This window comes from Vibrio sp. QJM3NY_21, assembly GCF_057785975.1.
The window spans coordinates 1556444-1614114 of record NZ_CM173513.1; the positions used below are offsets into that span (position 1 = coordinate 1556444).

The 57671-nt window shown below is 42.8% G+C and carries 51 protein-coding genes and 1 tRNA gene (2 of these 52 running past the window's edge); 40 read left to right on the forward strand and 12 right to left on the reverse strand.

What is annotated here, in order from left to right; all coding sequences use genetic code 11:
- On the reverse strand, window positions 1–786 hold the 5' portion of the coding sequence (locus AC3CID_RS07080; protein WP_017077997.1) for an L-cystine transporter. Its footprint begins 588 nt before the window's first position; the window shows 786 of its 1374 coding nt (coding positions 1–786); it begins with the start codon at window positions 784–786; its stop codon lies beyond the left edge, outside the window.
- A 184-nt stretch (window positions 787–970) separates the two neighbouring features.
- Complete coding sequence (locus AC3CID_RS07085; protein ID WP_054546449.1) at window positions 971–1666, reverse strand: NAD-dependent epimerase/dehydratase family protein; 696 nt, start codon at window positions 1664–1666, stop codon at window positions 971–973.
- 645 nt (window positions 1667–2311) lie between these two features.
- Between AC3CID_RS07085 and AC3CID_RS07090 the strand changes: the two genes are divergently transcribed.
- The 9 genes from AC3CID_RS07090 to btuD all read left to right on the forward strand — a co-directional run bounded on the left by AC3CID_RS07090 (window position 2312) and on the right by btuD (window position 11173).
- Complete coding sequence (locus AC3CID_RS07090) at window positions 2312–2923, forward strand: flavin reductase family protein (RefSeq protein ID WP_488527177.1); 612 nt, start codon at window positions 2312–2314, stop codon at window positions 2921–2923.
- 44 nt (window positions 2924–2967) lie between these two features.
- On the forward strand, window positions 2968–4014 hold the full coding sequence (gene cobT / locus AC3CID_RS07095) for a nicotinate-nucleotide--dimethylbenzimidazole phosphoribosyltransferase (protein ID WP_488527178.1): 1047 nt from the start codon (window positions 2968–2970) through the stop codon (window positions 4012–4014).
- Window positions 4014–4820, forward strand: a complete 807-nt coding sequence (locus AC3CID_RS07100) for an adenosylcobinamide-GDP ribazoletransferase (protein ID WP_488527179.1) — start codon at window positions 4014–4016, stop codon at window positions 4818–4820. The genes cobT and AC3CID_RS07100 overlap by 1 nt, the downstream gene beginning before the upstream one ends.
- A gap of 9 nt (window positions 4821–4829) precedes the next feature.
- Window positions 4830–5432, forward strand: a complete 603-nt coding sequence (cobU, locus tag AC3CID_RS07105; protein WP_171327312.1) for a bifunctional adenosylcobinamide kinase/adenosylcobinamide-phosphate guanylyltransferase — start codon at window positions 4830–4832, stop codon at window positions 5430–5432.
- Between the two features lie 9 nt (window positions 5433–5441).
- Entirely contained in the window at window positions 5442–6059 is a 618-nt protein-coding gene (cobC, locus tag AC3CID_RS07110; protein WP_171314555.1) for an alpha-ribazole phosphatase family protein, read from the forward strand.
- A gap of 136 nt (window positions 6060–6195) precedes the next feature.
- Entirely contained in the window at window positions 6196–7992 is a 1797-nt protein-coding gene (locus AC3CID_RS07115) for a M3 family oligoendopeptidase (protein ID WP_488527180.1), read from the forward strand.
- 278 nt (window positions 7993–8270) lie between these two features.
- Window positions 8271–9299: a succinylglutamate desuccinylase gene (locus tag AC3CID_RS07120; RefSeq protein ID WP_065205363.1), complete on the forward strand. Its 1029-nt coding sequence runs from the start codon at window positions 8271–8273 to the stop codon at window positions 9297–9299.
- A gap of 133 nt (window positions 9300–9432) precedes the next feature.
- The gene (btuC, locus tag AC3CID_RS07125) at window positions 9433–10428 is read left to right on the forward strand and encodes a vitamin B12 ABC transporter permease BtuC (protein WP_004734896.1); all 996 of its coding nucleotides are present in this window, start codon (window positions 9433–9435) and stop codon (window positions 10426–10428) included.
- Window positions 10415–11173, forward strand: coding sequence for a vitamin B12 ABC transporter ATP-binding protein BtuD (btuD, locus tag AC3CID_RS07130; protein WP_488527181.1), 759 nt, complete (start codon window positions 10415–10417; stop codon window positions 11171–11173). Before btuC ends, btuD begins: the two co-directional genes overlap by 14 nt.
- Window positions 11174–11226: 53 nt before the next feature.
- Here btuD and AC3CID_RS07135 read toward each other — a convergent pair whose 3' ends face one another.
- Together AC3CID_RS07135 and AC3CID_RS07140 are read right to left on the reverse strand one after the other, a co-directional pair.
- Complete coding sequence (locus AC3CID_RS07135; protein ID WP_017090921.1) at window positions 11227–11640, reverse strand: RidA family protein; 414 nt, start codon at window positions 11638–11640, stop codon at window positions 11227–11229.
- 26 nt (window positions 11641–11666) lie between these two features.
- On the reverse strand, window positions 11667–12602 hold the full coding sequence (locus AC3CID_RS07140; RefSeq protein WP_488527182.1) for an NADP-dependent oxidoreductase: 936 nt from the start codon (window positions 12600–12602) through the stop codon (window positions 11667–11669).
- Between the two features lie 184 nt (window positions 12603–12786).
- Here AC3CID_RS07140 and AC3CID_RS07145 point away from each other — a divergent pair, with 184 nt between their 5' ends.
- The 9 genes from AC3CID_RS07145 (at window position 12787) to AC3CID_RS07185 (ending at window position 21913) form a co-directional block, all read left to right on the forward strand.
- Window positions 12787–13710, forward strand: a complete 924-nt coding sequence (locus AC3CID_RS07145; RefSeq protein WP_488527183.1) for a LysR family transcriptional regulator — start codon at window positions 12787–12789, stop codon at window positions 13708–13710.
- A gap of 168 nt (window positions 13711–13878) precedes the next feature.
- Window positions 13879–14238 (forward strand): DUF6559 family protein, encoded by a 360-nt coding sequence (locus tag AC3CID_RS07150; RefSeq protein ID WP_488527184.1) that lies wholly within the window; start codon window positions 13879–13881, stop codon window positions 14236–14238.
- Between the two features lie 369 nt (window positions 14239–14607).
- Window positions 14608–16068 carry a lytic polysaccharide monooxygenase gene (locus tag AC3CID_RS07155; RefSeq protein WP_488527281.1) on the forward strand — a complete coding sequence of 487 codons (1461 nt, stop codon included), beginning with the start codon at window positions 14608–14610 and terminating at the stop codon, window positions 16066–16068.
- 218 nt (window positions 16069–16286) lie between these two features.
- On the forward strand, window positions 16287–17717 hold the full coding sequence (locus AC3CID_RS07160) for an aminotransferase-like domain-containing protein (RefSeq protein ID WP_488527185.1): 1431 nt from the start codon (window positions 16287–16289) through the stop codon (window positions 17715–17717).
- Window positions 17718–17859: 142 nt separating this feature from the next.
- Window positions 17860–19446 (forward strand): cytochrome ubiquinol oxidase subunit I, encoded by a 1587-nt coding sequence (locus AC3CID_RS07165; protein WP_488527186.1) that lies wholly within the window; start codon window positions 17860–17862, stop codon window positions 19444–19446.
- Window positions 19447–19458: 12 nt separating this feature from the next.
- Window positions 19459–20595, forward strand: coding sequence for a cytochrome d ubiquinol oxidase subunit II (gene cydB / locus AC3CID_RS07170; RefSeq protein WP_488527187.1), 1137 nt, complete (start codon window positions 19459–19461; stop codon window positions 20593–20595).
- Between the two features lie 10 nt (window positions 20596–20605).
- Entirely contained in the window at window positions 20606–20707 is a 102-nt protein-coding gene (gene cydX, locus AC3CID_RS07175) for a cytochrome bd-I oxidase subunit CydX (RefSeq protein WP_017109819.1), read from the forward strand.
- A gap of 224 nt (window positions 20708–20931) precedes the next feature.
- Window positions 20932–21111, forward strand: a complete 180-nt coding sequence (locus AC3CID_RS07180; protein WP_488527188.1) for a hypothetical protein — start codon at window positions 20932–20934, stop codon at window positions 21109–21111.
- Between the two features lie 313 nt (window positions 21112–21424).
- Entirely contained in the window at window positions 21425–21913 is a 489-nt protein-coding gene (locus AC3CID_RS07185) for a GNAT family N-acetyltransferase (RefSeq protein ID WP_017109820.1), read from the forward strand.
- Window positions 21914–22049: 136 nt separating this feature from the next.
- Here the strand turns inward: AC3CID_RS07185 and AC3CID_RS07190 are convergent, their stop codons facing one another.
- Window positions 22050–22625 (reverse strand): nucleoside triphosphate pyrophosphohydrolase family protein, encoded by a 576-nt coding sequence (locus tag AC3CID_RS07190; protein ID WP_488527189.1) that lies wholly within the window; start codon window positions 22623–22625, stop codon window positions 22050–22052.
- A 213-nt stretch (window positions 22626–22838) separates the two neighbouring features.
- Between AC3CID_RS07190 and AC3CID_RS07195 the strand changes: the two genes are divergently transcribed.
- Window positions 22839–23909: a sensor domain-containing diguanylate cyclase gene (locus AC3CID_RS07195; RefSeq protein ID WP_488527190.1), complete on the forward strand. Its 1071-nt coding sequence runs from the start codon at window positions 22839–22841 to the stop codon at window positions 23907–23909.
- Between the two features lie 39 nt (window positions 23910–23948).
- Here AC3CID_RS07195 and AC3CID_RS07200 read toward each other — a convergent pair whose 3' ends face one another.
- Window positions 23949–24515 (reverse strand): DUF1415 domain-containing protein, encoded by a 567-nt coding sequence (locus AC3CID_RS07200; RefSeq protein WP_017075080.1) that lies wholly within the window; start codon window positions 24513–24515, stop codon window positions 23949–23951.
- 84 nt (window positions 24516–24599) lie between these two features.
- Window positions 24600–25799, reverse strand: a complete 1200-nt coding sequence (locus AC3CID_RS07205; protein WP_488527191.1) for an MFS transporter — start codon at window positions 25797–25799, stop codon at window positions 24600–24602.
- Window positions 25800–25909: 110 nt separating this feature from the next.
- Here AC3CID_RS07205 and AC3CID_RS07210 point away from each other — a divergent pair, with 110 nt between their 5' ends.
- Window positions 25910–26782: a LysR family transcriptional regulator gene (locus tag AC3CID_RS07210; RefSeq protein ID WP_488527192.1), complete on the forward strand. Its 873-nt coding sequence runs from the start codon at window positions 25910–25912 to the stop codon at window positions 26780–26782.
- Window positions 26783–27316: 534 nt separating this feature from the next.
- On the opposite strand, the gene AC3CID_RS07215 is transcribed toward AC3CID_RS07210, so the two are convergent.
- Window positions 27317–27553 carry a glutaredoxin family protein gene (locus tag AC3CID_RS07215; protein ID WP_017075077.1) on the reverse strand — a complete coding sequence of 79 codons (237 nt, stop codon included), beginning with the start codon at window positions 27551–27553 and terminating at the stop codon, window positions 27317–27319.
- Between the two features lie 153 nt (window positions 27554–27706).
- On the opposite strand from AC3CID_RS07215, the gene AC3CID_RS07220 reads away from it, so the two are divergent.
- Window positions 27707–28204 carry a YgjP-like metallopeptidase domain-containing protein gene (locus tag AC3CID_RS07220; RefSeq protein WP_488527193.1) on the forward strand — a complete coding sequence of 166 codons (498 nt, stop codon included), beginning with the start codon at window positions 27707–27709 and terminating at the stop codon, window positions 28202–28204.
- 4 nt (window positions 28205–28208) lie between these two features.
- Entirely contained in the window at window positions 28209–29567 is a 1359-nt protein-coding gene (gene rlmF, locus AC3CID_RS07225; protein WP_488527194.1) for a 23S rRNA (adenine(1618)-N(6))-methyltransferase RlmF, read from the forward strand.
- Between the two features lie 108 nt (window positions 29568–29675).
- Here rlmF and pilW read toward each other — a convergent pair whose 3' ends face one another.
- Window positions 29676–30443, reverse strand: coding sequence for a type IV pilus biogenesis/stability protein PilW (gene pilW, locus AC3CID_RS07230; protein ID WP_488527195.1), 768 nt, complete (start codon window positions 30441–30443; stop codon window positions 29676–29678).
- 169 nt (window positions 30444–30612) lie between these two features.
- Window positions 30613–31554 carry a homoserine O-succinyltransferase MetA gene (gene metA / locus AC3CID_RS07235; RefSeq protein WP_488527196.1) on the reverse strand — a complete coding sequence of 314 codons (942 nt, stop codon included), beginning with the start codon at window positions 31552–31554 and terminating at the stop codon, window positions 30613–30615.
- Window positions 31555–31827: 273 nt separating this feature from the next.
- On the opposite strand from metA, the gene AC3CID_RS07240 reads away from it, so the two are divergent.
- Together AC3CID_RS07240 and AC3CID_RS07245 are read left to right on the forward strand one after the other, a co-directional pair.
- On the forward strand, window positions 31828–32196 hold the full coding sequence (locus tag AC3CID_RS07240) for an ATP-binding protein (RefSeq protein ID WP_054546426.1): 369 nt from the start codon (window positions 31828–31830) through the stop codon (window positions 32194–32196).
- Window positions 32197–32270: 74 nt separating this feature from the next.
- The gene (locus tag AC3CID_RS07245) at window positions 32271–32693 is read left to right on the forward strand and encodes a DUF3859 domain-containing protein (protein ID WP_102444651.1); all 423 of its coding nucleotides are present in this window, start codon (window positions 32271–32273) and stop codon (window positions 32691–32693) included.
- A gap of 155 nt (window positions 32694–32848) precedes the next feature.
- On the opposite strand, the gene AC3CID_RS07250 is transcribed toward AC3CID_RS07245, so the two are convergent.
- Window positions 32849–33955, reverse strand: a complete 1107-nt coding sequence (locus tag AC3CID_RS07250; RefSeq protein ID WP_280556429.1) for a M20/M25/M40 family metallo-hydrolase — start codon at window positions 33953–33955, stop codon at window positions 32849–32851.
- Between the two features lie 260 nt (window positions 33956–34215).
- On the opposite strand from AC3CID_RS07250, the gene AC3CID_RS07255 reads away from it, so the two are divergent.
- The gene (locus AC3CID_RS07255; protein ID WP_488527197.1) at window positions 34216–36180 is read left to right on the forward strand and encodes a GGDEF domain-containing protein; all 1965 of its coding nucleotides are present in this window, start codon (window positions 34216–34218) and stop codon (window positions 36178–36180) included.
- A 153-nt stretch (window positions 36181–36333) separates the two neighbouring features.
- On the opposite strand, the gene AC3CID_RS07260 is transcribed toward AC3CID_RS07255, so the two are convergent.
- The gene (locus tag AC3CID_RS07260) at window positions 36334–36519 is read right to left on the reverse strand and encodes a hypothetical protein (protein WP_004734943.1); all 186 of its coding nucleotides are present in this window, start codon (window positions 36517–36519) and stop codon (window positions 36334–36336) included.
- A gap of 272 nt (window positions 36520–36791) precedes the next feature.
- Between AC3CID_RS07260 and AC3CID_RS07265 the strand changes: the two genes are divergently transcribed.
- From AC3CID_RS07265 to AC3CID_RS07335, 15 genes are all read left to right on the forward strand, one after another.
- Window positions 36792–37460: a DUF2726 domain-containing protein gene (locus AC3CID_RS07265; RefSeq protein WP_372231445.1), complete on the forward strand. Its 669-nt coding sequence runs from the start codon at window positions 36792–36794 to the stop codon at window positions 37458–37460.
- 264 nt (window positions 37461–37724) lie between these two features.
- Window positions 37725–37801 (forward strand) — tRNA-Val (locus AC3CID_RS07270).
- Between the two features lie 224 nt (window positions 37802–38025).
- The gene (locus AC3CID_RS07275) at window positions 38026–38997 is read left to right on the forward strand and encodes a hypothetical protein (protein ID WP_065205348.1); all 972 of its coding nucleotides are present in this window, start codon (window positions 38026–38028) and stop codon (window positions 38995–38997) included.
- 777 nt (window positions 38998–39774) lie between these two features.
- Window positions 39775–41808 carry an apolipoprotein A1/A4/E domain-containing protein gene (locus tag AC3CID_RS07280; protein ID WP_065205652.1) on the forward strand — a complete coding sequence of 678 codons (2034 nt, stop codon included), beginning with the start codon at window positions 39775–39777 and terminating at the stop codon, window positions 41806–41808.
- A 2-nt stretch (window positions 41809–41810) separates the two neighbouring features.
- Complete coding sequence (locus AC3CID_RS07285; RefSeq protein ID WP_065205347.1) at window positions 41811–42521, forward strand: OmpA family protein; 711 nt, start codon at window positions 41811–41813, stop codon at window positions 42519–42521.
- Window positions 42518–43603, forward strand: coding sequence for an HNH endonuclease (locus AC3CID_RS07290; protein ID WP_488527198.1), 1086 nt, complete (start codon window positions 42518–42520; stop codon window positions 43601–43603). Before AC3CID_RS07285 ends, AC3CID_RS07290 begins: the two co-directional genes overlap by 4 nt.
- Window positions 43604–43606: 3 nt before the next feature.
- Window positions 43607–43945: a hypothetical protein gene (locus tag AC3CID_RS07295; protein ID WP_065205345.1), complete on the forward strand. Its 339-nt coding sequence runs from the start codon at window positions 43607–43609 to the stop codon at window positions 43943–43945.
- Window positions 43946–43954: 9 nt separating this feature from the next.
- Window positions 43955–46369 carry a hypothetical protein gene (locus AC3CID_RS07300; RefSeq protein WP_065205344.1) on the forward strand — a complete coding sequence of 805 codons (2415 nt, stop codon included), beginning with the start codon at window positions 43955–43957 and terminating at the stop codon, window positions 46367–46369.
- On the forward strand, window positions 46369–47025 hold the full coding sequence (locus tag AC3CID_RS07305) for an OmpA/MotB family protein (RefSeq protein ID WP_065205343.1): 657 nt from the start codon (window positions 46369–46371) through the stop codon (window positions 47023–47025). Before AC3CID_RS07300 ends, AC3CID_RS07305 begins: the two co-directional genes overlap by 1 nt.
- The gene (locus AC3CID_RS07310; protein WP_081279955.1) at window positions 47018–48799 is read left to right on the forward strand and encodes an EH signature domain-containing protein; all 1782 of its coding nucleotides are present in this window, start codon (window positions 47018–47020) and stop codon (window positions 48797–48799) included. The genes AC3CID_RS07305 and AC3CID_RS07310 overlap by 8 nt, the downstream gene beginning before the upstream one ends.
- 74 nt (window positions 48800–48873) lie before the next feature.
- Window positions 48874–51672 (forward strand): ATP-dependent DNA helicase, encoded by a 2799-nt coding sequence (locus AC3CID_RS07315; RefSeq protein WP_065205342.1) that lies wholly within the window; start codon window positions 48874–48876, stop codon window positions 51670–51672.
- Entirely contained in the window at window positions 51669–53081 is a 1413-nt protein-coding gene (locus AC3CID_RS07320; RefSeq protein ID WP_253649264.1) for a tetratricopeptide repeat protein, read from the forward strand. Before AC3CID_RS07315 ends, AC3CID_RS07320 begins: the two co-directional genes overlap by 4 nt.
- A 70-nt stretch (window positions 53082–53151) precedes the next feature.
- Window positions 53152–55410 carry an AAA family ATPase gene (locus tag AC3CID_RS07325; RefSeq protein ID WP_488527199.1) on the forward strand — a complete coding sequence of 753 codons (2259 nt, stop codon included), beginning with the start codon at window positions 53152–53154 and terminating at the stop codon, window positions 55408–55410.
- Window positions 55410–56714 (forward strand): McrC family protein, encoded by a 1305-nt coding sequence (locus AC3CID_RS07330; RefSeq protein WP_065205340.1) that lies wholly within the window; start codon window positions 55410–55412, stop codon window positions 56712–56714. The genes AC3CID_RS07325 and AC3CID_RS07330 overlap by 1 nt, the downstream gene beginning before the upstream one ends.
- A gap of 269 nt (window positions 56715–56983) precedes the next feature.
- Window positions 56984–57671, forward strand: the 5' end (the start) of a protein-coding gene (locus tag AC3CID_RS07335) for an STY4851/ECs_5259 family protein (protein ID WP_253649269.1). 2612 nt of this gene lie beyond the right edge of the window; only the first 688 of its 3300 coding nucleotides appear in the window; the start codon lies at window positions 56984–56986; its stop codon lies beyond the right edge, outside the window.

A 57671-nucleotide genomic window follows, 5' to 3' on the forward strand; every position in this document is an offset into this window, starting at 1 on the left:
GAAACCCAGTAGGCTTAGGATGTCTGAAGCACTTGATGTTGCAACAACTTTCGCCATTAACGCCGCGATGCCGTATGGCGTGAGTGCCATGATCATCTTAACTAAGCGCATAACTATAGATTGCGCAGCGTCAACGAAAGTACGGATCGGTGATTCTAGCTCTTCTTTCTCAGCCATTACTTTACGAGCAGCAATACCTGTTAGCACGCCGAAGATAACAACCGCAATGATTGAAGTAGAGCGAGCGCCCGTTAGATCAGCAAACGGGTTAGTCGGAATGAAACTAACCAGCATTTGTGGAATGGTTAGATCTGAAACACTTCCCATGCGGCTTTCTAGTGTTGCAATACGAGCTGTTTCACGAGCGCCCTCTGTTAAGCCTTCAGCAGAAAGGCCGAATGCTTGAGCCACTGCAATACCAACAATCGCAGAGATCGCTGTTGTGGCGAGTAATACTGAAATAGTGATACCAGAAATCTTGCCCAGTGAACCGCCTTTTTCAAGCTTCACTACAGCCGCAATCATTGAAACCAAGACTAATGGCATGATTACCATTTTAAGCAATCCAACGTAACCACGACCAACGATGTTTACCCAGTCTAGCGTCTCTTTGATGATGGGATTGCCTTCACCAAATAGCAGCTGTAGACCAAGACCAAATGCACTACCAAAAACTAAACCAAGTAAAACGAGGCGAGAAAGTGTGTTTTCTTTTTTCTGCTGTCCGTAGAGAAAAAAGAGGATACCAGTGAATACCGCTAAGGCAGCGATAGCTGAAAATGACATTTGTTTTCCTTATGAATAACTCTAAATCAATTAAGCACCTAGATGTATAGGTGTCAGTACTGCTGCTAAAATAACGTTCTGTTACAAAACGTAAAATAAGGAAAAGTAATTTATTAGAACGATTAGTAATATCCACTCAATGGGATGGGTGGATATTCAACATTGTGATGAATAGGTGAGCTTTTTAGCGATATTTTGCCAATAAATTGAGCATGTCACTTGACGAGTAAATTTCGGTATTTTTAAAATTATTTTCGAATAATCGGAACAACATTGCCTTCGCGACGTCTTCCGCTTGAATAGGGCGTAGGTTTTTGAACTGACCAAACATAAAGGGAGAGACTAAAGGAAAGATGCTTTGCAGGAGTTTTTCATCGGCTCTTGGTTCATCACGTTCACCAACCAGCGGCCCCGGACGTGCGATGAAAAGCTGCTTGAAGCCAATACGTTTTAAGTTTTGCTCCATTTGCCCTTTGCAACGAAGGTAATGTGAATAAGAATCTGGTGAAGCGCCATAGCTCGAAACAACGGCAACGCGTTGTACTCCAAGAAACTTCATCGACTGTGCAACCTGGCTAACCAATTCAACATCGACTTTGCGAAGTGCTTCTTTTGACCCTGCCTTTTTCTTAGTCGTACCTAAGCAGATAACGCCAAGTTTAGGCGTCGCATTCGTATCATCCCAACTCGTGACTTGCAGGTCATTATGAATGAGTGTGTGGAGTTTATTGGAGTCAAATTGTGCATGGAGTGATCTTCGGGATAACGCATAGATATTGTCGACCGCGGGCTCATCAATGAGCTGCCTCATCACATGATGACCAATTAGCCCTGTTGCACCAGCCACAACAACCGATGTTTTGTCTCCAGCAATGCTCATTCTAATCCCTTATTCACTCCACAAGTGCTTGTTTAATATAAACAGTGTTTGAATTTTAAGCGAATAAAAGTTTGTTAAACGAGTGGTCAGTAGTGTGTGGGGAGTCACCTGTTTATGGAAAAGAGATGATTTAGTTTGGCTTGACGCATAAGTACGGCGTTAAACATAACAAAGCCCGCTGGGCGACGGGCTTTGTTACTTACTTTACTGCTTTCTAGGTGAAGGATAGTGGGATTTTCCTTACCTTTTTGCTGGTTTTCTTACTTGATTTATTTGGTTTTCTTTTACTAGAGTTTGGAATCATTACACCTCCTAAATCGTTGTTCTGTTTTGTCTTTCAATCGGTTGTCTTTCTTTGTGTAGCGTCAGTGTTGTGGGCATTCACTGTATGGGTACTTATCAATGGAGAGATTAATAAGTACTTTAGATAAAGCATAAACGATGCCAAAATGTAAGTTATTGATAAATCTATTATCAGTATTGTCGGTGTTTTAGAGTTCGTCAATTTGATTGTCAATTTGAGAAAAAATCAGCGTGATCTGTTTAAATTAAGAACACTCTCTACGGTTTCTGTTACTTAGGCATAGATACAGCATTGCTTAACACGTAAACTGAGTCGTAATTCACATAGACCAAGGACGTGCTATGAACCTCAAGCTTGATACTCTTGCTCCCACTCAGATTTATCACCTGATGACACAAACCGTTGTTCCTCGCCCGATCGCGTGGGCATTGACAGAATCTTCTGACCAAGAGTACAACCTAGCGCCTTTCTCTTATTTCACGCCTGTTTCCAGCAATCCGCCGCTACTGATGTTATCGGTTGGGAAAAAGCCTTCAGGTGAAATCAAAGACACCACTCGTAATGCCCTTGAAACGGGTAAGTTGGTCATTCATATTGCTTCTTCAAGTTCTGCCGAAACAATGACAGCAACAGCAGCCACTCTCGATCATGGTGATTCTGAAGTCACCGCGAATGATATTGAGCTGGTTGAATTTGAGGGCTTTTCTTTACCGAGAGTAAAAGAGTGCGCGGTCGCTTTTGGCTGCACTTTGTACGAAGTAAAAGAAGTTGGAGAGGTGCCACAAAGCCTTATCTTTGCTCAAGTCGAAACCGTGTACATTGCCGAAGACGTGATCGATAAAGAGAGTGAACGTCTTAAGATTGATGCGCTGGCATTGGATCCACTGTCGAGACTTGGTGGTGGTGAATACGCGACGCTTTCTAATGTGTTCTCTGTTGCTCGCCCAAAATAGCCAATCCTAAATTTACGTACCTAGAATAAGCGTTTTTAAAAACTATGTTAGATACCCAATACTCGCAGTACATCCAACACCGTATTGACCAAAAAACCAAGCCACTCGGTGCGCTTGGCTTACTAGAAAAAGTCGCACATCAATTAGCTCTGATTCAAAGCCAAGGCAAAGAAGCTGCGGTTGAACATATCGAATTGAACAAGCCAAGTATTATCATTTTTGCTGGCGACCATGGCATAGCAGATGAAGGTGTGAGTATTGCTCCAAGTGCCGTGACACAGCAGATGGTGTTGAACTTCTTAAGCGGTGGCGCGGCGATCAATTGCTTCTGTGCGGTGAATAATATCGATATCACGGTAGTCGACACGGGGATATTGTTGCCTGTGGAATCTGACAGTGACATGTTGATCTCTCAGCGCTTGGGTACGCGAACCAATAACTTTGCCAATGAAGCGGCAATGAGTTTAGAAACGGTTGAACGTGGCATTGAACTGGGTACAGAGCTTGTATCTAGAACCATTTCAAATGGCACCAATATCATCATGTTCGGTGAAATGGGCATCGGCAACACCAGCAGCGCTTCAGCGATTTTAAGTGCGCTAGCAAACCGTACTGCCGTTGAATGTGTTGGCCTAGGCACTGGCATCAACAATGAACAGCTTGCACGTAAAGTGGCTGTGGTTGAGCAAGGTGTATCTCGCTGCAAAGGCATAGATGCGAAAGAAGTTAAAGATATTAAAGAGGTACTAGCACAAGTCGGCGGCTATGAAATCGTTCAAATGGTCGGTGGTTTCCTTGGTGCATACCAAAACAGAACACCGGTATTGGTCGATGGCTTTATCGTGTCGGTTGCGGCGTATGTCGCGACTTTAATAGAGCCAAGTTGTCGTGACTACATGATCTTCGCTCATCGCTCTGAAGAGTCTGGTCACAAGATTTTGCTAGAGCTGCTCGACGCTGAGCCACTGCTCGATCTTGGATTGAGATTAGGCGAGGGCACAGGTGCAGCTCTAGCTATGCCAATTATTCGTGCGGCAGCCGAGTTCTACAATAACATGGCGAGCTTCGAAAGTGCTGGAGTCACGGTTTAATGAGTGATGCGCCAGAAAGATCGTTGAAAGGTCGAGTCACTTATCAGTGGGAGCTGTTTGCGCTGGCAATGGGCTTCTTTTCTCGTTTGCCAATGCCGAAGAACACGCCCTATTCATCAGAGCGAATGAATCGTTCTGGGCGCTACTTTTCAACGGTTGGTTTGTTACTTGGTGTTCTTTGTGGCGGTGTGTTCTTGCTACTTGATGCCATATTGCCGAGTGCGGTGGCGATCTTTTTGATGATGAGTTTTAGCTTGATGCTTACTGGTGCTTTTCATGAAGACGGCTTAACCGATATGGCGGATGGCATCGGTGGCGGCATGACATTGGAACGTCGCTTAACCATCATGAAAGACAGCCGAATCGGCACTTACGGCGCGTCTGCGTTGATTATGGCTTTGCTCGGCAAGTGGGTGTTATTGAATGAACTCATAAGCATGACCGGACTGTTTATGGTCATCGTCACGAGTTATACCTTTAGCCGTGCGATTGCGGCTTCCCTTATCTACGACATGCCTTATGTCAGCGATTTGGACACCAGTAAAAGCAAGCCATTGGCCAATAAGCAAACGAAAGGCGAGCTTGTCTTTTTATTGCTTGTTGGCGTTCTGCCAAGCCTGTGGTTTGGTCTTGAGTTCGCTTTGATTTTATTTGTCGTCGCCTATCTGTTCAGAACAGGTTTTAAAAAGTGGTTAATGGCGCGAATTGGCGGCTTTACTGGTGACTGTTTAGGTGCGGCTCAACAGTTGATGGAGTTACTGGTTTACCTTGTATTCATTACTACATTTTACAATGGCTTTCGATAACGGTTTCCTATGACAAACACAAATCAAACAATTCAATCAAGCCAGCGAAACAGCCATCTGGTATTGGGCGGGGCTCGTTCTGGCAAGTCGAGTTTTGCAGAGCAACAAGCATTATGTGCGTTTGAAGCATGTTCAAATGGACGCCTCAATTATATTGCGACAGCGACATATCTTGATGATGAAATGCGAGAACGAATCACTCACCATCAACAACGTCGTGGCGAGCAGTGGATTGAGCATGAAGTACCCGTCGAGTTAGCCGAAACACTTCAGTCTTTTGAGAAAGACGATGTGGTGCTGATTGACTGCCTAACATTGTGGTTGAACAACATCATCTTTGAACTGGGTGATGATGCAACCAATGACCAGGTTGAAGCCGTGGTTGAAGTCTTGGTCAAAAGCGTAGAGCAAAGCCCTGCGCAAATTATCATGGTCTCTAACGAAGTCGGTTTAGGTGTGGTACCTCTGGGTAAAGTGTCGCGCTTGTTTGTCGACAATGCGGGGCGAATGAACCAAGCATTGGCTCGCGTTGTCGAACGAGTTACGTTGATAGCCGCCGGATTGCCACTGCACTTAAAACCATCTAATCAATCGCTTGATACTCAGGGTTAGGTCGCGCACATGGTCAATGGAACAACCAAAAACATCTATTTGCTGAGACACGGCAAGGTTGAAGGGAAAGCAGCACTGAATGGTTTATCTGACGTGTTGGTTAATCCAAATATTCAACAGCGGATTTATGATGCGTTGGCTGAGCATGATGTCGCTTTCGATGGTGTTATTACCTCACCATTAAGACGATGCAGTGACTTGGCAAACCTATACGCACAACGCATGTCGGTGCCTCTGTCTGTTGCACCAGATTTCCAAGAAATGAACTTTGGTGAAGTTGACGGGGTCGCATTTGATGAACTTGAAGACAAGTGGGCGATGCTAGATACTTTCTGGCAAGATCCCGCAAATCATCAACTGACTGGTGCGGAAAGTTTACAGAGCTTCCATAACAGAGTAACTCAAGCTTGGTCGCAACTTTTGAATGATCCAAGTGACAATCTATTGCTGGTTACTCATGGTGGCGTAATTCGAATGTTATTAGCGCATTGCCTTGATATTGATTGGAAAAACCCGAGCTTGTACTCGAAGCTCTCGATTGAGAATGCGTCGATAACCCATATTCAAGTCACTCAGTTTGCGCAGAGCTTTATCAGCGTTAAAGCGATAGGGCTACCTGTTCTCTGAGTGTTCAAAAATACAGTTTAAGAATTAACAATCTACTAAAAATATTAGAAGTATTAAAAGTAATTAGAAGTATAAAGCGGCGTTTACAGCCGTTATACCAGATTGGTATTACTACCTACGTGAAAGGAATTTAGTCATGACAACTCCAAGTTGGGATTTAAGCATTGCTTATCGCGATCTTGATGATGCAAAAATCGAACAAGACATCGAACTGATTCAACAGTGTATTGAACTGTTGTACCTGCATGTTGAAAAGCGTCATATTATCCTAGCGATGCAAAACGCCATTCAAACTTCTGAAGCGGCAGGCACGTTACTGAGCACGATCAACACCTTCGCTAATTGCCACGCATCGGTAGACGCGACGCACACAGAAGCCAAAGCACTACTTGGTCGTGTAGCGAAGCTGAACTCTGAAATGTCTCAAGCATTCAGCCCTTATGAAGACACGTTAATTCACGCAGAACCTGAATTTGTGAATGCCGTATTAGAGCATGACAGTGCCGATGTAGCAGGGCAGCGCTTTGCTATTGAAAGCTCACGCAAATTGTCGAGCAGTCGCCTTAGTGTTGCTGAAGAGCAGTTATTAGCGGCGATGAAGGTTGATGGCCGCGATGGATGGGGACGTTTGTACGACAACTTGACGGGTTCATTGAAACTGTCGTTAAAGCTGGACGGTGAAGATGAAGCTCTAGGTTTTTCACAAGCCGCGAGCCTGTTGTACGGCAGCGAATTCGGCAAACAAGAACCTGCATGGCGCGCCGTTCAAGGCGCGATGAAAACGCATCAAGAGTCTTTTGCTTCGATCCTAAATGCATTGGCGGGTTGGCGACTGACTGAAAACAAGAAGCGCTCGAAGATAAGCGACGTACATTTCCTAGATCCAAGCCTACACGGCAGCCGCATTGTGCCAGAAACGCTAGACACCATGATGTCGGTAGCAAAGGCAAATCGAGCAGTAGGCCAGAAAGCAGGCCTGTTAATGGCAAGAGTTCACGGGCTCGATGAAATGAAGCCTTGGAACCATTTAGCAGCGATGCCACCACTGGGTGACAGCGAATCTAAGGTTTATCCATTTGATGAAGCGATCGACGTGATTAAAACCGCCTTCGCTGAAGTAAATCCAGAGATGGCTGATTTCGTCGCATTAATGGTTGAGAACGGTTGGATTGATGCCGCACCAGCAGCCAACAAACGTTTAGGCGCGTACTGCACCAAGTTTGCTGCTACACGAACCCCGCTTGTGTTCATGACATGGAATGGTAGCCGCTCAGACTTAATGACATTGGCGCACGAGCTAGGCCACGCGTTCCACAACTGGGTGATGAAAGACATGCCGTTGTGTCAAACTCGCTACCCAATGACGCTAGCAGAAACCGCTTCAATCTTCGCTGAAAACATCGTTCGTGACCACTTGTTACAACAAGCACAAACACGCAATGAGAAACTTGAAATGCTGTGGGAAGAGCTTTCTTCTTCTTTGGCATTAATGGTGAACATTCCCGTTCGTTTTGAGTTTGAGAAAGCCTTCTACGAGCAGCGTGAAAAAGGCGAGCTCACGGCTCAGCAGCTGTGTGACTTGATGGAAACAACTTGGAAAGAGTGGTACGGCGATGCAATGACAGAAGCCGACCCTTATTTCTGGGCGAGCAAGTTGCACTTCAGCATCTCTCAAGTGAGCTTTTATAACTATCCATACCTGTTCGGTTATCTGTTCAGTAAAGGTGTTTACGCTCAGCGCGATGCGAAAGGTGAGCAATTCTACGGCGATTACGTGTCATTGCTTCGTGATACCGGTAGCATGATGGCCGAAGAAGTGGTGCAAAAGCATCTCGGAATGGACCTGACTCAAGCAGATTTTTGGCAACAAAGTATCGACATGGTCAAAGTTCAAATCGATGAATTCGAAAGATTGCTGAATCAGGAAGATTAATTGATCTCAATCTGTTCATAGCAAGTCAGAGCTGTGTTAGCTTACGTGGCTCTTATCTTGCTGAGATAACTTGAGAAAAGCTGAGACGACCCAAAGTTACTTTAATTAGAGAAAGTTATTTGGAACAGATGTCGGTTAGTAAAGCCAGCAGGTAATATAAAAATATATGGGTAGTATTTGTGAGTGATAACGGAGTTTCTATTGATAAGTGCGATCCTAGCAACACAATTTCTATGTACAATTTATTAACATACGGCCGTGCAATTAAGGAGTAACGCATGACGAAGACCCTCTTTCGCCAATCATTTCTTTTTGACAGCCTAGATCTTGAGCAAGAAGTGGTTGCAGGACAGACCGTACTGAGTAACGGTGTTCAAATTAAGCTTCATCAACGCGGTGTATTGGAAGTGATTCCCGCTGAGTATAATTCTGAAACTAAGAACATCATCTTTTCAACAGGTGTTCATGGCGATGAAACTTCACCAATGGAGCTGATTGATAAGCTCATTGAGGATATTGAAACAGGCTTCCAAGTAGTGACAGCAAGATGTTTGTTCATCATTGCTCACCCAGAAGCAACCAATGCGCATACTCGTTTTCTTGATGTGAATATGAACCGTCTGTTTGATGAAAAACAGCACGAGAGTAATCGAGAAGTGGATATCGCGAAGAACTTGAAGTTCTTGGTTACTGAGTTTTACAAGGAAACGGTACCTGCCACTCGTTGGCACTTAGATCTGCACTGCGCAATCCGTTTGTCTAAGCATTACTCGTTCGCGGTGAGCCCTAAGGTTCGCCACGAAGTACGTAATAAAGAGCTTTTCGATTTCATCAACAGTGCCCACGTTGAAGCTGTGTTGCTTTCTAATGCACCAACGAGCACCTTCAGTTGGTACAGCGCTGAAAACTTTGAAGCGCAAGCACTGACAATGGAATTGGGTCAGGTCGCGAAAATTGGTGAGAACCAACTTGATAAGCTCACTGCTTTTGATTTGGCAATGCGTAACTTGATTGCTGAAGCTGAGCCTGAGCATCTGCCTAAGCGAACTATCATGTATCGTGTGAGCCGCACTATTGTTCGTTTGCACGATGACTTTGATTTCATGTTCTCTGATTCTGTAGAGAACTTTACCGCGTTCAAGCACGGTGAAGTATTTGGTCATGATGGTGATAAGCCATTGATGGCGAAGAATGAAAACGAAGCCGTGGTATTCCCGAATCGAAACGTGGCTATCGGTCAACGAGCGGCCTTAATGGTGTGCGAAGTTGAAACGCGATTCGACCACGGTCAGCTTGTGTACGATTAATACCGAGTCGGGTTTAATCGACTAAAACAACTACTCAACTGGTTGAAATATCAAGGTTCACATTACGGTGTGAGCCTTGAGTTTATTTAGGGATACAGGTAAGGTTACGCGAACAATTTCAAAGTAGCTTGATATGGATTTCCAACAACTTCTTCACCAAAAACAGCGCAAATGGACCCGAGCCATTTATCTGATGGCAGCACTGCTTGTCGCGCTGAGTGCGATTTACCTAATGGTTGGCGATCTTTTCATTTCCCCTCTGGGCACATTGTCCACGTTAGAACAAAAACTTCTGATTGATTTACGCTTACCTCGATTATTAGCAGCGATTGCGATCGGGGCAGGGTTAGCTGTATCTGGCGCAAGCTTACAAGTCTTATTGGGTAACGTATTAGCAGAGCCAGGTGTGCTCGGCATTTCTGGTGGCGCAAGTTTGGCGATGGTTATTGTACTGTTCTTCTTGCCGTTTGCTCCGACTCCAGAACTGTTCATGATTGCCGCCGTTTTAGGCTCACTCTGTTTTACCGTTATTCTGGTGAGCATGGTCAAAACGATGCGACTGACTACGGCCAAATTATTGCTGGTGGGCGTGGCGCTAGGTATTCTTTCTGGCGCGATGGTGACATGGGCTTTCTACTTTAGTGATGACCTTAGTCTTCGTTTACTGATGTATTGGCTGATGGGCAGCTTAGGTGGCGTTACTTGGTATCAACACTCGCTCACTTTAGTGATGATCCCCGTGATTATTTGGTTGTGCCTGCAAGGTAGTAAGCTAGATAAGTTAATGATTGGCGAGACTCATGCTGCACAGTTAGGCGTGAACGTTCCGAGATTACGCTGGCGCTTGATCTTCGCTGTGTCTATTTTAGTCGGCTGCGCGGTTGCCTTAGGCGGCGTGATCAGCTTTGTTGGCTTGGTTGTGCCACACTTGTTGCGCTTAGCGATTGGTACTGACAACCGATACCTTCTTCCTTTGTCTGCCGTTGCCGGTGCAGCATTGCTTGTATTTGCTGATATTTGTGCAAGAACTTTACTAGATTCAGCAGAACTACCCTTGGGTGTGATGACCACCAGTATCGGTGCGCCTATCTTCATTTGGATGTTAATTAAAAATCATGATTCAAATTAAGAGCCTGAGCGTCGGCGCTCGTCTATTACCACTATCATTTGATCTCAAGCAAGGGCAGGTGACTCACGTTATCGGCCCGAATGGGAGTGGCAAAAGTACCTTACTAGAAGCGATATCTGGCGTTGGTGATGGCTACAAAGGTGATATAAACCTCGACGGACAAGACTTGTCAGTATTATCACTGCAAGACTTGTCATTGCATCGTGCTTATCTTTGTCAAAGTGCAAGACCTGCCTTCAACTTGGAAGTGTTCCAGTACCTTGCGTTGTCACTGCCAAGTTCATCACACGGACTTGATATTGAAATCAACGCAGCTTTGGACGAAATCAGCCAGATGTTGGACATCACAGACAAACTCCATCGTTCAATTCAGACACTGTCTGGTGGTGAATGGCAACGCGTTCGTTTAGCGGGCATGTGCCTGCAAATTTGGCCGACGCTTAATCCTTACGCAAAGCTTCTGATCCTAGACGAACCTGCAGCTCCGTTGGATATTGCTCAAGAAGCGTTGCTGTATAAGCTTATCGAACGAGTGGCTGAGAAGGGCATTGCGGTTATTATGGCTAACCACGACCTGAACCGAACCTTAAGACATGCAGACCAAGTGTTGTTGCTCGACAAAGGCGTACTTCAAGCATCAGGTAGTGCAGAACAAGTTCTTACGCCTGAACAGCTAGAGTCCGTGTTCAACACTGAAGTCAAAAGTATTTCAGTCGATAATCAAACTTATCTGTTGTTTGGTTAAGCCTTTATCGTTTGGGTAAGACGGTTGAATCTTAGGATTGGAAAGCTCGGCAGTTATCGGGCTAACATCATCTCATATTCAACCATCATATCTGGCATCCCTAAACGCTGAACATAGCGCAACGTGCCTGTCGCTGGTTTTACTTCAACATCCCCTAAAAACTCTTCCCAGACATGAGCAATGCCTTCGAATTGATCAGAGTTTACTTCGTTGGTAAATGTCCAATCTGTCCTGACAATATCGTTAACACTAAAGCCAGCTTCTTCTAAGAATGCCTTCATTTGGTCTAAAATCAATCGTGTTTGAGCAACAGGATCATTAGGGTGTTGAGTAATAAAGTCCGGGTTACAGTCAGCATGTCCTGTTACAAAGAATACTTCGCTGAACTCACTTAGTTTCAGTCCCCAACTAAACGCATTGCTCATATCGGGTAGGTTCTTATTACGAAAAGCTTGTTTAATGGCCATTTTATATCCTCTCTACTTGATAGTGTTTACAGCGAAACTTCCAATACGATTTTGCCACGAGCACGTTTCGATTGACTTAACTCGTGTGCTTGAGCGGCTTTAGATAGTGGGAACACCTTATCGATGTTCACTTTAATTACGCCATCATCAATTAAAGCAGCAATACGTTGTAGATCTCTGGCATTGGGTGAAACCCACCAACGTTGAAAATTTACGCCTAGTTGCAGTGGTAATGCGCTTTCAATGTCATCTAATAGTGAAACTACGTTGCCACCTTTTCGTACGACTTCGAGTGAACGCTCCGCGATGCCATCACCCCCAACAGCGACGAGCACAGCATCTAACTCATCAACAAGGTCTTCAAAGCGTTGAGTTTGGTAATCGATGAATTGATCGACCCCTAAAGCCATTAAGTAGGCTTTGTTGCTAGATGATGCTGTTCCGATAACATAAGCACCGAGCGCTTTCGCTATTTGAACCGCAAAGCTACCTACACCTCCGGATGCATTGTGAATAAGGACACGTTGACCGGCTTTGAGTTGGCAGCCTTCAACAAGTGCTTGCCATGCTGTTGTTGCGGCCAATGGCACTGCTGCAGCGGTCACGATGTCGAGAGACTTGGGCGCTCTTGCTACTAAATCACTATCGACAGCAAGATATTCGGCGTAGGCGCCTTGTTCAGAAATGGGCGCATATACATAGACCTGCTCCCCAAGTTTGAGGTTGCTTACATTGTTGCCTTTTTCGACAACTTGTCCTGCTGCATCCCAGCCAACAATGAGTGGCATTTCATGTTGACCAGTAGACTCTAAGAATCCCTCTCTTACCATCCAGTCGACAGGGTTTACCCCCGCGCCTTGTACTTTGATCAGCACTTGATTTGGGGTGATGGTGGGTTTAGCTATATCGCCGAACGTTAAGTTCTGCGCACTTCCATACTCTTCTAAATACACGGCTTTCATCGTATTTCCTTATAAGTGAGTCATCTGATTTGTTTTTCTAACAGCGGGTTAATCTGCTTGTGGAACTCACTTTGCCCAACTTGTTACTTATCGTCTAATTGATGATTGGTATAATATGCATTGATTAATATGATGAGTTTGTCGATACTCATTCACTAACTCCCTGTGTAATTAGGCAAGTAAGATGGCGAATGTCGATCTGAATTTAATGGTTATTTTTGATGCAATCATGCAGGAAAGCTCGATTACCGTGGCCGCAGAACGATTGTCGATGACGCAACCGTCGGTATCGAACGCAGTCTCTCGAATGCGCCATGCTTGGAAAGATCCTTTATTCGTGAAACAAGGAAGAGGGATTCGCCCAACCCCTTACGCCGTCGAGTTGTGGGAAACGATTGGTGAGCCGTTAGAGGCAATACGGATTGCAACTGAGCGTGATGAGTTTAATCCTGCGACGTTAAAGCGCACGTTTAGAATCGCAACCACAGATTGGATGGCAGATCTGTTTTGGCTGCCGTTAAAGCAACGAATAGAGCGTGAAGCGCCTGACGTTAATATTCACGCCGTACCTTACAACGTCAATGGAGAAAAGTTATTGCTCAGTGCCGATGTCGATATGGTCTTGGATTACTTCGAAGGCAACTCAGCTCAAGTACAAACTCAGCATCTATTTGATAATCACTTTGTGTGCGCAATGCGTGCCGATCACCCGTTGGCTAGTGAAGAGCTATCGCTAAGTGCTTTTGCTAGTGCTGATCATTTGTTGCTCTCGTTATCAGGTGAGGCGACAGGCGGGGTAGACATGCTACTAGGACAGAAGGGAATGAAACGGCGCATCGCCATGACGGTGAACCACTGTTACTCCATACCTAGGTTGTTAATCAATACTGACATGATCACGACGATTCCATTACCGATAATATTGGAGAGCGTGAGCAAAGGAGATCTGGTGATTAAGAAAACGCCATTCACCATGCCGCCGGGGCCCATCTCGATGTCTTGGCATGTGCGCCATCAACGTGACCAAGGTACGTTATGGTTGCGTGAGAAAGTGCTTAGTGTTCTGAACCATGGTTTACCTAAGAATTTACTTTTTGGTCCGTTTTAATGAGAAGCGGTGCAAAGAGTATTCGTCTCGAAATTGCTTTTTCGCATTGTTAATCAGTATATTACTGACGTTATATATTGAGCATCGTCATAAAGAGTGACATTCTAAGTGTTGCTCAAATCTGAACAACACTTGATGTGATATTTGTAAATTGGAAGGGGAATTAGAGTGTTTAGATATATTCAGCGACGAAGGATCAAAAAGGTTATTAAGCTACTGTCTGCAAGGTTGGTAAAGAGCTATGGAAGCCGTGACTTTTTCTCGATTGGTCAGGTAGAAACGAGTTCTCGTGAATTGAGTAAGCGCCAACAACTAATCGCATTGGCTTTGTTTGCTGATCCACAAGATTTAGATGTTGAATTGGTTCCCACTATCCAGCTGTTACGTAATGATGTGTCTAATGATTTCTTCGGCGGCGAGAATTACACCGCGCGTGATGTGCTCAATCTTTTGGGTGGCGGCGGTTGGAAAGGCGGTCGTATGGACGATGACATGTCACATCGTATGGGTATGCATAGCCGTTATTAAATATCTTCTTATTACCTAACGCCTTTATATCCCCAAAGCGGCTTAATCATTAAGCCGCTTTTTTATTCATTCTGAATGATGTTCCCTCAATCAACACAGAATACTGAAATGTCATAATTCGAAGCAACATCATCTATCTACAACGCATTTGTTTGAGTTGTGTGATGCTGATTCCTATCAATATAAAACCCGCTGTTATTGATAAAATTGACGTATATATTTTTCGTTGTTCTTTAAGTCAGAAACTATAAACCTTCGAATGACAGTGCTGGTTGGTTAGTAACCAATTGGTTTTGTGTTTAGGGTAAAATAATAGAGAGTGGGAAAGTGACAACAATAAATAATAATATTCTAAAAGTAGCAGTAGGTATGGCTATGCTATCGAGTGTGCCGTCAGTGGCAAACGCTCATGGTTGGTCTGAATTTCCAAGCGCACGTCAGAACACGTGTTACGAGCAAGGCGGGGTTTGGTCAGGTACACCACCAAATGCTGCATGTGCTCAAGCAAAAGATATTTCTGGTTCATACCCGTTCGTTCAACGTAACGAGTACGCGAAAAATATCCAAGATTTCAACAACATCAATGCTGTAAAAGCGGCGATTCCTGACGGCACTTTATGTTACGCCAATGATTCGCAAAAACGCGGCATGGGTGCACCTCATACAGGCTGGACTCGAACCGAGCTAAGCACAGGTACATTTGAATATGTATTCAATGCGACAGCGCCACACAACCCTTCTTTCTGGGAGTTCTACCTAACGAAACCAAACGCAGACCTGAGCAAAGGCCTAGCGTGGGGGGACTTAGATCTTATCCAAGAAGTGGGGAATGTACCTGTAAGCGGTGGCAAATACCGTATCAACGTGACGATTCCTTCAGACCGCTCTGGCGACGCAATCTTATACGTACGTTGGCAACGTGACGATGCCGCGGGTGAAGGCTTCTACAACTGTTCTGACATCACTATCGCGGGTGGTACAACCCCTCCACCAGAGCCAGGTCCTGAGCCTGATCTAGTCCGTGGCGACCTGTTTGTTTCTGACCAGTTTGGTACGCCAGAAATTGGTGATACGGTTAAATACGACATCATCAACAAGTACGGTGAAGTAGCGCGTAGCTTCGATATCGTTATCGACGCTTCAAACGTTAACGATTGGGCTCGTTTGTTGGCTTCAGAAATTAACGGCTGGCATGAAGAGTTCAAAGATGGCGCGATCTTCATTGGTGACTGGCACGCTGAAATGCAGCACTACATGTACTTCCAAAACGATCCTTCACGTAACTTTTTTAACTCAAAAGATAGCCGTGCTTCTGGTCAGTTAACGCTGATTGATGGTGGCGACGGCGGTGTTGAACCATTGAAAGGCGACATCTACGAGCTAGTGAAGAGTGACAACGTAGTGAATGCTGGCGACAAAGTTGTGATTGCAACAAGCGAAGCGGCAAATCTAACTCAGACACAAGGCTCTTCAGTAAGCATTCAAAATAACGGCACGGCTTCTATCGTAGTTGATACCACTGGCATCACTGCAAACGAAACTCTATCGTTTATGGCTAGCTCGATTGAAAGCGACAGTGTTGAAACCTTCACTTTTGAAGTAATTGCTGATGACGGTGGCGTAACACCAGACCCAGATCCAACGCCGGATCCAGATCCGACTCCTGACCCAGACAATGGCACTTGGGACTCTTCAGCGACTTACCTAGGCGGTGAAGTAGTAACGTACTCGAACCAGTCTTGGAAAGCACAGTGGTGGATTCAAGGTGGTACAAACCCTAAAGCGACCTACGAAAATGATCAGTGGGGCGTGTGGCGTCCAGCTAACTAGTCAGCTAGTTAAACTAAACTAAAGTAGCTAAGTATCTATGTAACTAAGGCACCACACTCGATTGATGAGTGTGGTGCCTTTTCTTATGGGGGAAATAAACAAGTCGACGCTAAAGGTAATTGCGTTTAGGGTAGCGCTTTGTTATACCTGAATGTCCGAGCACTTCGAATATCCACGGTTTAGTAATCTTTTACACATTAGATAGAAAAGACTTTTTGATGAAAAAATCACAGATACTCGCCAATACAATCAAGAATCAGATAGAGCAAAACATCTGGTTGAGTGGTGAGAAGATCCCATCAATTAGAGATGCGTGTAAGCGCTATAAACTCAGTATCGAGACGGTACTGCAAGCCTATCAGCAGCTTGAAGATCAAGGCTATGTGCGCTCAAAACCCAAGTCTGGCTATTTCGTGTTACCACGTAGAAATCTGTTCACCTCAGAACTCTCACAACAAAAAGCCATCAAGCCGTATCCCGTTAAAATCAGTGATTTGCTTTACGATGTGCTCCAACGTGCCAAAGACCCTAGCATCATTCCACTTAGCTCGGCATTCCCAGATCCTGCTTTGTTTCCGCATCAAGCTTTGTCGCGCAGTTTAGCCAATGCAAGCCGCCAAATGCCCGACAACAGCATGCTCACCAACTTGCCTCCAGGCAGTGAAACACTTCGTAGACAAATTGCCCAACGCTATCAAGTTCAAGGCTTGAACGTCCTACCTGACGATATTGTAATTACTTCTGGGGCGATGGAGGCACTTAACTTATGCCTACAATCCTGTACCGAGCCGGGTGACTTAGTCGCGATAGAGTATCCTGCGTTCTATGGTGTGTTGCAGACCATTGAAAGGCTTAACCTCACTGCTGTTGAGATTCCAACAGACCCGACAACAGGGATTGATTTGGATGTGTTGGAGTCGGTGTTCGCTTCAATGGACATCAAAGCATGTTGGTTCATGACGGAGTCGCAAAACCCGGTTGGCTATTCGATGAGTGATAGCAACAAGCAGCGATTGGCCGAGTTGGTGAATCAACATAAGATCCCGATGATTGAAGACGATGTGTATCGAGAACTTCACGTCGGTAATCAAAGCTCATTGCCTGCTAAAGCCTATGACACTGGCGAGCAAATCATGTTGTGTGGTTCGTTTTCCAAATCATTGTCGCCCGGCTTTCGAATTGGTTGGGTAGTGGCACGTAAACAAGCGCTAAAGATTCAACGATTACAGCACCTATCGACACTCTCCAGCAGTATTCCTATTCAGCTCGGTTTGTCTCACTACCTAACGTTTTACAGCTATGATAATCATCTTAAAAAGCTTCGTAAATTGCTGAATGAAAGGAAGAAAGCGCATATAGCACTTCTAGAATCCAGTTTGCCGAATAGTGCTCTGATTCATAAAAGCCAAGGCGGTTACTTCCTTTGGATAGAATTGTCTCACTCTGTTTGTGTTGAGAAACTTTATGAGCGAGCTCTTGAACACAACATCTCTGTCGCGCCAGGGATCATATTCAGTAGTGACAAGAAGTTCTCTCATCACATTCGTCTCAACTGTTCGTACGCTTGTGACGACAAAATAGCAGAAGCCATTCAAACACTAGGCGGCTTGATTCAGACAATGGAATTGCAAGCCAATAGTTGCAGCTAAACTCTGACCAGTCGTTCGTCTAATAAGTAAATCTGTTCTGTTTTTTAACAATCAATCTGTTCTAGTTTGGTTTGTTCGAACTGTGCTGAAATACGCTCCAATTCTTAATATGAAAGCCATCAATATGATGTTTGGAGCTTTAATGTTTGATGTTGTTGAATTGTCGCGTTTGCAGTTTGCGTTAACTGCTATGTTTCATTTTCTCTTTGTCCCCTTAACCATTGGTATGTCCTGTCTTTTGGCGAGCATGGAATCGATCTATGTGCTGACTGGCAAGCAAATTTACCAGGACATGACTCGATTCTGGGGAAAGCTGTTTGGTATTAACTTTGCTTTGGGTGTCACGACCGGTTTAACAATGGAATTCCAGTTTGGCACTAACTGGTCTTACTATTCTCACTATGTCGGCGATATTTTCGGTGCACCTTTAGCCATCGAAGCGCTTGTCGCGTTCTTCTTAGAATCCACCTTTGTCGGCTTATTCTTTTTCGGTTGGGAAAGGCTATCGAAACGCCAACATCTTGTAGTGACTTGGCTGGTGGCGTTGGGCTCGAGCTTTTCTGCACTGTGGATTTTGGTTGCAAATGGTTGGATGCAAAATCCAATTGGATCAGAGTTCAATTACCAAACCATGCGTATGGAAATGACCAGCTTTGCCGAAGTGGTGCTCAACCCTGTCGCTCAAGTTAAATTCCTGCATACCGTGGCCTCAGCGTATACCTGTGGCTCGATGTTTATCCTTGGTGTGAGTTCATATTACTTACTGAAAGGTCGAGACATCGCATTTGCAAAACGTTCTTTCGCTGTGGCTGCATCTTTCGGAATAGCTTCTATCATTTCGGTAATCGTACTTGGCGATGAATCTGGTTATGAGCTGGGTGATGTCCAAAAAGTAAAACTCGCAGCGATTGAAGCGGAATGGCACACCGAGCCTGCACCGGCTGCATTTACATTATTTGGTTTACCAAACCAAGAAGAAGGTAAAACCGACTTCGCGGTAAAAATCCCTTATGTGATGGGCATTATTGCAACGAGATCTTTGGATGAACAAGTGACGGGTTTACACGATTTGCGCGATCAGCACCTGGTCCGTATTCGCAACGGCATTATTGCATATGACTTGCTAGAGCGTTTGCGAGCGGGCGATACGTCTGATGAAACAGAACAAGCCTTCGACCAAACTAAGCACGACCTCGGTTATGGACTGCTACTCAAGCGTTACACCGATACCGTAACCGATGCGACTGAACAGCAAATCCAACAAGCGGCAGATGATTCCATTCCAACTGTCTGGCCACTTTTCTGGTCATTCCGAATCATGGTGGGTTGTGGCTTCATTATGTTGTTTGTCTTTGGTGCAGCCTTCCTGCAAACCTACCGTAAAAACATTACGCAAAAGCCTTGGTTACTGAAAGCAGCGCTATGGTCAATTCCATTACCTTGGATTGCGATTGAAGCTGGCTGGTTTGTTGCGGAATACGGCCGTCAGCCTTGGGCTGTGGGTGAAATTCTTCCTGTGACGGTCGCGGCTTCTTCTCAAACCGTTGAAAACCTGCTTACGTCTCTTGCTCTCATTATCAGCCTATATACCGTATTTATCATTGTTGAAAGTTACTTGATGATTACCGTTGCTAAAAAAGGCCCAAGCAGTTTAAAAACGGGTCGTTATCACTATGAACAAAATACAACTTCACTTGAAGCCAAATTGGCACAACAAGTTCAACAATAAGGTGACTGACTCATGTTCGAATATGACACATTACGTTTAATTTGGTGGGTTCTGATTGGTGTACTGCTGATTGGTTTTATGATCACCGATGGTTTTGATATGGGAGTGGGGGCGTTGTTACCGTTTATTGGTAAAACGAACGCTGAAAGACGAGTCATGATTAACTCCATCGCGCCCCATTGGGACGGCAACCAAGTTTGGTTAATTACCGCAGGTGGTGCGTTGTTTGCGGCTTGGCCTCTGGTTTATGCGACATCGTTTTCAAGCCTTTATGTGGCGATGTATTTGGTGCTTATTTCGTTGTGGTTGCGTCCTTTAGCGCTTGAGTATCGAGCAAAGATCGACAGCGATCAGTGGCGACGGGTGTGTGACCTAGCTATCTCTTTCTCAGGCTTCTTGCCACCTATCTTGTTCGGGGTGGCGTTTGGCAATTTGATGCAAGGCTTACCTTTTACGCTCAATAGCTTTTTAATGGCTGAGTACCATGGTTCGTTTATCGATTTGATCAACCCATTCGCGCTTTTGTGTGGTCTAGTCGGGTTATTGATGGCGCTGTTACAAGGCAGTGCGTGGTTGATTATGAAAACCACAGACGCAGTGTACAAAAAGGCAAGAACGGTGACGCAGGCGAGTGCTGTACTTATCGCTTTCCTTATGGTGATTGGCTGTATGGCGATAAACCATATTGATGGGTATCTGATAGTCAGTGCGATGGATCATAGCTCGGCTTCGAATCCTTTGAACAAAGAAGTCGTCACACAAACAGGCGCTTGGTTAACCAACTTCGATACGTACCCTTGGATGTGGTTTGCACCGATCGGCAGCGTGACCATTCCATTACTGACTTTAATTGGCGCAAGGTTGAAATGGGATGCGATAGCTTTTATTAGTTCAAGCCTGACTAACGCTTGCATCATCTTAACGGCGGGTTTCTCGATGTTCCCGTTCATTATCCCGTCTAGCGTTAACCCGAGTAATAGCCTAACGCTGTGGGATTCAACCTCCAGTGAACTGACCTTGAACATCATGACAGGCGTGGCGTTTGTGATGGTGCCAATCATTCTGTGTTATACCGCGTTCAGTTATCGAACCATGTTTGGGCGACTTGATGGCGAGTATGTCGAACGTAATGGCCATTCACTGTATTAAGGAGTTTTTCATGTGGTATTTTGTTTGGATATTAGGCTTATTCCTAGCCTCTGCATTTGCAGTTTTGAATGTCATTAGCTTAGAGAAAAGTGACTCAGAAACTGAGTTATGATTGACGCTTTAATTCATAAAAAGACCAGAAGCATGATGCTCTGGTCTTTTTTATACCTTTAAACCATGGTTATGCTGCTTTATTAGTTAGTGGCATAAAATGGTAAGACTCGAATCGAGTGAATGACTAGAATTATCTCAAACGAAACAAGTGAATTAGGGCGGATTCTAGTCACTTTATCTTATTCGAATGGATGCTTTGAAAGCTCGAAAGAGGATTATTTTATGTACGAACTCACACTGATTCTAAGCCTAATGATGGGTGGCGCTGACAGTACAGCAGAAATGGAAGTTAATACCCAATTTACAACTCTTGAGCAATGTAATGAAGAAGGTGCAGCACTAGCTGAGAAACTAAACACCACCGATCTTAAAGTCATGCAAGTTCAATGTGAGCGTGATTAACTCGACCAAGATTAGCTAGTTCATAATTAATCAGGAAGTGATCAACCAAAGAATGATGAACTAGAGTAAACCAACGCCACAGGTTTCAAGATATGGGCACAATTAAGGTGCCCATACCGAATTTCTTCCAGCTCAACTCGTTTTTATTCCTCAAATCAACGTCCTCTTCAGATCATCTACGCCTATTCTCATATCAGCTCTATTAAAAACAATTCCGGCTAACCTATTGTTAAATATTTACTATTTGTTAGTGTGTCTAGGTGCACATGAAGGATGTGTTTCATATTTAGCGATGAAAATAGTAGGAGTTGCGATGAGTATTATAGTGAGACGGTCTGAACCGTCAGATGCAAAGGGAATAAAAGAAGTTTACGAATGCACTAATGCTTATACCGGTACGCTGCAACTCCCAAATCCATCTCTGGAAAGCTGGCAAAAACGAATCTCTAATATGCCTGACAACGTGTACTCGTATGTCGCGATGATCGACGATGAGATTGTTGGCAACTTGGGAATGGAAGTGTGTGTGAACCCAAGAAGACGACATGTGGCTTCATTTGGTATGGGTGTTAAAGATGATGTATTAGGCAAAGGTGTTGGTAGCCAGCTACTCGCGACCGCGATCGACTTGTGTGATAACTGGATTAACATCAAACGACTGGAGCTTACGGTGTACACCGATAACGAAAGAGCGATTAGCCTGTATAAGAAGTTTGGTTTCGTGATTGAAGGAGAGTCCGCAGGGTTCGCTTTCAGAAATGGCGAATATGTGGCGGCTTATCATATGGCGCGACTGGTATAGTGTTCTGCTTCTAATACACGGCTCCAATTAACACAGCTAGAGTTTTCTAATAGATAATAAAACGCCACGTTAAAATAACGTGGCGTTTTCGATTTCAGTCAACTGAGGCTTTAAAGTGCTTCAGTTGTAGCCTTACTTAAGCCGTTAGAGGCTCAAGGTTCGCAGGACGGTAGTGTACTGATTTTAGTACTTTACCTTGGCGAACGGTTTTGCCTTCAGATACGAAATCTTCCGCACACTTAGCGATGATGTATTCGCCTTTTTGAACCGCCATCAGCTTGATGTTTTGCTCAGCATAGAAAGCTTCTGTTTCAGCGTATTCAGTTTCGTTGCGACATACTTTGCTCATGTTGCTTGAGTGTACTTCGTCCCAACAAGGCAAGAAGTCGATTGAACGGTTTTTAGAAACATTCAATAGCAGGTCGATCAGATAGCTGATCGCTAGGTTATCTTCAACCTTAGCTTGGCCAAGGTGAACTAAACGTCCCATCAAAACATAAACGCTGTCTATAATAGCGTCCGCTTGTTCGATTTTTGAGTCAGCTTCTGCAAGTTCTGTTAGTTCTTCGATCGCTAGAGAGGTGTGTAGCGTATCGCCTTTTTCGTCCATTGTTTCAGGAGCAGCAACAGGCAGATCAAAAGTACTGCGGAACTCTTCAATGTCGCGGTAAAGGTGATCGTAGATTTCTTGGCTTAGTTGAGAAAGGTTCATTTTCCTATCCATTCTGTTTCGTTAATGGATCATTTTATCAAAGCTAGGAATAGGGTGCTAACGCAAAGTCGAAGAAGTCGACTTTTATTCATTGGACCAATGAGGTATTTTGCATACAAACCAATTGATTATTAGGTTTTTTTACACTTTACTCTTCTTCATATACCAAATAGTGATGTTGTCATTAAATTCGACAGTTGTGAGATCCCAGTTATGCACCAAGCCAGTGAAAGCGAAATTGTTATACGCCGCTTGTATCAAATTACCAATGACTATCGAAAAGGTTTCGATAGTCAGATCGCTCAACTGCTTATTATGGGACTCGAACGCTTTGATTTAGATATTGGTATCCTGTCGAAAGTAGAAGGCAACCGCTATCGAGTGGAACATTGCATTACCCCTGATGGCGTGGAACTGCACACCGGCGATATTTTCGATTATCGATCGACCTATTGTGAAATTACGTGTAAATCGATCGGCCCTATCTGCATTGAACATTGCGGTAAACACGATAAATATGCAACTCATCCTGCTTATCAGTCTTTCGGATTAGAGTCCTATATTGGCATTCCTATTTTCGTTAACGAAGAGCTTTATGGCACCTTAAACTTTTCAAGTCCTAGACCGTATTACAGAGAATTCAAAGAGTTCGATATCGATGTGATGAGGTTGATGGCTTCATGGATAGAAGTAGAACTGGTTAGAAGGCAGCAAGAACGTAAACTGCAAGAACTGAACGAAAAACTTGAATACCAAGCCCTGTATGATCCCCTTACCCACTTACCGAATCGACGTTGTTTGTTCAAAACGCTGAATGCAGAAGTTGAACAGTTAAAAGGATCTTTAGGTAAAGGGACACTAGCGGTCGTCGACATCGATTTCTTTAAGGTCGTCAATGATACTTACGGCCACCAAATGGGTGATGTTGTTTTAAAGAAAGTAGCGAATGTGTTGAGTCATACCACTCAAGAAGGCGAGTTTGTGGCGCGTTTCGGTGGCGAGGAGTTTATTCTTTGGTATCCAAATAGAACACCCAGTTATGTTGAAGATAAGTTCAGGATTCTTTTGCAAGAGATGAAGAAAATCACACTGGATAGAAAGCCAGTCACCATATCAATCGGCGCCTGTCATTTTGAATTGAGTACTGGGGATACCAAAGGGGAACGAATGTCGGCGTTAGACTCGTTAATAAAAGTCGCCGATGAATGCCTGTACATTGCTAAACAAAATGGACGAGACCAGTTTATTTCTCGTCCATATCATCAAGAACATTCCGGTTTGTAAGCCGAAATTTGTTAGTCCTTAATGCTTAACGGTTCGCGATTAGCTGAATAGATAAGGAAACAATTGACGACGTTCCGCTGGTGTTAAAGATTCAACTCTTGCAATGTTGGTATCAGGAATCGCTTCTGGATTCGGATAGTGCTTTAACACTTTCTCCATACTCGCTTCGCGAATCAAATGGTAAACCGGATAAGGAGAGCGATTTGTTAGGTTCTCATCGTCTTCTGGATCGGCACCACCAAAACAGTAATCTGGGTGGAAAGTGGCAACTTGATAGATACCTTCCCAATCTTCCTGCTTGATCAGTGCTTCAATCCAATCAATGAACATGTTGTAGTCGAAAAAATCTTGCAACATGTTAGGGACAACCACCAAAGTCGTCTCTAATTCAGCAACTGGCGTGTTATCTAACTCAACGAAATGCGTCATGATATCTTCAAGTAACATTTCTTCAGTTTTTGCTTCACTCACAAAGATCTTAATCTGCTTATTTCGTTGTGGCTTGGCTGCGAATGGACACAGGTTTAGGCCAATAACGACATCGTCTAACCACTGTTTTACTTGGTCGTGGATGGTTTGAAGATCTGTGCTTTGAGTGTTCGACATAACAGGTTCCGAATTGAATTTTTTCGTAGGATATCAGAACCGCCACCAATCAAAAGTAATAATTGATTCGTTCGTAGGCCTGACTCAAGCCTCGGCGAGTTTAGACGTAGTCATTTGAAGCTGTTTTAACTGATAAACCCAAGTAAATATGACGATATAGAAGATTGAACCACCTGCAATCACACCATTCCAACCGAATAGTTGCCAGCAATACAAGAGCAAGAACCCGCCCAAGCTTCCGCCAATATAATAGTGAACAAGGTATAACGCAGTCGCTGTGGCTTTAGCACTTGGTGCTTTTTGACTCACCCAAGAGTAGGCAAGGGTATGGGCGAAGAACGCGCCGCCACTAATCAATAACAAGCCTGCTAACATGAACGGGACTTTGTCGACGGCAGAAATTAGCATTCCGATTAAGCTAATACACACGCCCATCAATATTCCGCTTAACGGGTCAAAACGAAGTGTCCATTTGTTGGAGAGCTTAGAGCTTACCGTACCGGCTAAGTAACATAGGAATATCAGTGAAGCTAAGCCAACAGGCACTGAGTGAGGCGCAGATACTAGCCTAAAGCCCATTACCGAATACAGGTTAACAAACAGTGCGAAGTTAGCACCGCCGATCAGCATTGCTAACCACAGTGTGCGATTCTTTAGATGCAGAACCACAGAGCGGTTATGGTGAAAGAACAACCCTTTCTGTGGTTTGAAGTTTTGTTGGTCAGGCAAGCTATATGCAATATAGAGAGCGCCGATTAAGGAGCCGACCACAAAAAACAATACCGTAGCATGCCAGTCAAAGTAATCCGTGATTAAACCTCCGAGGACACGTCCGAAAATACCACCCAACGAATTGGCTGCAATATAACCACCAATCGCGACCGCGAATGCTTTCGGTGACAACTCTTCAACCATATAGGCAACAGCGACTCCAGCAAAAGCGGCGACAGCAATGCCCATTAATGCTCTGGCAATCACAAGTTGCAACAGAGTGGTTGTGAATACCATGCTTAGCCCAATCAGAGGTATCGCAAAAAGGCTGAACAAGATGATAGGTTTTCGACCAAAAGTTTCTGAGGCGATAGCCCATGGCACCAAGCTAATAGATAAACCAAGAGTCGTTGCGGCAAACAGCCAGTTGATTTGGGTTTCCGATACTTGGAAATGAACTGCCATATGCGGCAAGATAGGTTGAAAAAGGTACAAGTTGCAGAAAATAATAAACGAACCAATCGCCAAAGATTGGGTGATACGTTTGTATTGAGGACTGCCTTTATCAAACATTTACGCTATGCCTGTATGAGTTAATAAGCTATTTGTGAACAAGTTATCAGTACAGGTGTGATTAAAGAAATATATTAAAAATATCGCCTCTATATATTAAATATATCGCCATGCTTGAATCAAAACCTCTTCGTCATTTCTTAGCCGTCGCTCAGTTCGGTAACTTTACCCAAGCAGCCAAAGCGCTGCATATTGCCCAACCTGCTTTGAGCATCTCTATCAAAAAATTGGAGCAAACTTTAGAGTTGGTGTTATTCCGACGCGGAGATAAATCCGTCACTTTAACGGAAGAGGGCAAGGTGTTGCTTGAACATGCGAAGAGAATTGCTCAGCAGTTCGAGGATGCCCAACTTGCGATGAATGAACTGAAAGGCTTGGAGAAAGGCGAGGTGCGTTTAGGGGCTCCGAGTATGATGGGGAGCTACTTTTTCCCGCAAGTGTTGATGGCATTTAAAAGCCAATACCCAAACCTTAAATTGACGCTGATTGATGCTGGTACAGCTTCGATTCGGGAGATGCTATTAAACGGTGAACTCGATATCGGCGTTATTAATCATGAAAATGTGCCTGATGATCTTGAAACCGACCACCTACTAAGTTCGGAGATGTTAGCCGTTGTAGGCAAAGATCACCCATTGGCTTCGCAACCATCAATCACCTTTGAAGAGTTTTTTGCCCAAGAACTCATCATGTTCAAGTCGGGTTATTTCCACCGAGACTTTATCGATGCAACGTGTAAAAAATACAATCTAGACCTGACCATCGCATTCGAAACTAATTTACTGCCTATGATTCTTTCTATCGTGAAGCGAGAGTTCGCCATTACTGCGCTACTCAGCTTAGTGACAAAGTATGAGGAGGATGTGGTGGGTGTACCATTTAAAGACCCGGTGAAACTGAATCTATCTTTGGCATGGAGAAAGGAAGGATATCTGTCGAAGGCAGACAGAACCTTTATTGATTTCGTAAAACGTTATGTGTGAGGTATTCATGAGTAATCTCACCAGCATCAAACTGAATTCAAATTGGTAGTCGCTCTATGACTGAGATGATACTGAGATAGGTCATACTTAACGCTTTGTTTCCTGTTCCTTATTTTCTATTAACTAATCACTCAGCATTACACTTTGTTGAGTTGAAAGTTTGAAGTCAGTTATATTAATTTAAGGAAAACGTGTGACTGACAATATTGTTAATTTGCATTGAGTGGCTGATATTTACGGCACCGAAACATTAACAATACAGACCGCGTAACGCTATGAAATGTAAGTGCAAAAATCAAAGGCTGGTTAGAGTTCATCGCAATGTTTTTGAAAAAATCCTTGGCATTAAAGAGAAGTACCAATGCGCGAGTTGCAATGGAACCATGAAAGTCAAAGGGTGATTTGTGAGTATGACCAACATGCTGGTGCTTGCTTCTGGTATACATCTATCATGAGTATGAAATAACAAAGCCCGCATATTCTAGCTAGAGTATGCGTGCTTTGTTGTGTAGAAGTACTGATCTCTAGACCACGTTATGTGCTCTTTGAGTTATACATCTTATCGAAGTTCTTTTGGTTCCAGCCGACCATCACTTGATCGCCGATTTTAAGCACAGGGATAGAACGAGCACCCATCGCTTGTAATTCTTTACGACCACGCTGCATTTTTGCATTCGTTAGACGATATTCAATTTTTTTAGAGTCCAAATAGCGCTGGGCATCTTTACAGTGCGGGCATTTGTCTGCGACGTACAATACAACACGTTTCATTTTTACAATCTCTTTTTGAGTCTAGCTCTTGGTGAATCTCGCTAAAGTGTAACGAATCCTAGGTGATTAGAAAAGTGTGATCAGTTACACTATGCGGCTCAAATTTCAAGACCACAACGTATTGTCGTGGTGTTACCGGTACGGTTTTTTTACATGCATCCTTCTTTGCGATATATCCAAGGCTATCCAAAGCACATTATCGACCCTGTGACTCAGTTAGTTGAGTCGGGTAAGTTAGTGCCGTGGTTTGAAGCTCGCTATCCAGATAATCACGAGATAAAAAGCGAGAAAGCCTTGTTTGACTATGCGATTGAGATAAAAAATCGCTATATGAAGAAAACACCGCCGATTAGCAAAGTGATTTACGACGGAAAGATCCACCTGATCAATAATGCACTAGGTCTTCACACTTATGTGGCAAAGAATCATGGTGGAAAGATCAAATCGAAGAACGAGATTCGTATCGCCAGTGTTTTTAAAAATGCACCAGAACCTTTGCTGAGAATGCTGGTGGTGCATGAACTGGCGCACATCAAAGAGAAAGAACACGACAAAGCCTTTTACCAACTATGCTGTCACATGGAGCCGGAATATCATCAACTTGAGTTAGATGCCCGTTTATTCATGATGTATTTAGACTTAAAGAAGTAGCCCAATGAGCCAATCACAAAATAGAACTACGCTAAGCCTGTCGAAAAACAGTACCTCATCAACAAAAACAAAAGACAACCAAGCTGATCAAGGTAACCGTAAGCACGGTGATATTAAGCCAAATGCCGGCAAGCCAAGCAGCGACAAGCGTATTTCTACAAAGAACACATCAGACCGCAAAAACAGTGCTCCCAAAGGTGCTGACAACAACAAAGCAAAGCGACCTTTTGCAAAAGATAGCAAAGGTAAACCGGGTGCGAATAAAGGATCATCGAATAAGGGGTCTTTCAATAAAACTGCTTTTAACAAAAACGCAGCCCAGAAAAGACGCTCGACTGAAAAGCCCCAAGGTGGATTGCACCCAAGAAACCAACATACAGGTCGCTATAACTTCGAGTTATTGGTTGCAGCATTGCCTGAGCTGAAAGAACACCTGATCAAGAACCCGGTGGGCGAAGACACCATTAATTTCTCTGATCCATTAGCCGTTAAGCTACTTAACAAGGCTTTACTGGCGCATCACTATGGCGTTAAGCATTGGGATATTCCTGCTGGCTACTTGTGCCCGCCAATTCCTGGCCGTGCAGACTACATTCACAGAGTGGCAGATATCCTTAATAGCGATGGCCAAGGTGAACCTTATAATCATGCTTCTGTGAAAGCACTAGATATTGGTGTTGGTGCAAACTGTATTTACCCAATCATTGGTGCGACAGAGTATAAGTGGCGCTGGACAGGTACTGATGTCGATTCAGTCTCCATCAAAACAGCGAACTTCATTGCGGAAAGTAACCCTAATCTAAAAGGTAAGATTCGAGCTCGCCTGCAAGCCGACTCAGAATCTATCTTTAAGGGCGTGATTAAGGATAATGAACGTTACGATGTCACAATTTGTAACCCTCCATTCCATAGCTCTCTAGAAGAGGCGGAAAAGGGATCACAACGTAAACTGGATAACCTAGCGGCAAACCGTGCTAAGAAAGCCGGTCAGTCGTTCAAGCCAGAAACGAACAAGAAGCCAGTTAAGTTAGACAAATCAACTACGCAAAATAAACCAACTAAGCAAGAGAAACCAACCTTAAACTTTGGTGGCCAAAAGTCTGAACTTTGGTGTCCGGGTGGTGAAGCAGCTTTCATCATGAAGATGGCGAGAGAGAGCCAGCTTTTTTCTACTCAAGTATTGTGGTTTACGACATTGATCTCTAAGAAAGACAACGTTGATATGGTTCGTTCAGAGCTTGGCAAGCTGAGAGCTAAACAAGTAAAAGTGGTTGAAATGTCACAAGGCCAGAAGGTGAGTCGCTTTATCGCATGGACCTTTATGGACGACGAACAAAGACAAGAGTGGATTGCGCTTAAATAACAGACTGTACTTAGTTAAGATATTAAGTTGATATTACGAACGGGCTTGTTGTTAACGCAACAAACCCGTTTTTTATATCTATCGCATCGACTCTAAGCTTAGTTAGCCTTAAACGGAGAGCAGTTCGTCTAATTTACTTTGGTATTTCTGTTGAAGTACACGGTTACCCGCTTTCTTTTCGAGTTCGACCAAGATTTGAAGCGATGGAATTTGATAGCCATAACGTTGGTGGAATTTGAATAAGCGGAGCCTAGCGTCATTGTATTCGGCCTCACTGACTTCAATTTTAGAAAGCTGTAGTACGGATCTAGCTCGATTTGGGTCGTGGTCAATCGCACGAGAGAAGTAGTATTTTGCTTGCTCGACCTCTCCGGCCTTAAACGCGCAGAATGCCGCATTTTCATAACTTGCAGAGACGAGATAATAATAGGGTTGGTCGATGGCACGGTTAAAGTATTTATCGGCTTGCTCGTATTCGCCCTGTTTACACAAGAATGTACCGTAGTTGTTCAATACATTGCCGTTTCTTGCGTCTAACCTCAGCGCTTTCTTATAGGCGTCTCTTGCTTCGTCAACTTCCCCAACTTGTTCGTAATAGTGCGCAATGGAAAGGCGAGCTCGATAGTAGCTAGGTGCGTGTTTGATGGCGAGTTCTAGGTTCTCACGTGCTCTCACCATATTCCCTTGTCCCATATAACCCAAACCTAATTCAATACGAGATTCAGACATCGCAATAGGGTCGCTTTCGATCTTTGGCGGTCCTTCAGTGACAGAAACACAACCGACCAACGAAAGAGAGGCGAGTAGTATCAGGCTCGATAACGAAAGGGGGCGGGATAACGAAATAGGTTTAGATAATAACGGCTTGGCGGGCATGTGAAGCTCCTTATGAACACCAACCCATCATATGAAATCAAACCTATTGAAGTGGTAAATCTATTATGGAATGCGACTCAAACACCATAAAAAAACCGTGTCCAATTTGGTGTTTTATCAACAACCTACTGAACACGGCTTTATGTGATTGTGAATCGGAAGAAAGAACTTAATCGTCTTTGGTAAAGTTGTCTTCGCTGAAGTGATCCAAATCGTAAGGCGTTTGTTGGTAAACGCAGTAGTTTAACCAGTTTGAGAATAGCAAGTGCCCATGACTACGCCAACTTGCGACAGGCTTGTTATCTGGATTGTTGTTCGGGTAGTAGTTGATTGGAATCACGGGTTCCATACCTTCGCCTAAATCACGAACGTACTCACCGTGCAATGTATGCGCATCGTATTCAGGATGACCCGTTACAAACACGTTTCGCTTATCTTTGGTTGCCGCTAGGTATACGCCAGCCACATCAGAAGTCGCAAGAACATCAAGGTCGGTATGCTTGGCTAAGTATTCCTGAGAGAAATCTGCATAGCGAGAATGCGGTGCTAAGAAGGTATCGTCAAAGCCACGCAGAAGTGGGTGGTAAGGGTGATGAATCTCGTGATTATAAACACCAGAAAGCTTCTCTTTACGAGTGCGCTTTGGCAAATCATACAGTAATTTCAAACCCGCCTGAGCCGCCCAGCACACATACAAGGTTGAGGTCACGTGCTTGTTTGCCCATTCCATGATGGTTTTTAGGTGGTCCCAGTAAATCACATCTTCAAATTGAACCAAGCCAAGCGGTGCACCAGTGATGATCAATCCATCAAAGTTTCTCCCTTTGACCATTTCAAATTGGCGGTAGAAGTTATCAAGGTGTTCGGTCGGTGTGTTTTTGCTTGGTCGGTCATCAATGCGCAGCAGCTCTACATCCACTTGCAATGGACTGTTTGATAGTAGGCGTAAGAATTGAGTTTCAGTTTCAATCTTCTTCGGCATTAGGTTGAGGATCAAGACTCGAAGTGGACGAATTTCCTGCGTCGATGCTCTTGATAACGGCATCACGAAGATGTTTTCTTCACGAAGAACATCAGATGCTGGCAATTGGTCTGGAATGCGAATAGGCAAAGCTTTCTCCCTAAGCTAGATATGTAGACGTCTATACATCTAAATCTATAGTAGTTTGGTACGCTTGTCGATATCCAAAATGGATAGATGTAAATTATTTGTGTTTTCTATCAGAAGCCACCTTCCGACGTCGAGGGAGTCTTATAATGTTTAATGATTACCCGAGTAATGCATAAGTGCTTGGTTCTGTTATGTAGAACTAGGCAGTTATCAGAGCAAGCGGCTAGCATTTACGATAAACTCATGTTTTCGAATTAGCCTGTAAAGTGACAAATGAAGTTAATACTCATTCGAGGGTTGCCCGGTTCTGGCAAGTCAACAAAAGCAAAAACCTACGATGCATTGCATGTCGAAGCGGATATGTATTACGTGAATGAGCAAGGTGACTACTATTTTGATCCAAGGCAGCTACAGCAAGCTCATGAGTGGTGTCAGAACACGGCAGAGAATGGCTTGAAGCAAGGGTTGGATGTTGTTGTTTCGAATACCTTTATTAAGCATTGGGAAATGAAGGCTTACCGTCAACTTGCAAGAAAATACAAAGCTGACTTGATCATCGAAGTATGCCGAGAGCAATATGGTAGCATTCACGACATCGAACCGTCTGTGATTAAGCGCATGGCGAAAGATTGGCAAGAATAGCCTCGTGCTTATCCAGCTTGGCTGAATGGCAAATAGAATTAAATTAATAGAACAACTTCAAGGTAACGATTGAAATGGCAAAGCGCTCTGTTGTGGTCGACATGACTTCTTACGGTATCTATTCCACGTGGGATTCCAAATCTAAAGATCTACCAAAAATCCAAGAGTTCACCACCATTGTTGATGCTGAAATCGACGTAGAGTTTGGCTATATCCTGAATATCAAGAAAGCCAAAGGTGAAAAGATCCGCTACTGTATCTATCACCCGAATATCACTACAGATAAAGGCGAAGTGCTCGAACCGTTCGATGGTGAAGAGCATGTCGGTAACAACGACTGGGATTTCTACTTAGGCGACACCATCTGGGCGCCAGTCTCGAACAAGCTAGGCAAGTGGCGCATGACCGTGGAGTTAAAAGGCAACATCATTGCTGATAAGACATTCGACCTTGTTGCAAAAGATGAAGGCCAATTCTGGAAGCGTAGGGGGTTTTAAGCTTAATCTTCTAGCTAAACTCAGACTACAAAAAAGCCGAGTCACGGTTCATTCGTGAACTCGGCTTTTTGACATTAACTAGATGGCATTTTCTATTTCATTAACGAGTAAGGTTGTCTAGTTAACAAATAAGACTGGCTAGTTAACCAGTAAGATTATTGAGTCACGTAAGCCATTACAAACTCAGTGATAGCGACCATATCTTTCACTGCAATGTACTCTTCTGTGGTGTGAACTTTCGCCATACCAGTAGAAAGGTTAACCGTTGTTAGGCCTTTCGCGTTGAAGTTGTTTGCATCGCTACCGCCGCCAGTGCGTTTAGTGTTTGCGGTTACGCCAAGCTTCTCAAACGCTGATTTGATAGAAAGAATGTGCGGGTGATCGTCTGCAATAACGAATGCATCGTAAGCGCGCGTTGATTCGATTTCGACTTCAGCGCCGAACTGTTTTGCACTCTCTTGGAATGTTGAGATCATGTGCTCAACTTGAGCCGTTAGCTTTTCGCCGTTTAGAGAGCGAGCTTCAGCCACGACTTTAAGCTCTGGCATTACGATGTTTGTCGCTTGACCGCCTTCAACAATACCGACGTTTGCCGTCGTTTCTTCATCGATACGAAGTAGGTTCATCTTAGTGATAGCGTCTGCAGCAACTTGAATTGCGCTGATGCCTTCTTCTGGCGCTAAACCAGCGTGAGCAGGGCGGCCTTTGATCTTAGCAACAATTTTCTGCTGACCTGGAGCTGCGTTTACGATGGTGCCAATTGGGCCGCCTGTATCCAGTACGATAGCGTGCTCAGATTGAATGTAAGACATATCGAAGTTCAAAGAGCCGAACAAGCCGCCTTCTTCGAATACAGTGAACGCAATCTCGATAGTTTTGTGCGCTTGGCCTTCAGCTTTGATGCAACGAACCGCTTCCATGATAGCTGCGATACCAGACTTGTCGTCGCCACCTAGAATTGTGTTGCCTTTTGAACGGATGATACCGTCTTCAATGATTGGTTCAATGCCGATACCTGGCGTTACTGTGTCCATGTGGCAACTGAATACTGTGCTGCCTGGAAGAGTGCCATCTAGACGAGCGTAGATGTTGAAACCGTTAGACACTTCTGTAGGGACAGCCAGTTTGTGAACTTCAAAGCCTAGTTCACCAAGTTGTTCAGCCAACGCTTCAGCAATCGCTTTTTCATTACGAGATTCACTATCAATTTTCACTAGATTGCAGAAATGTTCTACAAGACGTTGTTCATTAATTTGGGTCATTGTTAATTCTCATTATGCTTCCGCTCGTTCTAAAGAAGCCGCGGAGGTAGGAACAGGAAAATTACTATAACGCCAATGAGGTAGATGATTATCTGAGTTAAATCAAGAAAGTTGCCTGATTATTCTAATTGATGAGAAAAAGCCAACTCAGATTCTCCAATGCGCAGGATTTTAATCTGTATATCTGTCGGGTATAATGTTTAACCGCTTTGAAAAAAACGTCGATGAAATTGGAATGTAAACAATAATGGCACTGATAAATGAATAGAAACAATGTGTTAGGTTCATTCCTTTTAGTGGTGCTAATGAGTGTTGTGCTGGGGCTGTATTTGCTCTATCCAACTTATGACGATGATTTAAAGCACATTCGCCCTGAAAATCCGAGTGTTTATAGTCCAGAGAAAGAGTTATTACTCTCTCAATACGGAGCTACATTGATTGATATTCTCGATGTGTCTCGTGGTGATCCTAATCTAGCTGCCCAACAATTAGAGGCTCTGCGAGCTAAGTTCCCCCATCAAGATAAAGCCATCTATCGTGCCTACGAATTGATGATTTTGTCGAACCTCGCCCAACACAAGCTGGATACCGAAGCGGTTTCAGAATACGTCAGACAGATTAAAACACTCGCACAACACGAACATATGGGTTGGCTAAAGGCCCAATCTCTTGTTGAACTGGCGATCGAATACATCAGTAAGGGCGAGCTAGCGGAATCTGAAATCCAAATCAGAGCAGCGATAGATATCGCGGAATCACTCCACTATGAAGAGTTGTTGATTAAGGCCTATAACACGGCTGGTGTCATCAATAATATCCGCAATGACTTTCCTGAAGCTCAATATTTTTTCCATAAAGGCTTAGAGCTTGGCAAGAAGTACCCTCAACACATCTATAATAGTAAGTTAGTGTCAAATATGGCACTGCTTTATATCTATTTAGAAGACTGGCCTAAAGCGCTCAAGTTGATTAAAAGAGCTAAAAGACTCTATTACAAGAGTGGACTACTCGAAGCTTCTACCATCGGTGTGCTGCATGTAAATGAGTCTTTTGCTTATCTGCGCAGTGGTGATTTGGTTAAAGGCCGAGAGGCGTATCAAAGTGCGGCTAAGCTCAATGGCGATAATGTGAGTGAGCGATACAAAATCATCTTGTTGAAAGCAGAGAGTGATGTGTTGTTGGCGGAAAAGAACTTTGAGTTAGCACGGCAGGTCGCAAATTTGTGTCTCAGATATCCGGGAGTGGACAAATACACACTTCAACTGGGTCAGTGCTACTTAAACAGAGCCTTAGCAAATATCGGTTTGAACCGAGATAATTTTGTCTTTGCTGATCTTAAGCGATCGTCTGCAATGTTCGACGTTGTGGGTACTCGCAGTTGGAAAGTCCTCGGTTTAAGAACACTTGCTGAATATTACGATTCGAGAGGCGACAGCGAAAACGCACTTCGTTACTTTAAGCTCTACTACAAAGGTAACAAAGCGCTGTTGTTTGATAAGCGTCAGAGCGATATCTTTTTACTAGAGCAAGATTTCACCACGGCATCATTAGCCCAAGAAAATGAACTGCTTAACGCAGAAAAAGAGCTTGGTGAGCTGACGTTAGATAAGCAGCAGTTACGAAATCGAATTGTTGTCGCGTTGGGAATAATGGTGATGATCAGTGTCGCATTGTTGTTGATAAGGCTTCGCAGCATTCAAAGTAAAAATAAAGCGTTGGTCACCCAATCTACAACGTGTGCGCTAACGGGTTTATACAACCGACGCTATCTAGAGCAGTTGTTAACTCAGCCAATGACATTTAATACTTCACGGTTTGGAATCAGTTTAGTTATTTTAGATCTTGACCACTTTAAGCGCGTTAATGACACCTTTGGACATGATGTTGGTGATGAGGTTTTAGTGGAAGTCGCAAGGCGAGTTAAACAACATTTGCTTCCGAATGACGTAGTGGCTCGCTGGGGTGGTGAAGAATTTGTCCTGTTGCTATCTGGATCCGTCGATCCTGAACAACAATTGAACGTTATCCGTTTAGGCATTGCTGAAACGCCAATTGATACGCACTCCGGTTCTTTAGATCTCACCACATCGATAGGGGCGTCGATTGGTATTGCTCATGAGCAACTCAATCAAGATACTTACAAGAAGTACCTCAAAGCCGCGGATGATGCATTATATCAAGCGAAAGAGTCGGGTAGGAATCAAGTCATCATCGCTGAAAGTTAATCGCTAATCAGGAAACAAAAAGCCATTCTGATCTTCGTGAGATAAGAATGGCTTCTGGAACACTCTGAGATCGCTAATATCAAAATTTGAGTGAGAAGTGGGGTTTACTTAGCGATATGTCGAGTTTATTTATATCAACATTTTCTAAATGAGTTATTTAGCGGCACCTTGTAGCATTTCAACCAGTTCGCCCTCTGTAGCCGGTTCTCTTGCCAGTTCAATCACCGCGGAAGCACCGCCTTTTAACATATAAGCTCGAGTTCCGCAGTGGTCATAGTGGAACCATTTACCGTCTACACATACGTCCGTATAACATCTTGGGTCTTGTTTGAGTTCCATATCAATTTCCTTATTAACATTTGCCTAACGTTTTTCAGACTAGTTGATCACAAATTTAGGTAAATTGATCTAAATCAATCTAGAGTGTAATTGATGATTTGATTATCAAATAGGAGAGGTGTGTCTAGCGTATGAGCGACCTCTTGTTGATTACAGCATTCAAAGGTCGTGATTCTGGTTGGCAACTCTCGCTCTTTTGCTTGCCACGTGAGGCTTTTCTACATACGCTAGCCACTCTCTTTATCCCTATACAGACGTGATTGTGTTGGAAAATGACTAATATCTTTATCGTTGTAATTGTTCTGGTTGTGTTCTTTTACTTTATCCAAAAGTATCTAGTGAAGCATGACGACACCAAAGATCATGCTTATCAGAAAAAAGGGTCGTTGATGTCGGCGCAACAGGCGACATTTTATAACGCACTTAAATCTGCAGTGGGTAACCATGGCGAAGTGTTTGCCAAGGTCAGCATGTCGAACGTTCTTGTTCCTGCTAAGGCGAACAAGAAGAAGAATTGGTTTATCGCCAACAACAAAATCTCACGTAGCTACTTTGATTTTGTCGTCTGCGACCCGCGAACGTTAGAGCCCCGCGTGATCATCGAACTTGATAACGGCAAAGAGCTCAACAAGGGAAAGGCCGATCGAGAAAAGCTACTGATCCACGTGTGTAAATCGGCAGGATTGCCACTGATTGGTGCATCTATTAAACACAGCTACCAAGTGAGCCGTTTGAAGAGGTTACTGGCAGCACACATCGATTTAATCGAGCCATCAAAAGAAGTTCGATTCTGTAAGAAGTGCGGCAGCCCGATGATCATCAAACTGGCAAGCCAAGGCGATTACAAAGGCCGACGCTTTTTCACTTGTAGCCGTCAGCCAAACTGTACGTATACAGAGAACTACAACGTTGTATTCGATGTGGATGAAGATTCTAACTAATATCTTGAGTTAAAATACTTTATCAGAGGGGTAAGACACGAAACAGGCAGATGTATATAGCTATTGAACTAGAGGTGAAATGTGATCTACTTCAAGCCATTGATCTGCTTTGTGTTTAAAATTTATTCTGATTGTTGTTTTTAAAAGCAAACGAACCGTTTTGTGCAAATTTATCCTTGCACGCTACCCATTCACTCGTTATTATCCATCTCGTTCTGAAGCGTTAGCCACTTAGTAAAGTGGTTAGTTAAGTTTCAAAGCATTGCCCGCTTAGCTCAGTTGGTTAGAGTACTTGCATGACATGCAAGGTGTCACTGGTTCGAGTCCAGTAGCGGGCACCAAATTCGTTCTTTATGAACAAGCAAAAAAGCCCACCTAGTGTGGGCTTTTTTGTGTCTGATAGTATCTAAATTTCGTAAGCTTATAACATTAATCAACATTTTTCTGTTCAAACCGCAATTTCCTGTATTTTTGGATAAGCGTTCACAAGCTTATAAACCTCAGTTCGACACCTCTTTCAAATATTATGCTTTTCAACAAAACGACATCCGTTGAGAGGCCTATCATGTGTAAACAATCTAGCTATAGCAAATACCAAAAGCGTGTAATCAAATTCTTAAATGACCAACTTGGTACCGATACACCTTTCTCTTACGAGAGAACCCAAACAAATCACTTAAAAGTACTTATTGATGGTGTTCCTAAGCCCATTTTTACCGGCTCGACACCATCTGATTGCAAATCAATTAATAATTTTATGGCTGAGGTAAAGCGTGAAGTTAGAGCGAGCAAAGTTGAAAAGGGTGATTGTAACCCCACTCTTCAATTGCCAACCCCTATTAAGGTCTCTAACGATAAGCTAATACAGGGTTGTATCAAATCGCTGCGTACACGCTTGCCTGTTTTGAAGTCTCAAGAAGAGTCTCGTGTTTTAGAGACTCATGAGTTCGATGGTATCAACTCTAATCGCTTACAAGCGGTAAAACATTCTATTTCATTCGCACTGCAAGCGCGCAAAGACGGGGTATATATAAAGCGAATTGAAATGAAAGAGCTTGAGCAAGCAATCCTAAAGCATTTAAATTTCATGCTACCAACGATGGCTTACTACTCTGAACTTCTAGTAAATAAAAACAAACATAGTCAGAAAAGTCTTGAACCTTTACCAGCAGAAACAGTGATGAACGAGTCTGATATTCAAGAGTTTCGAGCTACGACTGTAGTGAACATAGATTCATCCTCAAGAGAGATTGAGAAAGGTGAAAGCTTGACTACTTCTAAAGAGCGAAAAAAGCACGACATAGCTCATTCGGTTAAACAAACCAAAGATTCCGCTTCAGAGTTGATGACTATGTCTACGGATAATCGAGTTAGCTTGTTACGAAATCTGACCAAAGCGCAGGCGCTAACACTCATAGATGACTTAAATCATGCATTAGCTTTGAACCGTGAACAAGATATCGAAGCTGTCGTTGAGTTAATCCGTGATAAAGACTTGCCTTTAGAAGCCATCATTTCTCGTTTGGAAGCTGCATAGAACGCAGCAATTAAAAATAATAAATCAATGGAAAGTAGGAAAGTGGTTAAATCGCCCGGAATCTTTATTTGCAAAGCTGATTTTTACCTATGTATAGCTTTTTCTATTTGTCATTTGGCAATAGAGCAATTTCGGATTGAACCTTACGGCCAAATAGGGGTTGACGTCCTCTATTTTGATGTTTAACATCTTGCTTAACGGCAAAGGTAAGTTTGGATTATTGTTACATATGTTTGGGTTTTTGGTGGTTTTTGTAAATCACTAGGTTGTGTTGTTAGTGTTATTGGCAAAGAAATCAACACAATAAGTGAGTCTTTCAATCAAGAGGCCAGGGAGCTAAAGCGTTCTTTAGAGAGTGCGACTGCCTTAAGACAAAGGAAAATATGACTAAAGGTCAACTCGATTTTATAGAAGATAATGTTGATGTAACAACGATTAGACCTTTTAAATATGATGCAATGATTATTGAAGAGCTCTAAGCTGAAAAACGTTCAAATGAAGACAAAGTTCGTCAACTTGAATTGAGGATTATAAAAATCAGAGACAAAGCAATCGCACAAAACACTGAGTGAATTACAACAAATTTGGATCTGAATGTTGGGTTTGTTTTGTGTTAAATGTTTGTTTTATTAACAGTTGTTAAAGCCGTTTCCTGCGGAATAGAAGGTGCCTGATGTTCTTGATTTTTTCTAAATAATCTATAAAATCTCTTACAGAACGAGGTTCCATTAAATTGGGGCGTCGATGCTCTTTCCTACCAACGAAGAACTATTAAATATGACTGAATTGCTTGCTTCATTTATTGCTTCATTTTCTGCAGAAACCATTTCAAATGGTTTCATCAATCTAATTCTATTGTTACTTGTTAGTTCGATTGTATTGGCTGTGCTAGGGAAGGCACCTCGATTTACAGCAAGCACGACTAATATTTTAACATCGCTAGGTATCCTTGGTACGTTTGCAGGCATCGTAGTTGGCCTGATGGACTTCGATCCACAAAACATTGATGGCAGTATCGAATCACTGCTTGGTGGCCTAAAAACGGCATTCTTGACAAGTTTAGCAGGTATGGCGGGCTCTATTTTTTACAAAGCTGCATTAGGTTTGATTCCTCAAAAAGAACTAGAAGAATCAAAATCAGTGGGCCCAGAAGAAATATTCTCTGTTATGTCTCAACAGCTGCAGGCATCGACCGAACAGCTGAACGCTTCAAACGAGTTGCTGTCAGCGATTAAAGGTGATGAAGACTCATCATTGACCTCCCAAATTAAGAACCTCAGAACTGACATTAATGATGGTCAAAGAACATTAAATGAACAGTTCAAGCAAACGACAGAGCGCAATGCTGAATTCCAGAGCACACTATGGAAGAAAATGGATGAGTTCGGTGAACTTCTGTCTAAGTCAGCAACAGAACAAGTAATCAATGCGCTAAAAGAAGTAATTGTCGATTTCAACGAGAAGTTGACGGAGCAATTTGGTGAGAACTTTAAGCGTTTGGATGAATCAGTTAAGAAACTAGTCGATTGGCAAGAGAACTACCGTCATCAACTTGAAGATATGGCGACTAAGTACCAGCTGGGAGTTGATGCTATTTCATCTACTGAGAAATCTGTTGCTCACATAAATGAGCGAGCGGAAGCAATCCCAGTAACAATGGAAAAACTGCATCAGGTAATGGAGCTTGGCCATGGTCAAGTGACTGAGCTTGAACATCGTTTGGAAGCATTCAAAGATCTACGTGATAAAGCAGTTGAAGCTATGCCACAAATCCGTGAGCAAATGGATACTACAATGAATGTTATTGGTGATTCAGTTAAAGCGGCTTCAACACATTATGAATCAATGCTTAATGAATCACAGACAATCATCGACAACTTTAGCTCTACCGCAAACCAAAGTGTTGATGCTATGCGTACTAACTTGGAAGAGGGCGCAACCAAACTAGCTCAGGAACTTACAACAAGCGCAGAGAAAATTAGTACCCAGTTAGCAGATGCTAGCGAAGACTTTACACAGGTAACTGAAGAAGGTGTTGAAGACATTAAAGTAAGCTTTGAAGCTGGCGTGAAGAAAATTGCTGAAGACTTAGATACAACAACGAAAGAAATCTCAACAACATTGAGTGCTTCATCTCAGCAATTTACAACAACGACTGAAGAAAGCATGAACACAATGAGAACTAATCTAGAGACGGGTGCTCAGGATATCTCTACCCAGTTAAGAGAAAGCGCTCAAGACATTGGCGGTAAACTTGCAGAAGCTTCATCTGATATTCAGGAGCAAGTAGGTACGGCAACAGGTGGTTTAAGTAACGTAACGAACCACTTAACTGATACAACAGAACAGATCCGCCAACACCTTGAAGACTCAATTACAGAATTGAATGGTCAGTTGCGCGTGTTAGTTGCTGACATTAAAGATGACTCAAAAGAAACTGGACGCGTGCTTAAAGAAGCTAATCAAGACCTTATTTCAAGTACTAAAGAGCTTCAAATTGAGACAACCTCAGCTATCTCAAAACTGCATGACCGTTTGGAAACCACTTTAGAAGATGTTTTCCAAGTTCAAGCTCAAGCGGTAAGACGTACATTCGATAGTTTAGAAGACCAAATCACAGAATCAGTGGGTAAGACCGGCAGCGCGGTAGAGAAGCAAGTAGAAGTGCTTGATCACCAAATGCAGCAAGAAATTAACCGTACAATGAATGAAATGGGTGAAGCATTAGCAACAGTTACACAGCAGTTTACCCGTGATTACGAGAAACTCGTTCGTGAAATGAATAACGTAGTTAGCAGTCGAGTCGCGTAATTATGGAAAAGCTATTTGGTTCTTCAAAACGCCCTAGTGATAGCGGTGAACATTGGATGTCAGTGTCAGATTTGATGGCTGGCTTAATGATGGTATTTCTGTTTATTTCCGTAGCGCTCATGCGAGACGCAATGGTTGAAAGAGACAAGATTAAAGAAGTCGCAGAGACTTATCAGCAAACTCAAGAAGCTATTTATGTAGCATTATTTAAAGAGTTTGAAGTGGATTTAGAAAAGTGGGGTGCCGAAATTGATCGCGATACTCTAAGTGTTAATTTTACTGCTCCAGATGTGTTATTCGCAAATGGAAAGGCGAACTTAACCGATAAATTTCAGATTATTTTAGACGATTTTTTCCCTCGATATTTGAAAGTGTTAGACAGCTACAAACCTATTATTCAAGAAATTAAGATTGAAGGACATACGTCGAGTAAATGGAATCATGACTCAACGGACTATGAGGCATATTTTAACAATATGCGTTTATCACAATCTAGAACTCGGGCGGTATTGGGTTATGTGATGATGCTACCTAATGTCGTGGAACAACATTATAGCTGGGTGAAGGGTAATGTCGCGGCGGTTGGTTACTCATCGTCAAAATTGGAACTTAAAGATAACGGCCTTGAAGATGAAAATAGATCTCGACGAGTATCATTTCGCGTTATAACGAATGCAGAAGAACAGATCCGTAAAATTCTGGGTGCGTCATGAAGCTGAGTGTCTCTTTTAAAAACCTAAAAGCCGCTGTCAGTCTGATGGGGCCAGAGGAGAAAGGGCAGTTCAATCTTGCTTATCAAGAGACAAGCATTGAAAAACTCGATCTAGAACTAGCCATTGGTAAAGACGTTGAACTAAAGGACGTTGATGTAGATTCAGGCTTATTGAGCTACAAAGGTCGAAATGTTTCTCTCTATATAAAAGCAAACGGCAGCAGTGCTCGTTTCCACGTGGCTGATTGTAAAACGTTACAGAGTATGAGAGCGAACGGTCGCTTTGAACGCTATGTCGTTACTAATGATACATCAGGTGAGTTTATAGTAGCTTCTGGCTATGGGGAGACGAAGGCTAAGCTTAAAGTCTGTCAGAACTGTTTAAGACAGTTGAATTACAAAGGGTGCAATACAGGCACACCGATAAGTTCAATTGTTCAACAATTCGACATGGCTCAATTTTTTGCAACCTACAGTTCATTCTTCCCCCATCTACCTTCTAGGTTAGCTGAAACCGCAGAAACCGGTTATACAGAAGATTGGGCGAAAGTGTCTTCACACTATCGTGTTGAGCGAGATTTTACTTGTCAGCAGTGTCATTTGAAACTTAGAGCACACCGAAATTTGTTACATGTCCATCATATTAGCGGAGTTAAATCTGATAACCGTCCCCAAAATCTAAAAGCGCTCTGTATTGATTGTCATAGCAAACAACCTATGCATTCCCACATGGCTCTTAGCCACGCAGAAAGGCAGTTGATTAACAATTTACGTCAAGAACAAGGGTTGTTAGATGATCTAAGTGGTTGGCAAGAACTATTTGATTATTCGGATCCAGGGGTTCATGGTGTACTTCACGCGTGTAAACAAGCTTGCTTGAATCGCCCTGAGATAAATCACTTCATAATTGATAGGTTTGGTGATTTTGCTGCAAGACTTGAATTAGCTTGGCCTGAAAACAAATTTGGAATTGCGATTTCAGAGAATGATATTGAAGATGCACAAGAAGCCGGGTGGGAGGTCGTATCGGTCAATGACTTCTTGCAAAATTATCGTACGCAAGCACATCATTTAAGAGCATAATCGATGGAAATTACACTAGAGACTATCCTGGAAAGGATTATTGCCGTCAATCATGCGTGGAAACTATCACGAGACGAGTTTGGGCGCGATTTTGTTGCGACCAATTCATTTCGTGATACTAAGTCCTCTTTACAAGCCACACTTATTCGTGATTTTCCTGACAAGGTCTATCTGAAAATTGCGAGTGACTCAGATCAGCACGATGAGGTTATGTATAGTGTGCGGCTAAATTGTGAGGTGCAGATTAATGGTGTACCAAGAAACGATGCTGAACACTTACCCGCCAGAATTGCACAACAAATTTTTACTGAACAAGAAATTACAAAATACTTAAGAACTTAAAGGTTACCCATGTTTGATCATTTTGCTTATATTTCTGGAGATTGGATAACCGATCTAATCATTACTGCAACTGTTGCCCTGTTTGCTTTCTTCTTCATTCGAGCACTAGTGTCTACATATAGCACTAAAGCAAAGCTGAAAAGTATTTTGAAAATCAAGGGATTGAGTGATGACTTAGTACTTAAACCAGAACAGTTAACGCCGGTGCAATTGACTTGGGTGACCGAACATTTAATTTATTCATCACTAGAAGATGATTTTAAAATCGAAACCAATGGTAAGCAATGGTTAAGTAAGTCGCCAATTTCATTTATGGTTCCTAGTTGCGATACTAGCCGATATAAATTAGTGCCAGCACTATTAACGAGTATTGGTATTACCGGAACTTTCTTAGGTATTACTATCGGCTTGAGCCATTTTAGTATGGCTGGGGATTCGAAGGCACTGTTGTCGTCTGCGGCAGAGCTACTCGAAGGATTAAAAACGGCATTTTATACCTCTTTGGCTGGTTTAAGCACTTCAGCTATTTTTATGGCGTTACTTAAGTGGTCATCAAGTTCAATTTCTAATGCTCAGCAACGTTTCCTACTTAACATTTCAAAAGAGTATTTTGAAGCAAGCGCCGTCTATTACCTGAAAGATATGGGAAGCGAAAGTCAGCGAGATGCTATTAATGCACAGTTGCGCTCCGCGGATACCATTGAATTGATGGGCACAAATATCGCGGATGCCTTATCTAGTTTTGGAGGTGTTGGTGACTCATTCAATGGTGATGTAATCGCGAGTAAAGTATCAGAAGCCATGACTGGAGCAATTGAAACCCAAATGGTTCCAGCGCTAGATGCAATTAAATCCGAACTAAGTACCTTAAAAGATATCAAGGAACAGTCTCAGCAAGAGCTAGTAAGTTTACTTGTGAAAGAGATGAAATCTGAACTAATCGAACCTGTTACAGTTGAACTTCAAAAAACAAGTGAGGCGGTGCTAGAAAGTAATGAAGTGACTGCAGAATTGAACCGCAATGTAGAAAAAGTCGTAACAAGTACGGCTGCCACTGTCAGTACGATTAACGATTTCCAAAAAGAAACCATGGTGAAGCTTCAAGAATTTGCTGAGTCATTAAAAACAATCTTAACGAGCTTCAGTGAAGAAACCCAAGGAGCTATGGGAACAATCGCCTCGGAAGTAAAAGGAATGCTTGGTGATGCAACAGACGGTATGGAAAGGCAGAGAATTGCCTTTGAGCAAAGCTCTCAAACAGCAGCTTCAGCATTCCAGGGCATAAAAGAGTCAATGGACGGTGCGCTGAGTGAACGTCAATCGGCTGAAAAGGCCATGTTTGAGAGTGTCACTAGCCGAATCAATACATTGCTAAGTGAAGTTTCAGATTCTTTCGATAATCAAACGCAAGTCATAACTAAAACGGGTGAAGTAGCTAGTGGTTTAATGACACAAGCTCAATCCGATTTTGAGAAGTCAGTTGAAAGCCGCCGCGAAGGTGAAAAGCAGTTGTTTAGCGAAGTAGAGATGAGAATAGGCAATTTGCTTGAGAGTACCCAAACTGCATTTACACAACAGTCAGATACTATCAAAGAAGTCGGTGAGTCTGCTCAACAATTAATGAGCAAAGCCCAATCCGATTTTGAGAAGTCAGTTGAAAGCCGTCGTGAAGGTGAAAAACAACTATTCACTGAAATGGAGAATCGAATCTCACAGCTACTGACGGAGTCTCAAGGTATTTTCCAACAGCAAACAACTACCTTAAAAGAGACTGGCGCTGAAGCAAGTAAACTAATGATTTCAGCTCGTGAAGAGTTAGAACAAGGGTTAGGTGATATCGATGATAAAGTGTTGTCTATGTCTAGAACCGTCCAATCAGAACTAGAAGTGTTCCGTGAACAGTATCAACAAAACTTAACTAAATACTTCAAAGAGCAAAATGATCTGCTTGATAGTAACTTAGGCAAGCAGCGTGATGGTTTAAACGGCGTTGTAGATAATTTCCGTAAAGTATTTGAGGAAGAGTATCAAACTCGCCACACCTTACTTAAAGAACTAACGGCTCAGTACCAGAATTTAGAGAAGTCAGCAGGGACATTAGAGCGTGTCGCGAAAGCTATTGGTCTGAATGATGCGTCAAAAATGGCAGAACTTCAAAACGCAGCCACGACAATGAGCCAAGAAATAAGTTCGTTGAAGAAAGAATACACGACTGCATCGGCAGCATTCACTCAAGTGACAGAAGAACTACCAAAAGCAATGGACGATTACTACGCACGTGCGACTAAAAGCTTTGAAACATTCTTCAACGACTTTGATCATGCCTCGAGTAAGATCCATAACCGTTTAGCACAAGCTGCGAACTATTTGGTCAGTGCTCAAGAGGTACGTCAAGAAGTCGTTCAAGATAAGGCTGAAGCATAATGCGTGCGCTTAGAAATTCCTCTGACGCAGGTGACACTGATGAATCAGGGGTTTGGTTATCTATTGGTGACCTAATGTCTGTCCTACTGATGATATTTGCTTTGTTATTGATCAGTGCTTTAGTACAAATTTCGGAAGTATACGAAGAGAGCCAGAATACTCGAGTGGTTATAATCAAAGGCATTAATGATGCGTTAACGTCAGCAGGTATTGAAGTTAAAGCTGATGGAGAAACGGGTGATATATCAATCACGGATTCGATTCTTTTCGACCTAAATGACCACGAGCTGAAGCTATCAGGACAAGAGTTCCTCGAAAAGTTTATCCCTGTTTATTCAAATGTTATTTTTCAGTCGGATGCTACAGCCGATGAAGTAAGCCGCATTGTTATTGAAGGACATTCAAGTTCAGAAGGGGCTTTTGATAGAAATATGGAATTGAGTGTATTACGTGCAAACAGTGTGATTGCATTTGTAAATTCAATGAAATTTGACCATAAGCATCAATTTTTTGAAAAAGCTGTAATTTCGGGTCGTGGACCCATTGAAGCAAATCAAAATGAAGCAAAAGCAGCAGACCGAAAAGTTAAGTTTAGATTTCAATTCAAAGATGATGAGTTTTTGGGACATTTTTCAGAGGTGAAGAAAGTTGACTAGTAACGGCTATAGCTTTTCTCAACCAGAGCTACCTAAACGAGTCAGCTTACTTGAGCAACCACAAAGTTTAGTTGAACAGAGGCTTGTGGATATGCCTTTACCTAGTTTTCCTGCTAAGGGCCTGTTGGAAATAGTTGAGTTGGTCCAACAAGAAAGATATCAGGATATTCACATCTTTGAGTGGCTTGATGTTCTGCAGGATGAAGGTCCGTGGGCAGAATTAGACCAGGCTACACTCTCGAGCGTGCTACATAGTGTTTGGAAAGGGATTACAGCAAGCCAGAAGCTCAGTGAAATCACATTCTTCAAAATTGCGTTAGCCTTAGATGGAAGGAAGAGTGATATTGTCCCTGGCATAATCAACTCGCTGGAAATTGTCAAAAACCGTACTCAAATGTTAAGTCGGCATGATGCAATAAAAGCGCGTTGGCTACTTGCACTGCAAAGTTCTGACTTAGCCACGCTTGCTCGTTATTGCTATGAGTCGGGTTGTACCGCAGAAGATATGTTGACAAACTATCAACTGCCACTTTCAAATGGCTACAGCAATAACATATCCGAATTCCTCTTTGGGTGCCTCGATGTCGCAAACTTAGACAAACAGGACGATCAATGGCTGGCTAGCTACTTCTACAGTTATAAAGTATCTGCTCATCGTATGGATTTTTGTAGAAACTTAATTCTTGAAGTAGGCCATTATAATTATGGAGAAAGCTGTCACCAGATTGTCGAAGCATATTGCCTTCCATTTAGTAAAAATAGCTATTGGAATCAGTTACCTCATGACGCTAAGGTAATTCTAAAGCAAAAATATGACCTGACTTGTTACTACGACTTACAAACAATATCTTCAATACTCTATTCAAACGAAACCTCTGAAGCATTAGGTTTAACGGAATACGAAGTTGATCAAATAAAGGACCGTTCATTATTTTGGTCAAACTATAGTTCCCGATTTAGTCGCGTAAGAGTACTACTACCAGTTCAAACTCATGACTATCTTGCTCACAATGACGTCGAGTTACCAGATTTTATCCACCGCTTTGCGGAAGAAAAGCAAAGTAATGTGGAAACCTATGTGTTTGAGCTTGATGGGGTAATTGCTGTTGAATTCCTAAGGGGGGAGACAACAGATACAAGATTCTTCAAGAAGACGAGTATAAACGTACAGCAATTGTTCGATTCACCTTCGATCTCTGTTGATGCTATTCGATCTATGTCGCAGCTTGAGGTACATGATCATTTGGATTATTGGCAGCATTTCTGTGAAAAACTTTTGCGCGAAAAATTATCTGTATTACCAAATAGTGGTACTACTCAGTTTAGGGGGCTTTCTGTCGATTTAGGCCGATATTGGGATGATTTTGGCTTAGCAAAGCTAACCTCGGAAATGCTTTCAATTAGACAAAAAGCCATGCAAGCATGGATAGAAAAATTTTGGGAAGCAGAATACGCAACCGGAAAATTTGGTGAGATTCGTGGCTTGGCTAAACGTAGCCAAGTTTATCATATGCAAGCGTTGGAGGCCGAACAACTAGGGAATAAGGAAGACTATGAACATTTGATCCGCAAAGCCGCAAATCAAGGTAACCCAGATGCGATGTATAGAACAGGGATCTCAGTCCTTAAGTCGAGTCGTTCTGATCGTAAACTGAAGCAAAGCGGGGAAGAATGGATCGTCAAGGCAGCTAATTTAGGCCATATCGCTGCCCAAGAGTTTGTTAAGAAGTTTAGATTGTTAGGTTTTGACCCTAAACAAGCTAATCGTTGCTAGAAACAATAGTCGCTTTACCGCTTAGGTTGTTACCTCAAACATATTGATTAAGTTATCTTTAACGGAGTTCGCGAGTGAAATCTTCGAATTTTTCTTTTCTAAGCTCAGATTACCCAAAAGTGCAAAAACTGGGCGAGCAAGCTGAAAACAACATTTATCGTGACCCGCAAACAGCAGCGTTTAAGCTGAGAGCATTTTCAGAGTTGTTGGTAGAATACATATTTTACCACCTCCAGCTTGAAGTGGAACCGAATCTATCCCTTCTTCAACGTTTGCAAAGTGAAAGTTTTAAGAAAGCAGTCCCTCAAGAAATCCTCAGTAAACTACATGCTGTGAGAAAACAAGGTAACAAGGCGGTTCATAATGAACTCGAACTGACGACCTCTGATGTTCTGTGGCTTCTAGAAGAGTGCTATTTGATTGGACGCTGGTTTATCCAAACGATGCAAGGTAGCTATGTATTTGTTCCGGCTTTTGTTGCTCCTATATGTCGTGATGAGGCTTTAGAGAGCTTACGCTTGGATAACTCCAAACTGCAAAACAAATATAATGAAAGGGCGGCCATTCTTAAGCAAACGGAAGACGAGCTTGCACAACTAAAAGAAGAGCTAACGCAGCGTCGTGCTGGGCAGTTATCAAGCGAGGCCTCTGAAGCGTCAATCCGAGAGTTTCAGCGAATAGGTCAAGAGGCGGCCAGCAGTTTTGACCTCAAGATGGATCAAACGCGTGCAAGAGTCTCTATTCATGATGAGTTCTCTGGGATCACTCTTACTGATGATCAGCAAAGGGCACTTAATTCAATTGAAAGTTTTATTAACTCAGCTGAGCCAGATGTTTTTATTCTTCACGGTTATGCCGGTACAGGTAAAACCTTTATCACCAAAGGGGTAGTAAACTATTTAACGAACCTAGGCAAGCATTGTGTGTTGCTGTCGCCTACGGGTAAGGCAGCGAAAGTACTTTCAGAAAAGACGTCGCATAGTGCATCGACCATACATAGTGCCATCTACGATTTTCGAGATTGTTACCTGAAAGATGAGCATGATGATCGTTTACCTGTTGCGCTTTTAAAGTCGAATTTTAGCCGTGAAGAGACCGTGTATATTGTCGATGAAGCGTCGATGCTTGCAGATACATACTCGTCCACTGAAAGCTTGCAATTTGGTTCAGGTTTTTTGCTGAAAGATCTTATCGATTTTTCTCAGAAGTCTAATGGCAGCACAGAGGCACAAGTGCGCCGAAAAGTTATCTTTATTGGTGACCATGCACAGCTCCCCCCTGTAGGAATGAATTTTAGCCCGGCATTGTCGAGTGAGTACTTATCGGATGAGTATCAACTAAAGACCGTTGAGGAGACACTGAGAGAGGTCGTGAGACAGAAGTCCGAAAGTGGGGTTTTAGGGAATGCGACAATGCTTAGAAATGCCATCGATAAGAAGGTGTTCAATCAGTTAGATTTTGACTTAGCACAGCCAGACGTTGAATCCATCGAGGCAGGCCAAATTGTTCCGCGATTCATGCAGTTATGTAATGGTTCAGTTGCCCAAACGAAAGAGGTGATGCTGGTTGGGTCTTCCAATCGCATCGTGGCAGGCTACAACAAACAATGTCGTGATTATTTCTTTCCTGGGCAATTGGAGTTGTGCGCCGGAGACAAAGTAATTGCAGTTGCCAACCATTATCGAGACGATATCAATGTGACTAATGGTGACTTCGGCTTAATCAGACAAGTGCTTTCTGGTGTGGAGTCGAAGTGGGTCACCTTTAACAAAAAAGTGGATGGCAAAACAGAAAAAGTCACAGTGGAACTGGCATTCCGAGATGTAGAGCTAGTGTTTAGAAATCAATTCAACACCCCTCAGCTTGTTAGAGCAAAGGTAATAGAAAAGCTGTTGTATAGCGATGAGCCGTCGTTGACTGCTGATGAATCCAGAGCTATTTACGTTGATTTCTTGAACCGCCATTCAGAGCTAAACCGTAAAGGGTATGAAGAGCAATTAAATCATGCTCGAAGAACGGATGAATACCTAAACGCATTCAAGGTTAAGTTTGGTTATGCCATTACGTGTCACAAAGCCCAAGGTAGTGAATGGGAGCATGTTTTGGTCAATTGTAAATCTCATCACGCGCCACTGTGTTTAGATTACTTTCGCTGGTTATACACGGCAATTACCCGAACCTCCCAATCTTTGTATGTGGTAAATCAGCCAAAGATTAAGATTGGTGGAGGCTCAGTGATTGTTGGGAACAGTGTCGGTGATCAGCAGCCTTGTACCGTGATTCACTCTGCTGCTATCGATAGTGAAGAGTTAAATCGTTTTGGCATTGGAGAAGGGCAAGTTGTATTAATCGGGCTGTTAGGGCAAGTAAAAGCTTGTCTGGAGGGAACCCAAGTAGAAATTATTGATATACGCCATTATCAATATCAAGAGAGATATCTTCTTCAGCTTAGGGATAGCACTCTAGAAGTTCACTTCAACTATAACGGCAAAAATAAAATTTCTTCGATGCAACTCAAGGGGCAGGGTGAACTTCAATCTGACCTTGATTCTCGGTTTGGCAAAATTATTGGTAGCACAGTCGCTAATAGCTCAGCCGTTGCTACTAAAGGTGATTTTCATTTTGATGAAGACTTTTTGTCTGATTTTTATCAACGCGTACGTGATGTCTTTTCCCCATATGGGATTAAGGTTGCAGACATTGATCAAAAGCCATGGAATCAACGCTATACGTTTTCTCTGAACAACGAAAGTGCAGTAGTTGATTTCTACTACAACGGTAAACAACAGTTTAAAAAAGTGATGCCAATGCCTCAATTAAGTGGGTCTAAAACACTATTAAGTACAGTTACAGAAATCTGGAGTCAGTCATGATGTCAGAGCAGCCATTTCGTACTGTCACAAACCTCAGAAAGTCGGGACAGCTTCAAGAAGCGTGGAATGTCGGTTTTCAAGCGCTAGAGAGTAATCCTCAAGATGCGTATTTGAAAGGCGCTCTGTTTTGGGTTTGTTACGAATTTCTTAAGCAGCAGCAAGAGCGGATTACCCAGCGTGCATCATCATCGGGAAACCATAGACCAACAGATTTTGAATTCGAGCAAATAGAAAATTTACTCCAAACCATTATGAACTTGGACATATCGACTGGTGGACTTGAATATAAGATGCTTTTAGTCCAGTTTCGTAAAAATCTTGAGTGGTTCCCGACACTGATTCATTGCGTGTTGCGTTTGCAAGGTGCGCTGTTTGATCAAGAATCAAAGCAACCTTTTCAAGCTGAAAAGGGCGAAGTCCCGAGCCTAATGCTATCGTCTACAAGGCAAATTGTATCTGCATGGTTGCGTGCTCACAAACACTGGCAAATTGATTTGCAACGAGTTGCTGAGTTGATCAGTCTAACCAAATCTGCGGTCGCTGATACAAAGCATCTCGTGTGGTTAGATTATGACTATGCAAAGTGCTTGATTGTTACTGGGCAGTTTGAACAAGCTCGGGCTCTGATTCTACCAATCCTCAGAAAAAAGACTAAAGAGTCTTGGGCTTGGGGGGCTCTCGCGGCGACTTATCGTTCACAAGATAAAGCTCTAGCGATAAAGTTTTTTGCGAAAGGTATTGTATCGGCGCATGACGTTATATTCAGTCTTCGATTACTTAATGGGATAGTGCCACTGCTCGTTGAAAATCAACGTACAGCTGAAGCTTCTATGTGTGTAAAAACTGCGCTTGTTACTTACCAATCTAATGGTTGGAAGGTTAAGCCAGAGTTAGCTCAGTTGTCGCAAAGTGCTTGGTATGACGATACGGTCGTCCAAAGTCAGCTTAATACCTACCTAAACTCTATTTGTAGTGATGCCACTGACTACCTTCATGGCCCTGTGACCAAGGTGAAAGGTTTAGTCGAGAACATTCACAAATCTGGTAAAGGTTTCCATGTTTTTGTTAATAAGTCGACCTCACACTCTGTACGCATGGGGGCTCATAAGGCGAAGGTTAAGCCTGACGTCGGCAGTTACGTAGAACTCTCTCTGTCTGAAAAAGAGGGTGAGGTTGAAGTGGTGTCATCAGAGCCTTGTCAAGAAGTTAGCATTGACGATGTGTCATACATCGAAGGGGAATTAAGGATCGCGCTCAAAGGTTTTGGGTTTGTAGAAGATACGTTTATTCCACCTTTTGTTATCAGTGATATTCCAGAACAAAGTCAGGTGAAGGCATTACGCGTGATGACATGGGATAAGGTTAAATCTCGTTATAGTTGGAAGGCAATAAAGCTTACAAGGGTATAGAAAAGCTCTATTTCAAAGGTTTTAATAAGAAAATTCGATGTAAAACATCTTTTGGTTAGTGGAATGAACAATGAATCAAATTAATTCACTGCAGCAATTGTGGAATGAGTTTTTGGCCGAGTGGCCACTTGAACGTATTAAAACAATGACATTACAAGAATACGTATCAACTCAAGATAAAACGACGTTTACATATTGGTTGGAAACTAAGACTCAGCCTTTAGCAAATATTAAAGGATCCCCTTCTCCTAAGTTTGGTATTTATAAACGCAACAGTGAACCGAAGGAACGCTCTGGGATGGCTCATGGGGCTGAATACTCATGGTGGGAAAAGCTTGGCTCTACCGAGGAAGAAGCTTTCGAAACTGTTCGAAGTGAAATTGTTCGAGTCATTAATGCAGCTCGAATTGGCGATTTAACGGCGATTGATAGTGCGAAGCTTGCTCCTGTATATAAATGGAAAATCGCATTTATGTACCAAGTACAAAGTGTGCCTACTATCGTCAATATATTCGCGAAAGATAAGCTGTCTGAGTTAACTGGACTGCCTAAGTCTTCAAGTTATCCGGAGCTCTATCGCTCTTTGGTGAATAACTACGACACAGAACAACACGCCAATATTGCTGAGTATGGACGTGTGTGCTGGTCTCAGCTTGAGCTTCTTGATAATGAAGAACAACCATCGAATGAGCCACTCAACACCTCTGTAGGGAACACATTAATGTCACCGCTTAATCAAATACTCTATGGTCCCCCTGGTACAGGTAAAACCTACCATACTATCGAAGCAGCTGTTACAGCAGCAGAACCGACTTTTGGCTGGGCAAATCGTAGTGAACTAAAAGAAAAGTATGACCAATTAGTCGCCGACAAGCGCATCCGTTTTGTCACTTTCCATCAAAGCTATGGTTATGAAGAGTTTGTTGAAGGGCTCCGCGCTGAGTCGGATAATGACGGCAACCTATCCTACGTAATCAAAGATGGTATTTTTAAGTCTATCTGTGATGAAGCAGCTGCTCAGAAAGTTGAAAAGCCCAAATTGCTAAGTGAAGACGCACGTATATGGCAACTATCTATTGAAAGTAGCGGTCAAAGTGAAGTTAAGAAGTATTGCTTGGACAACGATATAGGGGCGATTGGTTGGGGGCATGTTGGTAATATGAGCTCTGCCAACCGGACTCAGGAAAGCGATGACTTACTTGCGTCTGAAACTAATCCAAATCAAGCAACACTAAGGCATTTTTGTAATGGAATGGCCATTGGTGATGTGGTTTTTTGTGTTAGTGGTCAAAAAACAATAGAAGCCATTGGTGTTGTTAGCGGAGATTACGAGTTTCGACCTGGCGGTGTTCATATGCGTGAGGACTACTGCCATGTTCGTCCGATTAAATGGTTAGCAAGAAACCTCAAACTCAATGTTTATGATCTAAATGGTCAGACTTGCTTACCAATTAAAACTTGCAGCGAGTTGACTCGTTTCTCGGTATCAGAGTTACTTACTCTATTGAACAAGAACAATATTTTGTTAGATAAAGGAGTAGCTCAAGGTGCGCAAAGATTTGTTCTGATAATTGATGAGATAAATCGAGGCAATATATCCAAGATATTTGGTGAGCTAATTACGTTAATTGAACCGTCAAAACGGGCAGGTAAGCGGGAAGCTCTAGAGCTTGTATTATCTAACTCAGGTAAGGCGTTTTCAGTACCCGATAACCTACATATCATCGGAACTATGAACACTGCTGACCGCTCATTAGCTATGATGGATACTGCGCTTCGTCGTCGTTTTGATTTTGTTGAAATGATGCCAAAACCTGAGTTATTGAAAGGTGCAGTAGTAAAAGGCATCGACCTTGAGCAATTGCTAAGTGTGCTCAACCAGCGTATTGAAATTCTTTATGACCGTGAACACACACTTGGCCATGCGTTCTTATTGCCGGCTAAGGCGCTTGCTGATGTTGGCGAAGAAGATAAGGCATTTAAAGTGCTTGTCTCAGTATTCAAAAACAAAATCATTCCGCTACTTGAAGAGTACTTCTTTGAAGATTGGAGCAAGATTCGTCTAGTGCTGGCTGATAATCAGAAGAACGATACCAACTTGCAATTTGTTAAGCAGCATAAGCCGACCAAACAAGATCTCGATGGTTTGTTTGGCCGTAACCATAACTTAGATCAATATGGTCAAGAAGTGGTGAAATACACACTTGCTGCTGATGAATATGACGTTTGGAATAACGCAAAAGCTTATATTGGTATCTACAAATCAACGGAAGAAGCACCAACTAAGTCACCAGAGTCTCAGACCGAAGCAAACCATGAGCCTGTATAATGCACACCACTGTATTTGAATATGGCTATTTAACGCATGACAAAGCTGCGAGTGATGAACTGGGTGCAAAGCTTATTTCTAAACGTGCATTCGAGTACTTAAAGGATGTGAGTTTAAGCGCTGGAGAATCTGATACCAATAAGTGTTTAGGTTTAACCAAGCGTTTTGGCCATGAGTTACTTCAGGTGAAAAACTATGTCGGTGTATTGTTTACGCCGACAGGTGAGCATATTGAAGTTCTACCCAAAACAGGGCGTAAGTCGCTAACGCAAGAACAAGCAGTTTCAGAATCTCGCGAGATGTTGTTGATGATGTTGCAATATTTGGGTTCATTTCGTTATGTTTCTTCCAACCAAACCAACATCGCTACAAAGAAAATGCCGCTTTTAGAGGTATTCATCAGCCAGTTTTTGCAGTCGGTGAATACCTTGGTAAAACGAGGACTTAAAAGTGACTATGTTACGCAAGAAGCTAACCTTCATTTCCAAAAAGGTAAGCTGAAAGTCTCTCAGCAAATCAGACACAACGTAGTTAACAAACATAAGTTTTATGTTGAATATGATGAGTACTTGATTAACCGCCCAGCCAATCGACTTATTAAAACGGCCCTGTTGAAGTTAAGTAATTATACAAGGCTAGCGACCAACCAGAAGTTGCTGCGTGAGCTGCAGTTTGCTTTTGCAGATGTCCCTACGAGTAAATCCGTGAAGCAAGACATTAACGCTCTCAAATTGGACCGAGGAATGGTGGACTATCATTCGCCGATTGCGTGGGCAAAATTGATACTTGATGGATTCTCTCCACTGGGTATGAAAGGTGACAGCAGCGCGCTTTCCTTGTTGTTCCCAATGGAAGCGGTATTTGAAAGCTATGTTGCGTCTGTACTCAGGAAGCAAATCTCTGATGACGTTGAGCTTACAACTCAGGCATCGTCAAAGTACTTGGTTACTCATAACGCTCGCAATCAATTTCAACTTAAACCCGATTTGCTGATGAGCTTCCCAGATAACTCAAAATTGGTTCTCGATACCAAATGGAAGCTACTCGATATCGAGAAACACAATTATGGGCTTTCTCAATCTGATCTTTATCAAATGTTTGCCTATGGACACAAATATTTAAATGGTATGGGTGACCTTTTATTGATCTATCCCGCACATAGTGGTTTTGAAAAGCCTATAGAATTTAGTTTTGATTATAGTGAATCATTAAGGCTTTGGGTTGTCCCGTTTATTTCTGACTTAAATGGAGGAAGTAGACTCATGTGGCCTGGCGGCTGTCCAAATACAGTGCCAATTAAATAAGCTTATAAAAATCACAACTGGCGCATAATGGTAATAATACTTACCAAAGTTTTAATAGAATTTCATCTCCTATACGCGAATCATAAATATTACAGGTTTTGTTGAAAATATACCTGTTTATGAGGACAGTCTCGACAAGCGATAAGTGAATTACAAATAACGTTTAACTGGTAACCGAGTTACCTCACCATTCATTAAGCTGTGGGTGTTTTTATCAGCAGCCAATAATTTAATAAGCGGTCAATATTGTGATATCTACTACCTCTAATATGCCTACACAGTCGGTCTCTGACTGGCTTAAACAATTCTGCCTTACTCGGAGTGATAAAATTCATTCCAATCAACCACTTTACCAGCTGCACATGACTCAATCGGAATATCGCGAGTTGGAGGTCGTGTTATCGAAAAGTCGAGGTTTTCAACACACGTTACGTTTTACTAAAGAGTGGTGTGGCGCATTCACTCTTTATTGTGCGGAGTGGTTTCGGAGAGAGTATACCCAGAATTGGAGTTGGGAACCTATCTTTGAACGTCTAAAGTTTCGTCTATCGCCTGGCGATATTAGTGAAGCTATCCCTATGGGTCTTGAGGATTATTGGGGTAAAACGTTGTCGCGTTATAGCCAGTCTAACCGTAATGATTATTTAGGTTCTTTGTTTAGAGAAGGGGGGTTACCTTCTAATTTACTGTCGCAGAATGACAATCACTATCAATGGACCTTTAACTTGGTGTTTGACAAGTACCAACTCGTCAGAGAATTTGGTGATAGTGCGGTCAATGACTACATTAGTAGTAAGGTTGTGTACCTTCCCGAATCGTTGCAAGGTGAAGAATCAATAGAACTGATTCGTAATATGGTAGAAAAACTAGACAGTTTTGTACACACCTACAATCTCGATGAACAAGCCGACCCAGTTGCCTACCTCGAGCAAAATTACCCTCAATGGCGCGAAGTGT

Excerpts from the sequence above, each read along its gene's own strand:
- AC3CID_RS07085 (WP_054546449.1), bottom strand. The coding sequence starts at position 1,666 with ATGAGCATTGCTGGAGACAAAACATCGGTTGTTGTGGCTGGTGCAACA.
- AC3CID_RS07090 (WP_488527177.1), top strand. The coding sequence starts at position 2,312 with ATGAACCTCAAGCTTGATACTCTTGCTCCCACTCAGATTTATCACCTG.
- cobT (WP_488527178.1), top strand. The coding sequence starts at position 2,968 with ATGTTAGATACCCAATACTCGCAGTACATCCAACACCGTATTGACCAA.
- AC3CID_RS07100 (WP_488527179.1), top strand. The coding sequence starts at position 4,014 with ATGAGTGATGCGCCAGAAAGATCGTTGAAAGGTCGAGTCACTTATCAG.
- cobU (WP_171327312.1), top strand. The coding sequence starts at position 4,830 with ATGACAAACACAAATCAAACAATTCAATCAAGCCAGCGAAACAGCCAT.
- cobC (WP_171314555.1), top strand. The coding sequence starts at position 5,442 with ATGGTCAATGGAACAACCAAAAACATCTATTTGCTGAGACACGGCAAG.
- AC3CID_RS07115 (WP_488527180.1), top strand. The coding sequence starts at position 6,196 with ATGACAACTCCAAGTTGGGATTTAAGCATTGCTTATCGCGATCTTGAT.
- AC3CID_RS07120 (WP_065205363.1), top strand. The coding sequence starts at position 8,271 with ATGACGAAGACCCTCTTTCGCCAATCATTTCTTTTTGACAGCCTAGAT.
- btuC (WP_004734896.1), top strand. The coding sequence starts at position 9,433 with ATGGATTTCCAACAACTTCTTCACCAAAAACAGCGCAAATGGACCCGA.
- btuD (WP_488527181.1), top strand. The coding sequence starts at position 10,415 with ATGATTCAAATTAAGAGCCTGAGCGTCGGCGCTCGTCTATTACCACTA.
- AC3CID_RS07135 (WP_017090921.1), bottom strand. The coding sequence starts at position 11,640 with ATGGCCATTAAACAAGCTTTTCGTAATAAGAACCTACCCGATATGAGC.
- AC3CID_RS07140 (WP_488527182.1), bottom strand. The coding sequence starts at position 12,602 with ATGAAAGCCGTGTATTTAGAAGAGTATGGAAGTGCGCAGAACTTAACG.
- AC3CID_RS07145 (WP_488527183.1), top strand. The coding sequence starts at position 12,787 with ATGGCGAATGTCGATCTGAATTTAATGGTTATTTTTGATGCAATCATG.
- AC3CID_RS07155 (WP_488527281.1), top strand. The coding sequence starts at position 14,608 with ATGGCTATGCTATCGAGTGTGCCGTCAGTGGCAAACGCTCATGGTTGG.
- AC3CID_RS07160 (WP_488527185.1), top strand. The coding sequence starts at position 16,287 with ATGAAAAAATCACAGATACTCGCCAATACAATCAAGAATCAGATAGAG.
- AC3CID_RS07165 (WP_488527186.1), top strand. The coding sequence starts at position 17,860 with ATGTTTGATGTTGTTGAATTGTCGCGTTTGCAGTTTGCGTTAACTGCT.
- cydB (WP_488527187.1), top strand. The coding sequence starts at position 19,459 with ATGTTCGAATATGACACATTACGTTTAATTTGGTGGGTTCTGATTGGT.
- cydX (WP_017109819.1), top strand. The coding sequence starts at position 20,606 with ATGTGGTATTTTGTTTGGATATTAGGCTTATTCCTAGCCTCTGCATTT.
- AC3CID_RS07180 (WP_488527188.1), top strand. The coding sequence starts at position 20,932 with ATGTACGAACTCACACTGATTCTAAGCCTAATGATGGGTGGCGCTGAC.
- AC3CID_RS07185 (WP_017109820.1), top strand. The coding sequence starts at position 21,425 with ATGAGTATTATAGTGAGACGGTCTGAACCGTCAGATGCAAAGGGAATA.
- AC3CID_RS07190 (WP_488527189.1), bottom strand. The coding sequence starts at position 22,625 with ATGAACCTTTCTCAACTAAGCCAAGAAATCTACGATCACCTTTACCGC.
- AC3CID_RS07195 (WP_488527190.1), top strand. The coding sequence starts at position 22,839 with ATGCACCAAGCCAGTGAAAGCGAAATTGTTATACGCCGCTTGTATCAA.
- AC3CID_RS07200 (WP_017075080.1), bottom strand. The coding sequence starts at position 24,515 with ATGTCGAACACTCAAAGCACAGATCTTCAAACCATCCACGACCAAGTA.
- AC3CID_RS07205 (WP_488527191.1), bottom strand. The coding sequence starts at position 25,799 with ATGTTTGATAAAGGCAGTCCTCAATACAAACGTATCACCCAATCTTTG.
- AC3CID_RS07210 (WP_488527192.1), top strand. The coding sequence starts at position 25,910 with ATGCTTGAATCAAAACCTCTTCGTCATTTCTTAGCCGTCGCTCAGTTC.
- AC3CID_RS07215 (WP_017075077.1), bottom strand. The coding sequence starts at position 27,553 with ATGAAACGTGTTGTATTGTACGTCGCAGACAAATGCCCGCACTGTAAA.
- AC3CID_RS07220 (WP_488527193.1), top strand. The coding sequence starts at position 27,707 with ATGCATCCTTCTTTGCGATATATCCAAGGCTATCCAAAGCACATTATC.
- rlmF (WP_488527194.1), top strand. The coding sequence starts at position 28,209 with ATGAGCCAATCACAAAATAGAACTACGCTAAGCCTGTCGAAAAACAGT.
- pilW (WP_488527195.1), bottom strand. The coding sequence starts at position 30,443 with ATGCCCGCCAAGCCGTTATTATCTAAACCTATTTCGTTATCCCGCCCC.
- AC3CID_RS07240 (WP_054546426.1), top strand. The coding sequence starts at position 31,828 with ATGAAGTTAATACTCATTCGAGGGTTGCCCGGTTCTGGCAAGTCAACA.
- AC3CID_RS07245 (WP_102444651.1), top strand. The coding sequence starts at position 32,271 with ATGGCAAAGCGCTCTGTTGTGGTCGACATGACTTCTTACGGTATCTAT.
- AC3CID_RS07250 (WP_280556429.1), bottom strand. The coding sequence starts at position 33,955 with ATGACCCAAATTAATGAACAACGTCTTGTAGAACATTTCTGCAATCTA.
- AC3CID_RS07255 (WP_488527197.1), top strand. The coding sequence starts at position 34,216 with ATGAATAGAAACAATGTGTTAGGTTCATTCCTTTTAGTGGTGCTAATG.
- AC3CID_RS07260 (WP_004734943.1), bottom strand. The coding sequence starts at position 36,519 with ATGGAACTCAAACAAGACCCAAGATGTTATACGGACGTATGTGTAGAC.
- AC3CID_RS07265 (WP_372231445.1), top strand. The coding sequence starts at position 36,792 with ATGACTAATATCTTTATCGTTGTAATTGTTCTGGTTGTGTTCTTTTAC.
- AC3CID_RS07275 (WP_065205348.1), top strand. The coding sequence starts at position 38,026 with ATGTGTAAACAATCTAGCTATAGCAAATACCAAAAGCGTGTAATCAAA.
- AC3CID_RS07280 (WP_065205652.1), top strand. The coding sequence starts at position 39,775 with ATGACTGAATTGCTTGCTTCATTTATTGCTTCATTTTCTGCAGAAACC.
- AC3CID_RS07285 (WP_065205347.1), top strand. The coding sequence starts at position 41,811 with ATGGAAAAGCTATTTGGTTCTTCAAAACGCCCTAGTGATAGCGGTGAA.
- AC3CID_RS07290 (WP_488527198.1), top strand. The coding sequence starts at position 42,518 with ATGAAGCTGAGTGTCTCTTTTAAAAACCTAAAAGCCGCTGTCAGTCTG.
- AC3CID_RS07295 (WP_065205345.1), top strand. The coding sequence starts at position 43,607 with ATGGAAATTACACTAGAGACTATCCTGGAAAGGATTATTGCCGTCAAT.
- AC3CID_RS07300 (WP_065205344.1), top strand. The coding sequence starts at position 43,955 with ATGTTTGATCATTTTGCTTATATTTCTGGAGATTGGATAACCGATCTA.
- AC3CID_RS07305 (WP_065205343.1), top strand. The coding sequence starts at position 46,369 with ATGCGTGCGCTTAGAAATTCCTCTGACGCAGGTGACACTGATGAATCA.
- AC3CID_RS07320 (WP_253649264.1), top strand. The coding sequence starts at position 51,669 with ATGATGTCAGAGCAGCCATTTCGTACTGTCACAAACCTCAGAAAGTCG.
- AC3CID_RS07325 (WP_488527199.1), top strand. The coding sequence starts at position 53,152 with ATGAATCAAATTAATTCACTGCAGCAATTGTGGAATGAGTTTTTGGCC.
- AC3CID_RS07330 (WP_065205340.1), top strand. The coding sequence starts at position 55,410 with ATGCACACCACTGTATTTGAATATGGCTATTTAACGCATGACAAAGCT.